The following is a 56,937-nucleotide window of genomic DNA, read 5'->3' on the forward strand; positions in this document are numbered from 1 at the left end:
GCTGACCCGGTCGTTCTCACGCGAGGGCCATCGCGTCCAGGCGGTCGCCGACGGGATCGAGGCGATCGAGCGGGCGGGCTCTGAGGCCCTGGACATCATCCTGCTCGACGTGGCGCTCGGGCCGGGACCGGACGGATACGAGGTGTGCCGCACGCTGCGCGGCCGCCGCAACGTCGTCCCGATCATCATGCTGACCGCACTCGATTCCGAGGCCGACGCTGTCCTCGGGCTCGAGGCGGGCGCCGACGACTACGTCACGAAGCCGTTCGGGCTGGCGGAGCTCCGCAGCCGGATCCGCGCGGTGCTCAGGCGAGCCGGGACGCGCGCGATGGGCAACGAGGTCCTCAGCGTCGGCCCGATCGTGCTCGATCGCGCCCAACGCGAGGTCACCTTCGAGGGCCGGCCGGTGCGGCTGACGTTCTCGGAGTTCGAGTTGCTCGACGCGCTGATGACCGACCCCGGCCGGCTGCTCAACCGCCAAGAGCTGCTGCGCGCGATCTGGGGCGATAGCGCCTACCGCGACCCGCGCGCGATCGACGTGCACATCCGGCACCTGCGCGAGAAGCTCGAGTCCGAGCCGCAGGACCCCAAGTTGATCCTGACGGTCCGCGGCGCGGGCTACCGGTTCCGGGACCGCTGAGGGGCGGGCAGCGGTGACGCTTCGGACGCGCTTGCTGCTGGCCCTGCTGGCGACGAGCGTGGTGACGCTCGCCGTGGCGGCGCTTGCGCTGCTCTCGCCGCTGCAGGACCGGCTGGACCAGCAGAGCCGCGAGTCGGTCAGCGCCGCCGCCCGCGCGACGCGCCCCCAGCTGGAGGCCGCGCTGGGCGAGTCGCACGGCATCGTCAACTCCGACGTCAACGGCATCCTGGACACGCTCTCGCGCCGCACCGACGCGCGCGTCGGCCTGTTCACGTCGCTGCAGGAGAACGTCTACCCGTACTCGGGCGTCACCGACCCCAACAAGAACGACCTCCTCAAGATCATCGCCGACGGCCGCACACGCGACACGTCCTCGGAGGACGGCACGGGCGTCCTACTCGGGATCACGCCGCACGCCAAGGGCGTCAACGTCGAGCGCGACATCCCGGACATCGACCAGTGGTTCGCGTTGATGGTCATCAAGTCGGACCCCGGCGGCAGCGCCGTGGACACCGTCCGCTCCGCGTTCGCGACCGCCGCGGTGATCGGGCTCGGCGTCGCGCTGATGCTCGGCATCGTGTTGTCCACCTACTTGGCGCGCCGCCTCGGACGGCTGCGGCGCAGCGCGCTGGCGCTGGCGCGCGACGGGATCGCCGCCCCGCCTCCGCCGCAGGACCCCAACATGGACGAGATCGGCGACCTCGCCCGCGCGCTGGCCGCGATGCAGCAGGCGCTGCGCCGCCAGGAGGAGGCGCGGCGCGCGTTCGTCGCCACCGCCAGCCACGAGCTGCGCACGCCGCTGACCTCGCTGCAGGGCAACTTCGAGCTGTTGTTGGAGGACCTGGACGCCGGCCACCTCGACACCGACGAGGCCGCCGACGTCCTGCGCGGCGGCCAGGCCCAGCTGCGCCGCCTGTCGAACCTGGCCTCCGAGCTGCTGGACCTCTCGCGCCTGGACGCGGGCGTCGAGCTGCGCCGCGAGCCGGTCGAGCTCGGCGAGCTGTCGCGGGCGGTCGGCGCCGAGTTCGCCCTGCGGGCGCGCGACCGCGACGTGACGATCGACGTCGTCCCGCCGACCGGCCCGGTGTGGGCCGCCGGCGACCCGGGCGCGGTCGCGCGGATGGTCCGGATCCTCATCGACAACGCGCTGCGCTTCTCGCCGTCCGGCGAGGCGATCCGGGTGACCGCGCAGTACCACGGCGACCGCGCGACGCTCGAGGTCGCCGACCACGGCCCGGGCGTGCCGCTCGACGAGCACGAGCTGATCTTCGAGCGCTTCCAGCGCGGCTCGCGCACCGGTGGCGAGGGCGGCTTCGGCCTCGGGCTGGCGATCGGGCGCGAGCTGGCGCGGCGCCTGGGCGGCGAGCTGGCGCTGGCCTCGCGGTCGCAGGCCGACGGCGCCGGCGCGCACTTCGTCCTGACGCTGCCGATCGGGATGCCGCGCGGGCGCGACGACGAGGACGCGCACGGCGAGTCCGGCGACGCGGGCGACGCCCCGGCCGAGGCGCCGTCGATGCCCGAGCTGCCCAGCGGCGACTGAGCGACGACCCGCCGCTGGTGTCGTGATTCATTCATTCGCCGGCCGCCTCCGGGCGCTCGCCGCCGAGCATCCCGGAAAGCTGCTACCCAATTAATTAATCACGACACTAGCCGCGCGCGGCGGCCGCGCAGTCCGCGCAGAGCCCCTCGACCACGACCTCGGCGGCCTCGGGCGCGAAGCCGGCCTCGCGGGCGGCGCGCAGCGCGACCGCGGTGTCGAACGGGACGTCGACGTCGAAGACCGCGCCGCAGGAGCGGCAGCGCAGGTGCGCGTGATCCTCGGTGCGCGGGTCGTACAGGACCGGGCCGCCGACGCTGACGCGGCGCGCCTCCCCCAGCTCGGCGAGCAGGTCGAGCGTCGCGTAGACCGTCGGCAGCGACACGCCGGGCAGCTGCTCGGAGGCCCGGCGCAGGACCTCCTCGGCCGTGACGTGGCGGTCCAGCTCGCGCAGCAGGCGGCCGATCACCAGGCGCTGGGACGTGACGCGCTGCCCGCGCTCGCGCAGCGCGGCGGCCAGGCGCGCGTCGGCCTCGGCGTGGTCGTGCTCGGGGGATCGGGTGGCGTTCATACCCACTGGCACATGTTAGGGCATCCTTATCTTTAGTGGCTTGTAGTATGAAGCCCGTGAGCGAACAGGTCCTCCATCTCCCCACCTCCACCAAGGGCGTCGGACCCGACCACGCCGCCGACGCCGAGCGCCGCCGCCTCGTCCTGCAGCGCATCCAGCCCGGCCTGGTCGGGCTGATCGACGGCACGATCTCGACGCTCGCGCCGATCTTCGCCGCCGCCTTCCTCGCGGGCTCGCGCGCCGCGCTGCTCGTCGGCCTGGCCTCCGCGCTGGGCGCCGCGATCTCGATGGGCCTCTCCGAGGGCCTGTCCGACGACGGCTCGGTGACCGGGCGCGGCTCGTCGCTGTCCCGCGGGCTCATCACGGGCGGCGCGACGTTCCTCGGCGGCACGTTCCACGCGCTGCCGTTCCTGATCGGGAACGTCTCCACCGCGCTGGCCGTCGCCTACGTCGTCGTCGCGATCGAGCTGGTCACGATCGCCTACGTACGCAAGCGCTTCATGTCGGTCCCGCTGCCGGTCAGCCTCGTCCAGGTCACGCTCGGCGGCGTGCTCGTCGCGGTCGTCGGGATCCTCGTCGGGCACGCGTAACCTGACGAGCGTGGCCTTCGCGCGCGACGCCGACACCCACGCCTACTACGAGGCCCGCGCCGCCGAGTACGACGAGTGGTACGAGGGCACCGGGCGCTTCGCCACGCGCGACCGTCCCGGCTGGGCCGACGAGGTCGAGCGGCTCGTCGGGCTCGACGTCGCCTGCGGCACCGCCTTCCTGACGCGGCACCTGCGCGGCGACCTGGTCGTCGGGCTGGACCGGTCGCCCGCGATGGTCGCGATCGCCCAGCACCGGCTCCGGGAGCGCGGCGGCGGCGACGGCGACGGCGACGGCGGCCTCGCGCTCACCGGCGACGCGCTCGCCCTCCCCTTCGCCGACGGCGCCTTCGACCGCGTGCTGACCGGCCACTTCTACGGCCATCTCGTCCCCGCCGAGCGCGCCGCGTTCCTCGCCGAGGCCCGCCGCGTCGCGCCGGGCGAGCTGGTCGTGATCGACAGCGCGCCCCGCGAGCACGGCGAGCGGGAGCGCTGGGAGGAGCGGATCCTCAACGACGGCTCGCGCCACCGCGTCTTCAAGCGGTTCCTCAGCGGCGCGGACCTCGCCGCCGAGCTGGGCGGCGGCGGCGAAGCCGAGATCCTCATGGACGGCCGCTGGTTCAGCGCCGTCCGGGCGTGAGCGGCCCGCTCAGCGGGCGAACACCAGCATCTCGATCGCGTCGCTTCCGTGGCCTTGCCGATCGCGGTCCCCGTCGCCGTCCCGGTCGGCGCCGTGCGGCGCGTTGAGCGTCACGCCCGGCCGGGTCGAGATCACGCCGGCGCGCCCTGGATCCGGCCGACCGACCCCTTGAAGTCGGCCGGGCTCAGCGAGCCGTCCTCGACCTCGGCGCCGGTCAACGAGCCCTTCTTGATGTCGGCCGCCGTCAGCGACCGATCCTCGACCTGCTTGCCGGTGATCAGCTTCGACGCCGCCGTCGTACAGGCACACGCACGCCACCACGTTGGCGAACGTGGTGTGCCGCCGGATCCACCGCACCATGTCGAACGTCCCTTGCGCGTTGAGAGCAGTACGACTCCTCAACGGGGGACGACGGCGGCGCTTATGGCGTTAACGGCGACGGGCCGCCCGAACACCGGCGGCCCGTCGTGTTGCACGCACGGCCGGGGACGTACCCCGGCCGCCCGTGGCGACAAACATGGAGCTGGAGGGCTACACCTCGGTGACCAGCGGCTCGTTCTCGTAGACCGTCTTGGGCAGCTTGGCGTAGGGCTGCTCGGTGTCGGCGTCGGTCTGCTCCTCGTGGTAGACCGACTCGACGTTGACCGCCCAGATGTCGTGGTCGGTGCCGCGGAGGATGTTGTCCACCGCGCGCATCGCCGACAGCATCGAGTGATCCGAGTTGTTGTAGCGGTGCAGGCCGTTGCGGCCGACCTGGACGAAGTCCGTCAGCGGGTCCAGCCAGGAGCGGATCGTCTCGACGCGCTGCGCGTAGGTCTCGTCGTACATCGGGTAGGCGAGCGGCACGCGCACGACGTAGCCGCGCTTGACCTGCTCGGGCTTGGCCAGGCCGAGCTGCGCGAGCTCCTGGGTGGCCAGCTCGACGAGCTTGTCGTCGTCCATCGTCCAGAGGTCGTCGCCCTTGAAGGCGAAGTACTCCAGGCCGACGCAGGCGGTGTCGGGGTCCGGCACCATCCACGGCGACCACGAGCGGTAGTTCTGGATGCGGCCGACGCGGACGCCCGGCTCGTGGATGTAGATCCAGTTGTCGGGGAACAGGTCCTGGCCGTCGAGCACCAGCGCGACCGTCAGGAAGTCGCGGTAGCGCAGGCCCTGGGCGGCCTGCTGGACCTCGGCCGGGGCGCCCGGCGAGGTCAGGCCGACCATGTGGCGCAGCGGCAGCGACGACACCGTGCCGCGCGGCTCGATGACGCCCTGCGGCGTGTGGATGCGGACCACGCGACCGTCCTCGACGTCGATGCGCTGCGCGGGCGAGTTCAGCCGCACCTCGCCGCCCATCTCCTCGATGCGGGAGGTCATCATCTCCCACATCTGGCCCGGTCCGTAGCGCGGGTACTGGAACTTGTCGATCAAGGACGTGATGTCGTCCTTGTTGCCGAGGAACGCGGCCTTGGCGGCGGAGAAGAAGTTGAGGTTCTTGATCCGCTGGGCGGCCCAGTCGGCGCGCAGCTCCTTGGTGGAGACGCCCCAGACCTTCTCGGTGTAGGACTTGAAGAAGTGCTTGAACAAGCGCTTGCCGAAGCGGTTGGAGACCCAGTCCTCGAAGGTCTCCTCCTTGCCCTTGGGCTTGACGGCCGCCCACAGGTAGGACATGCCGCACAGCACGAGCTCGACCGGACCGAGCTTCTTGATGACGTCGGTCCCCTTGAGCGGGTAGTCGAGGTACTTGCCGCGCCAGAAGATGCGCGACATGCGCGGGCGCATCAGGAACTCGTCGCCCATGATCTCCAGCCAGAGGTCGTTGACCTCCTTGTTCTTGGTGAAGAAGCGATGGCCGCCGAGGTCGAAGCGGTACCCGTCGGGGTCGACCACGGTCTTCGCGAGGCCTCCGACCTGGTCCTCGGCCTCCAACACGATGACCTTCTTGCCCGCCTTGGCGAGCAGGTAGCCGGCGGACAGGCCGGCCGGGCCACCACCGATGACGACGTACGGACGGGAGTCCCCGTGGCCGTCGTCCTCGTTCGTGGGCAGCGTCGGCGGTGTGTCGACAAGCGTCATACCCTGCACATTGCCCGCTGGGAGTCCGAATCCGGCCTCCCGCTAACGCGACCTAACAAAGCTTCACGCAGCGCTTGCGGCCCTCTTACGCGGCGCCGGGACCCCCAGCGCGCGGGCCGCCCCGAGGATCCCGACCAGGGCGAAGAGGCCGAGGATCAGGCCGAGCAGGAGCGGGGACCTCGCGTCGGTGCCCGCCAGCAGCGCGTGCAGGCCGCCCAGGACGAAGGCGATCGACGCGAAGCGGTGCGCGGAGCGCCAGCGACGGGCCCCGATGCGGCGCCGCTGGTAGTAGGACAGGCCGAAGGCGCAGAGCGCGTAGAAGGCGATGATCCCCAGCCCGGTCGCCAGCGGGCGGTAGCCCATCGTGAACGGGATCAGGATGCCGCTGACGCCGGGATGCAGCCACGGATCGGCGAGCAGCAGCGTGCCGTGGACGGCGATCGCGCCCAGGCCGGTGAGCGCCAGACGCTCGTGGTAGGGCCGCAGCCGGGCATTGGTCTTCGGCGAGAAGACCTTCAGAGCGCTCAGCAGGCCGAGGACGGCGACCGCGCCGAGCGCGAGGAAGCCGACGATCCCGGCCGACCGCGAGGCCAGCCACCACGTGTAGTGGAAGGGGTTCAGCGAGGTCATGCCGGCACCGCCCGCTCCCGGACGGCGTTCCGCGCGAGCGCGCGCAGCGCGGGGACGACCGCGACCGCGCCGTCCTCGGCGACGATCACCCCGCCCTGGCCGGCGAGCGTGGCCCGGGCGCCGCGCGGCCCGCGCAGCAGCGCGGTCTTGGCCAGCACCTCGGCCTCCAGCGCGCTGCGCCCGACCGCGGTCACGGCCAGGACGCCGGTCCACGCCGGACGGCCGGTCGCGGGGTCCAGCAGGTGGTGGGCGAAGCCCGGCGGGTCCGACGTGCGCCAGATCCGCCGGTGCAGGCCCGAGGTCGCCACGCCGCCGGAGGCGATCGCCAGGCGGTGCGCGGGCGCGCCGGTCAGCGGATGCTCGACGACGACCCCGTGCGCCTCCGCCCCGCCGCAGCCGAACGCCACGTCGCCGCCGACGTCCACGAAGAAGCGCAGGCCGACCAGCTGGGCGGCGACCAGGTCGGCCGCCAGGCCCTTGCCGATCCCGCCGCTGTCCAGCGCCACGCCCGGCGGGCGCCGGATCGTGCCCGCGTGGCGGTCGGCGCCGAGCAGCGACCAGCGCGCGGCGGGATCGGGCGAGGCGGCCGCTCGGGGCGGAGCGGCCGCCAGCGCCTCGGGCAACGGGGCCGGGGAGCCCGTCCAGTGCCCGTCGTATCCCGCCTGGGCGATCTGGGCGCCCAAGGTGATGTCGACCAGCCCGCCGCTGGTCCGGCCCGCCCACGCCCCCGCGCGCACCAGCGCGCCGACGTCGGGATCGGCGGGCAGCACGGCGCGTGGGTCGTCGGTGAGGCGGCTGAGGTCCGAGCGCGGGTCGAAGCGCGTCCAGCGGCGCTCGAGGTCGTCCAGCCGCGCGCGGGCGTCCGCGTGGGCGCGGCGCAGGCGCGGCGAGGGCTCGTCGCCCGGCGCGCGGTCGGCCAGGACGATCCGCCCGCGCGCGCCCATCACCGTGAAGCGCTCGTCGAGGACGCTCATGACGCCGAGGTGGACGCCGACGGCGTGGAGGACATCGCGCCGGCGTGGTCGGAGGAAGAGGAGGAGGAAGAAGACGACGAGGTCGACGAGCCGGGGTCGCTCGACGACGAGGACGTCCCGGTCGCCGACGACGGGTCCGACGCCGTCGTGGTCGACCGCGCGGCCGCCTTGGTCGCCGCCATGCCGGGGTCGTCGCCGTCGTGCAGGCGCAGCGCCAGGACGCCGAAGATCGCCACCATCGACGCCAGCGCGCCGGCGGCGAAGCGACGCGGTGAGGGAGCAGCAGGCATGCGCAGCAGGGTCCCGGGGCCCGCTGAACGCGTCCTGAACGCCGCCTGGGCGTTGTCTGGGAGGGCCCGCGCGCGGAGGGCGCGCGGGAGCTACTTGCGCAGGTAGACGATCGCGCGCACGCCGCGCGGCAGCGCGTGGTCGCCGAAGCGCGGGACCGGCTTGACGCGGATGAAGCGGTCGTCCGCGTCGACGGCCTGCTCCCACTGCGGCGCGCGGCGGCGGATCTCCCCGGTCCATGGCGCGCCCCAGGACGCGGTCCGGATGATCGGGAGGATCAGCACCAGGTGCTGCCCGGGCTGGACCATCGGCTCCAGCTGGGCCAGCGTGCGCCGCGGGCCGGCGGCCCTGAAGCGGGCCAGCGCGTCGCGCCAGTCGAAGACGCGGTCGTCGCGGACCTTGCCCAGGGCGTCGGCCCACTGGTAGCCGCCGCCGAGGTAGTAGCGCATCACCGGGCCGTACTCGGGATGCACGGCGACGACGAGGTCACCCGGCGCGACCAGCCCCTGCTGCTTGAGCGTGGTCGCCACGCGGTAGGCGTCGCTCTTGCTGCGGATCGCGCGCTCGCGCGGGTTGAACCACAGCACGAGCGCGATCGCCAGCGCGACCAGCCCGACCTTGCCGAAGCGCGTCAGGCCCGCGCCGGCCAGCAGCAGCGCCGGGCCGATGAACACGCTGAAGTACCGCGTCGACCACGCCGGCGAGGCCTGCGAGGCCAGCCACGCCAGCCCGACCCCGACGGCCAGCACGACGCCGAGCGCCACCGCGGCGCGCCAGCGCTCGCGGTGGTCGTGGCGCAGCGTCAGGACGCCGCCCATGCCGACGACGAACACCATCAGCGCGGTCTCCAGGCCGCCGACCAGGTTCTGCAGCCCGGTGAGCAGCCCGCCGAAGTCCGGCGCCTCGGCCCACGGCGCGCCCGTGTGCCGAGCCTGGAACAGCAGCGTCGGGATCCACGGCGCGTACAGCGCCAACAGCAGGCCGAAGCCCAGCAGCCCGTCGCGGAAGAACGCGCCGCGCCGCTCCGGCGGCGTGGTCCACAGCAGCACCAGGAACGCGACGCCCATCCCGACCGCGAGGAACAGGCCCCAGTTGTGCGTGTACACGGTCGCCGCCGTGAGCACGCCGAACAGCGGGATCGCCCAGCGCTCGCCGCGCCCGTAGGCGATGGCGAACGCGCCCGAGGCGCACGTCCCCAGCAGCGCGACCAGGGCGTACATCCTGGTCTCCTGCGCGTAGTAGGTCAGGAACGGGAGCGTCGCGCACAGCGCCGCGCTGGCCCACGCCGCGCGCTCGCCGAACAGCCGGCGCCCGGCGACCCACGCCGCCGGGATCGTCAGCGTCGCGAAGAGCACCGACAGCGCGTGCGTCCGGGACTCGCCGTCGCCGCCGACGACGCCCATCCAGACGTGCAGCAGCATGTAGTACAACGGCGGCGAGCCGTCCTGGCGCAGCACGCCGGGGATGTGCCACAGGTCGTGGTGGGCGATGCCGACCGACAGGCCCTCGTCGATCCAGAACTTCGCGTCCAGCGCGTGCGTGCGCAGCCAGACCGACAGCGCCATGATCGCCAGCACGCCGACGACGCGCGGCGCCCACGGGTGGCGCCGGGCGGCGCGCACCAGCGTGGGCGAGGACGTGGCGGGCTCGGAGGCGGTGGCGGGCGCCTGCGCGGGCGCGTCGGCCACGGCGCTCATCCGCACGCCGCCACGATCCGCCACTTGTCGTTGGCCGCCAGCGTGCGGCCCGCGCCCACGTTGCGCAGCGACGGCGCCGCGCCGCGCGTGTGGTTGGTGGTCTTGACGCGGAAGACGACCGCGGGCGTCCGCGGGTCGAGCTTCACCTGCTTGGTGTGCAGGTGCAGGTTCCAGGCGACGAGCGGCACGAGGAACGGGCCGGTGTAGGGGTTGCCGCAGCGCTTCAGGGCGTCCGCCCCGCCCGCCTTCGAGATCAGGCCCGGCAGCTGGTCGGCCAGGTCGGCCTGCCACTTCAGCCCGGTGAACGTCGGGCCCAGGCGGTCGAAGCTCGGGGCCATGAAGCCGACGCCGGCGACGGCGGCGACCAGGGCGACGACCACCGCCCGGGTCCCGAGCGTCCCGAGCCGGTCCAGGACGCCGTGCACGACCCAGCCCGCCCCCGCGCCGCCGAGCACCATCAGCAGCGCGACCGGCGCGATCAGGTAGCGCTGGTTGCCCGAGAAGCCGTCCTGGGTCATGTAGGCGACCAGGCCCAGCCAGGCGACCGCCATGACGATCAGCCACCCCATGGCCTTGGAGCGCTTGACCGTCACCATGACCGCCGCGGCGGCCAACGCCACGATCAACGGCCCGGTGAGCATGTCGCCCGCGTTCTGGAAGACGGCCTTGACCGGGTTGTCGGCGTAGGTCGGCGCGCCCGCGTTGACGTTCTTGGCGCGGTGGGCGGCGCGCAGGAAGTCGCCCGAGCCCCACCACTCCGGCAGCAGCCAGAGCGCGAGGACGCCGGCGCCGACGCCGACGACCAGGTTCCACGACAGCGACCGCGTCCAGATCAGCCACAGCCCGTAGAGCCCGAAGAACGGCCAGGCCTCGGGGCGCAGCAGCCCGGCGCAGGCGGCCAGCAGGAACGCGGCGCGCCGGTCGCCCGCGAGGTGGCGGTCGATCGCGCCCAGCAGGAACGCGACGATCAGGCCCTCGCTGTTGCCCAGCGCGGCGTTGCGGATCCACCACGGCGCGATCGCCAGCGCGGCCGCGGCGATCACCCCGCCGACCACGCCGCCACCGATCCGGCGCGTCACGCGGAAGGCCAGGACCACGGACGCGATCGCGCCCGCGCGGGCGACGATCAGCCACATGTCCGGCGACCACGAGCCGAAGAACGAGAAGATCGTCGTGCAGATGACCGGCAGCGGCTTCCACGACGGGCCGTCGGTCGTCACGAGGTCGAGGTGCGCGATCTCGCGGCCCCAGATGATCCACGACCACGGGTCGTAGGTCGGCGCGCTGGGCAGCAGCAGCGTCAGCGCGGCGATCGCCAGCGAGACGCCGACGAGCACCACGCCTCCGTGCGCCCGCGCGCGAGCCAGCGCCGTGCCGGACGGCGCGGTCGGGATCTTCAGGGCAGAGGAGCGCTCGTCGACCAGCACGGCGGTCCAGAGGGTATGCCCGCAAGCGGCGGGAATTCGTACGTCCTTAACGAAGCGCAACGCGGACGGTAGGGTCCCGCGCCCATGGCCTCCGCTCCCACGAACCTCACGCTCAGCCCAACCGCGCAGGTCGGCTCCAACGTCACGTTCGGCGCCAACGTCGTCGTCCACGACGGCGTGGTCATCGGCGACGACGTCGTCATCCAGGACGGCGCGATCCTCGGCAAGCGCCCGAAGCTCGCCCCGACCAGCGGCGCCGCCCCGGTCGGCGACGAGCCGCTGGTCATCGGCGACGGCGCGGCGATCTGCGCGCAGGCGATCGTCTTCGCCTCGGCGCGCATCGGCGCCGGCTCGATCGTCGGCGACCAGGCGTTCGTCCGCGAGCACACGACGGTCGGCGCCGGGACCGTCGTCGGCCGCGGCTCGGCGGTCGACAACAACGTGGTCATCGGCGACCGCGTGCGGATCCAGACCTCGGTCTACATCACGGGCTTCAGCGTCGTCGAGGACGACGTGTTCGTCGGGCCGTGCGCGATGACGACCAACGACGACACCATGAACCGCCACGACGACGGCTACCGGCTGCGGGGCGCGACGCTGCGGCGCGCGTGCCGGATCGGCGGCGGCGTCGTGCTGACGCCGGGCGTCGAGGTCGGCGAGGAGGCGTTCGTCGCCGCCGGCGCCGTGGTCACCGCCGACGTCCCGTCGCGCGGGTTCGTCATGGGCGTCCCGGGCCGGGTCGTGCGCCAGGTCGGCGACGCCGACCTGCTGGAGAACTGGCGCTAGGTGTCGTGAATCACGACCCTAGGCCGGATCGACGACGCCGCGGCGGGCCTCGACCCACCGGCGCGCGTCGGCCAGCCGCGGCCGCAGCCACTCGGAGACGAGGTCGCGCGGCGACGGCCGGTGGCCGGCGCGGCTCAGCGCCAGCGCGGTCGCCGCGCGCTGGGCGGGCGGCATCAGGCCGAGGTGCCCGATCAGCGCGGCGTCGGGCCCCTGCGCGAACGGCGTCTGGAGCATCACGTCGCGGACGACCTCGTCGACCCGCGCGGTGGCGAACGGCGCCGGCCCCGGCGCGGGCGGCCCGAGCGTCGCGGCCAGCTCGGCGGCCAGCGCGTAGACGGCGTCGACGTCGGCGCGCCAGCCCGCGCCGGTGTGCGAGTCCCAGATCGCCTCGGCGGTCCGCGCGCCGATCTCCTGACGCCACCCGGCGTCGCCGATCGCGCGCTCCAGCGCCGCGTCGTAGGCCGCGGCGTCCGCGGGCGCCGAGATGTAGGGGTCGACGCCGGGGACGTCGGCGCCCAGCACGCCGCAGCCCTCCGGGTGGCCGCGGTAGGTGATCGCGGGGTTGCCGACGCTGCCGGACTCCAGCAGCGAGGTCAGCGACGAGAACGGGAACGAGTCGAGGTAGACGTCGGCGGCCTCGTGCAGCGGCGCGACCGAGGGCAGGCGCCCGAGCGCGCGCACGCGCCCGCCCGTGCGCGCGGAGGCCGCGGCCCAGTCGCCCGCGTCGTCGGGGCCCGCCGCCATCAGCACGGCCTCGGGGTGGCGCAGCAGCGCCGGCGTCACGAGGTCCAGGAACGCGTCGCCGCCGATCGGGCGGTACTTGCTGGCGTCGGCGGCGGTGGCCAGGAGGACCGTCCCGGGATCGAGGCCGAGCCGGGCCTTGGCCTCCTCCCGGCTCAGCCGCCGCCGCGGCGGCATCAGCGGCCGCGCCATCACCGCCGAGCGCGCGGGCTGCAGCCCGCGGCGCGTCTCGGCCAGCCGCCGCCCGCTGTCGCGCATGTGCAGGACCGCGTCGGAGATCGACACGCCCAGCCAGAAGACGTGGTCGGCGTGGTTGACCAGCACGACCGGCGGGCGCCGCCGCCCGGCCAGCGCGATCACCGGGACCACGTCGTAGGGATGGACGTGCAGGACCACCACGTCGGTGGTCATCGCCAGCTCGCGCAGCGCCGCGGCCCGCGCCATCAGCCCGCCGCGCGCGGTGTCCAGGCGGATCGGTCGCGCGACGGCGTCCTCGCCCGTCAGGAACGCGGGCATCGGCGTCGTCTCCTGGCGGGTGACGCAGATGCGGTGCGCCCGGTCGCCGTCCTGCTCCAGCCAGCGCACGACCTCGCGCGTCGAGCCGCCGGTCGGGTAGCACTGCGTGAGCACGTGCAGGACGTCGTCGGGGTCGGCGCGCGGGGCGCGCGGCGCGGTCGCGGCCGGCGCGCAGCGGTCGGCCAGCTCGGACAGCAGCGCCTCGAGCTCCGGGCTGGCGAAGCGTCCGGCGTGGTTCATCCACGCGTGCTGGGCGGCGGCCTGGCCGGTCGCCGCGGCCGCGTCGTCGCGCCCGCGCGCGAGGTGCTCCCGCGCCGTCGCGATCAGCGCGCCGAGGCTCGCGTCGTTGGCCTCCAGCGCGGCCGCCGCCTCGGCGCCCGCGCCGCTCATGCCGGCGCCTGCTCCTGGACGGCGGCGCCGGCCAGCGCCGAGCCGCGCAGCTGCGCCAGCTCGGCGCGGTCGCGGTAGACGAGGCTGCCGAGCGCCAGCAGCGCGACGCCGCCGCCGGCCAGCAGCGCGATCACGTCGGACGGCAGCGCGGAGGCGAGCGCCAGCGCGCTGGCGCCGACGCCGGCCGCCGCCAGCACCGGCAGCGCCAGGCGGGCCAGCACGCGCGGGACCTCCAGCCCCGCGCGGTGGAAGAGCCGCAGGTAGAGCGGGAACATGACCACGCCGGCGACGAGGACCTGCGCCGCGGCGACGCCCGGCGTCCCGTAGGTGTGCGCGCCGACGACGAGCGCGGGGACGAGCGCGACGAGCGTCACCAGCTGGATCGTGAAGATCGAGCGCGAGACGCCGACCACGACCAGGTAGTCATAGGCCAACTCGAAGAGGATGCGGAACGCGGCCATGATGCCCAGCCACAGCAGCGCCGAGGACGCGGGCGTCCAGTCGGCGCCGTAGACGAAGCGGATGACCGGCTCGGCGGCGCCGGCCAGCAGCAGGCAGACCGGGAACGTGACCGCGCCGAGCAGCCCGACGATGCTCCCGAACGTCTTGTGCATCACCTCGGGACGGTGCTGGAGGCGCGCGAACGTCGGCGGCGCCACCGCGCGCAGCGGCTGGGAGAACATCTGCACCGGCCAGCTGGAGAGGTTGAAGGCCAACAGGTAGAAGCCCAGCGCGGTCGAGCCCAGGACGCGGCCGACGACGATCTGGTCGGCGAAGCTGATCGCGAAGACGATGATCGACGCGCCCGCCAGCGGCAGGCCGAAGCGCAGCAGCCGCCCGGCGACGTCGCGGTCGACCCGCAGCCGGAAGGGCAGCGGCGAGTAGCGCAGGAACAGCACCATCGCCGCGCCGCTGCCGATGATCCGGCCGATCGCCAGGCTCATCGCGCCCATCCCGGCGATGGCCAGCGCCAGCGAGCAGATCGCCCCGCCCCAGGTGTTGACCTGGTCGCAGAGCATGCGCTTCTCCTGCAGGAACTCGCGCTGCAGGAGCGCCGCGGGCGTCGCGACCGTCCCGCTGATGAGCACGCTGACCGCCATGACGCGCACGACCGACGTCGCGGAGGGCTCCCCCATCGCCGACGCGAACGCGGGCGCGACCAGGAAGCCGATCGCCGCGATGAGCGTGCTGGCCGCCATCGAGATCGCCGACACCGTCGGCGCGATCGCCTCCGGCTCGTCGGGCCAGCGCACGATCGCCAGGCTGACGCCCAGCTCGTTGAAGCTCAGCGCGGCGGTCAGCGCCAGCAGCGCGACCGCGTAGGTCCCGAACTGCTCGGGCCCGACGACGCGCGCCAGCGCGATGCCGATCCCCAGCGTGCCCAGCCGCATCGCGAGGCCGTTGACGAAGCTCAGCGCGAGCGCGCGCGGCGCGCGGCTGACCGCGTGCTGCGGCGGCGCCTCGTCTTCTGCGACCGTGTCCATACACCCCATCAACGGTCGACCCGATGCGCTGCTTCTGCGCGGATCGGCCGATCCGCGACGCTCAGCGCCGAGGATCGTCGGGCAGCGGCGCGCGGCCCTCGTCGCGCGCCGGCGCGCCGTACCAGAGCCGCTCGGCCGGGACGTCGGCGGTCACCACGGCGGCCATCCCGATCATCGCGCGCGCGCCGATCGTCAGCCCCTCGCGGATCGCGACCGACGCGCCGACGTAGGCGTTCTCCTCGATGTGGCAGCCGCCGCCGACGCGCACGCCGGAGCCCAGCGTGCACCAGTCGTCCACGCGCGTGTCGTGGGTCAGCACGACCTGCGGCATGACCGCCACGTGGCGGCCCACGACCGCGTCGGCGGTCAGCACGACGCCGGCCAGCAGGACCGAGCCCGCGCCGACCCGGCAGCTGACCCCGACGCTGGCCATCGGGTGCACGACCGTCGGGTGGCGGTCCTCGTCGAGCGCGAGGCGCTCGACGATCGCCCGGCGGCTGACGTAGTTCGTCGGCCGCCCCGTGCAGACGAGCACGTGCGCCTCGGGGTGGTCGTGCACGGCGCTGGTCGGCCCGAGGACCGGCAGCCCGTCGACGAGCGTCCCCTGGCGCGCCGGGTCGTCGTCCAGGAACCCGAGCAGGTCCCAGGACGGCGCCACGCGGTTGACGGCCCCGACGGCCTCGGCGGTCTCCCGCGCGAAGCCGCCGGAGCCGATCAACAGCAGGTCAGGCACCGATCAGGTGCCCGACCCTGCCGTGAACAGCACGTCGACCCAGTAGTTGGTGGCGTTGAAGCTGCCGTACGGGAACACCGGGTTGGTGTTGTACACGTAGGCGTACATGCCGTTGGAGGACACCGAGTCCGCGATCCCGTGCAGCGGCGCGTTGTCGATCGCCGAGGCGAAGGCCTGGCCGGTGGCCGAGTAGTGGCCGTTGGGCGCGCGGTAGGAGGCGACGTAGGTCGTCCCGGCGGTGACCGTCACCGGCGAGGCGAAGTCGACGCTCTGCCAGCCGCTGGCCGACTCGCCGCTGAACGTGGCCCGCGCCAGCGCCGTCCCGCCCGCGGTCCACAGCGTGGCCACGTGCGTGCCGGTGTTGGCGGTCGCCTTGTAGAAGCGGATGCCGGTGATCTGGCCGTCCACGTCGCTCTTGAACTTCACGCCCAGCTCGATGGCGTCGGCGTCCCCGGCGTCCTGCGTGCCGGGCGTGGCGAACCCGAGCAGCGTCGTGCCGGGCGTCACCGCGCCGGAGGCGTCGGAGGTCGTCGAGCCCGCCGCCGTGTTGGCCGTCACCTTGAAGGTGTAGGCCGTGCCGTTGGTCAGGCCGGTCGCCGTGGCCGACGTCGCCGAGCCGGAGGCCGTCGTCGTCGCCTGGGCGGTGCCGCCGAGGAACGGCGTGATCGTGTAGCTGCTGATCGCGCTGCCGCCGTCGGAGGCCGGCGCCGTCCAGCTCACGCGCGCCGAGGCCGCGCCCGCCGCGGCCGACACGTTCGTCGGCGCGTCCGGCGCGACCGAGTCGAACGGCGTGACCGCGCCGGAGGCCGACGACAGGACGCCGTTGCCGCCGCCGTTGATGCCGCGGACCTTGAACGTGTAGCTCGTGCCCGCGGTCAGGCCGTTGATCGTCGTGCTCGTCGACAGCGGGCTGCCGCTGACGACCTTCGAGGTCTGCGCGACCGACCCGACGTACGGGACGACCTCGTAGGAGGTCGGGGTCGTGCCGCCGGACGGCGCCGTCCAGGACACGTCCGCCGCGCTCTTGCCCGCCGTCGCGGTCACGCCGGTCGGCGCGTCGGGCGCCGCCGTCGCGGTGAACAGCACGTCGACCCAGTAGTTGGCCGCGTTGAAGCTGCTGACCGGGAACCTCGGCGCCGAGGTGTAGCCGTAGACGCCGTTGGCGCTCACGCCGTCGGCGATCGCGTGCAGCGGCGCGTTGTCCAACGCGGTCGAGAAGGCCTGGCCGGTCGCCGAGTAGTGGCCCTGCGGCGCGAAGTACGACGCGACGTAGGTCGTGTTGGCGGCCACGTCGACCGGCGCGCTGAAGTCCACCGTCTGCCAGCCCGAGCCGGACTCGCCGGTGAACGTGGCCCGCGCGAGCTGCGTCCCGTTGGCCGCCCACAGCGTGCCCACGTGGGTGCCGCCGTTGTTGGAGGACTTGTAGAAGCGCAGGCCGGTGACCTGGCCGGCGGTGTCGGTCTTGAACTTGACGCCCACCTCGACGCCGTCGTTGTCGTTGACGTCGGGCGTGGCCGGCGTGCCGAAGTCCAGCAGCGTGCTGCCGGGCGTCTCGGCGGCGCCGGCCGTCGAGGCGGTCGAGCCGACGCCGTTGGTCGCCGAGACCTTGAACGTGTACGGCGTGCCGTTGGCCAGGCCGGTGATCGTCGCGCTGGTCGCCGAGGCGCCCGCGGTCGTCGTGGTCTGCGCCACGCCGTTGACGTACGGGGTGACCGTGTAGCCGGTGATCGCGCTGCCGCCGTCGGAGGCCGGCGGGCTCCACGTCAGCTTCGCCGTCGCGTTGCCGGTGGCCACCGTGACGCCGGTCGGCGCGTCGGGCGCGGTCGCCGCCGTCGGCGTGACCGCGTTGGACGCCGAGGACATCTGGCCGTTGCCCGCCGGGTTCACGGCCCGCACCTTGAAGGTGTAGCTCGTGCCCGGGGTCAGGCCGCTCACCGTCGCGGTCGTCGCCAACGGGGTGCCCGTGACCGTCTTGGTCGTCTGCGCGGTCGCGCCGACGTACGGCGTCACCTCGTAGGAGGTGGGCGTGCCGCCGGAGGACGGCGCGGTCCACGACACCGAGGCGGAGGACCGGCCGGCCGTCGCGGTCACGCCCGTGACCGTGCCCGGCACCGACATCGACGTGAACATCACGTCGACGCCGTAGTTGGCCGCGTTGAACGACCCGGTCGGGAAGCCCGGCGTCGAGCGGTACACGTACAGGCCGTTGGCGCTCGACGAGTTGGCGATCGCGTGCAGCGTGCCGTTGTCGACGCCGGAGGCCAGGCCCTGGGGCGTGATCGAGTAGTGGCCGACCGGCGCGAAGTACGACGCGACGTAGGTCGTGTTCGCGGTGATCGGCACCGGCTGGTCGAAGCTCACCCGCTGCCAGCCGGAGGCCGACTCGGAGGTGAACGTCGCCCGCGCCAGCAGCGTGCCGTCGGAGGCCCACAGCGACCCGACGTGCGTGCCGGTGTTGCCCGGCGCCTTGTAGAAGCGCAGGCCGCTGATCGCGCCGAACGTGTCGGACTTGAACTTGACGCCCAGCTCGACCGAGGTGCCGTCGCCGCCGTCGACGACCGACGGCACGGTCAGGTCGAAGATCGACTGGGCGGGCGTCACCGCGGCGGACGGATCGGAGGCCGTCGACCCGATGGCGTTGGTCGCCGTCACCTTGAAGGTGTAGGTCGTGCCGTTGGTCAGGCCGGTCACCGTCGCGCTCGTCGCGGACGCCGCGGCCGTCGTCGTCGCCTGCGCGGTCGTCCCGATGTACGGCGTGATCGTGTAGCCGGTGATCGGGCTGCCGCCGTCGGTGCTCGACGCCGTCCAGGTGACGCGGGCCGAGCTCGTCGCCGGCTCGGCGCTGACGCCGGTCGGGGCCGCCGGCGCGGTCGGCGCCGTCGGCGTCACCGCGTTGGAGGCGTTGGACGCCGGGCCCGAGCCCGTCGGGTTGGTCGCCGTGACCTTGAACGTGTACGTCGTGCCCGGCGTCAGGCCCGAGATCGTCGTGGTCGTCGGCGGCGTCGGGACGCCGGAGACCGTCGTCGCGGTCTTGGCCGTCGTGCCGACGTAGGGCGTGACGACGTAGGAGGACGGCGCGCCGCCGGAGGACGGGGCGGTCCAGGAGACCGTCGCCGAGCCCTTGCCGGCCGTGGCGGTCACGCCCGTGACCTGCCCGGCCGCGGCGATCGGCGTCCAGGTCACGTCGACCCAGTAGTTGCCGGCGTTGAACGACGACGTCGGGAACGTGCTCGTGCCGCTGTAGCTGAAGAGGCCCGTGCTGGAGCCGCGCGGGAAGTGCAGCGGCGGGGAGTCGTTGATCGCGCCGCCCTCGGGCACCGGGGCGGGGTTGCGCCAGAAGTAGTTGGCGGTCGCCGCGTAGTCGCCGGCGGGCGCGTAGTAGGACGCGACGTAGGTCTGGCCCGGCAGGACCGGGACCGGCGTCGGAAACGTCACGGTCTGCCAGCCGGTGGCCGACTCGTTGGTGAACGTCGCCGTGGCCAGGCGCGTCCCGTCCGAGGTCCAGAGGTTGCCGATGTGCGTGCCGGTGTTGCCGGTCATCTTGTAGAAGCGCACGCCGGTGACCGCGCCGTAGCTGTCGGCGGTGAACTTCACGCCGACCTCGACCGGCGTGTTGTCGTCGGCGACCACGTTGGGCGGCGTGTAGCTCGTGCCCCAGACCGAGCACGGGCAGGTCACCGAGACCGTCGCGGTCGTCGGGTTGGCCTGCATGTTGGCGCTGTCGTCGGTGGCGCGGACCTTGATCGTCGCGGTGGGCGCGCCGTGGACCGTCCACTGGTAGGTCCAGCTCGACGTGCCGGTCGCCGGGTGCCAGGTCGTGCCGCCGTCGGTCGAGACCTCGACGCCCGCGACGATGCCGCCGCCGGTGTCGGTCGCCGTGCCCGCCAGCGTGACCTTCGAGCCGTCGGCCGCCGAGGTCGGCTTGGAGGTGATCGTCGCCGTCGGCGCCGACGTGTCGGTGGACTTGGTCGCGGTCGACAGGCCGGGCAGCACCGCGTAGGGCTGCACGCCCATGTCGGCGAACAGGTTGATCGTCGCCTGCTGCATGTTGCGGTCAGGCGTGTTGTAGGCGGCGCTCTCCTGGTCCAGGCCCCACGACCACTGCACGGTGCCCGCGCCGAAGACCAGCGCGCCGCTGGACGCCTTGTACAGCGTCATGTTGTGCGTGCGCGTGTCGTTGGCGTTGGTGAACGAGCCGTAGTCGGTGAACGACTCCAGGCCGCTGGCCGTCGTCGAGGACAGGTCGATCGTGCCCGCGGGCCGGAAGCCGTTGTCGGCGTCGACGTCCCACTCGTAGCCCAGCGTCCGGGGCGCCAGCGTCAGCGTCTGGTTGGTGCCCAGCGTCGCCGCGGCGGTGTTGCGCCACAGCCGCAGCTTGCCGTAGGCCTGTGGGACCTTGATGTCGGTCGTGCCCGCGTTGACCACGAACATCTGGCCCGAGAGCGAGTTGGCGGGCTCGATGCCGCTGTTGGCCGCCGTGTAGCGCGGGTCCGCCCAGGCGCCGGTCCAGGAGACGGGGTCCGTGGGCGCGTTGAAGTGCGTGTCCTTGTAGGCGACGAGCGTGCGGTTGGCCGTCGTGGTCCCGGCGATGCTGTTCTCCCAGCGCGTGCGCCAGTAGATCTCGTTGCCGGAGAAGAACGCGAGGTTGACGCCGGCGTTGCGGGCCGCCGTGACCGCGTCGCGCTGGGACTGCGACCAGTACTCGTCGTGGCCGCTGCTCATGAAGATCTTGTGGTTGAGCAGCAGCGAGGCGCGGCTGCCCACGTCGGCGCTGGAGGTGTAGGTGACGTTGTAGCCGTTGGCCTCCAGGAACCGCACCATCGGGTACTCGCCGCCGCCGAAGAACGAGGAGGGCGGGTTGGTGTCCTCGGTGTCCAGCGGGCGGTTGTAGGACACCTTGAACGCGGACTTGTAGGCGTACGGGTCGCCGGGCGGGCAGGAGACCGTGCACGTGTAGAGGCTGTTGCCGCCGTAGCTGTTGTAGGCCTGCCACGTGGAGTCCGACGTCGACACGAGCATGTCGGAGTGGCTGGAGTCGTCGCGGACGACGAAGAGGATCTTGCTGTCGCCCTGGCCGTCGTTGCGGACCAGGTGCGCCTCGTAGACGCCCGAGACCGCGTTGGACGGGACCGTCCAGGTGCGCGACACGTTCCAGTTGCCGCAGTCGATCAGGCCGGTGTTCAACGACGGCTGGTCGGGGTGGTTGTCGACCGTGCAGGCGGGCTGGGTGGCCGTGTTGGTCGGCGTCAGGTTGCCCTGCCACAGGCGCGCGCCGAGGCCGCCGTAGTAGCCCAGCCGGTAGATGTCGATGTGGTAGCTGGTCGTCGACGACTTGATCTTGAAGCCGATCGTGTCGCCCTTGTTGACGCTCTGGCTGGTGGCGAAGCCCTGGATCGTCGAGGAGCCCTCGCCGTCGACCTGCCAGTCCGAGGGGGCCGATCCCGTCTGGCTGTTCTCGCAGGCGACCGGGTTGGTGACCGGCGCGGTGCAGGCGTCCGCGCGCGCGGCGCGCGGCGCGGCCAGCGCGAGGAACGCCAACAGCGCGGCGACCAGCATGAGCGTGCCGGTGCGGGTGTGCGGGGCAGCGACGGAAAAGGTGCGACGGTTCATGAGGGGGCCTTTGTCCAGGGAGCGAGCGGTCGTTGCGAGAACCACTCGGGTGCTCGTCATCCAGACGATCAACGCCAATCAAAGCCGACGCGTGCACGGCTTAGGCGCCCACCAGGGCAAATCCTCGACCTTCGTCTGGGTCCGCCAACCGGGTCTTTCGCCCGCGCTTATGCACCACTTCGAGACCCTCGCGTGAAAAACGCCGCGGGTCCGACGTTGGTCGAGCGAGATGAAGACCTTCGCCCCCCTCACGACCGCGCTCCTGGCCGCCGCGCTGCTGGCCGGCTGCGGCGGTGGCGGCGACCGCCACGCGCAGCGGGGCCCGCTCGGCTCGCCGGACAACCCGGTGCCCGCCACGCCCCAGTCCGAGCACGCCGCCAACGAGAAGGGCGCGGCGGTCAAGCCCGGCTACGCCACGCTGCTGCAGAAGCAGACCAGCAAGCCGGCGCGGCGCTTCACCCCGTGCAACCTGGTGACGAAGTCCCAGGCCCGGGCGATCATGCGCACCGCGATCGCCGAGCCCGTCGAGGCGCCGCTGGGGCCGAGCTGCGTCTACCGCTCGCGGGACGGGCGGACGTCCGTGTCGCTGGCGGTGACCACGCAGTCGCTGTCGGCGCTCAGCCGCCAGGTCCAGCAGGCGTCGAAGCTGAAGGTCACCGGGCACCGTGCCGTCTGCGGGCGCTCGGTCCTCTACGTCTCGATCAAGCGCGGCCAGACGCTCAGCGTCGGCGCGCCGTGCGTGACCGCCCTGAAGTTCGCCACCACCGCCGTCCGCCGGCTCGACCGCTAGCTCATGTACCAGGTCTCGAACTCCACGGCCTTCCTGAAGGCCCACCGCCGCCTGCTGGCCACCGACCGCGCCGCGGCGGTGCCGCGCACGGTCGTCCTGCTCGGCATCACCAGCCTGCTCACCGACATCTCCTCGGAGATGGTCGTGACGATCCTGCCGTTGTACCTCATCTCGGTCGGCGGCTTCTCGCCGTTGGCCTTCGGCGTCGTCGACGGCATCTACAACGGCGCCGCCGCGCTCGTCGGCCTGCTGAGCGGGATGGTCGGCGACCGCCTGCGCCGCCACAAGGAGGTCGCGGCCGGCGGCTACGGCCTGTCGGCGATCTGCAAGCTGCTGCTGGCGACGATCGGCACCGCGGTCTCGGCGATCGGCACGGTCGTGCTGCTGGACCGCGTCGGCAAGGGCATCCGGACCGCGCCGCGCGACGCGATGATCTCGCTGTCGACGCCCAAGGACCAGCTCGGCGCCTCCTTCGGCGTGCACCGCGCGCTGGACACGACCGGCGCGATGATCGGCCCGCTGGTCGCGTTCCTGATCCTCGCCGCGGCGCCGTTGGCCTTCAACTCGATCTTCCTGGTCAGCTTCTTCATCGCGATCCTCGGCTTCGCGATCATCGTGCTGTTCGTCCGCGCGCCGGCGCTGCGGCCCGGCGGCGAGGACGCCGACGAGCAGGAGCGGCCGTCGCTGGCCGCCGCCGGACGCCTGCTGCGGGTCCCGCGCTTCGGCGGGCTGCTGATCGCGGCCGCCGCGCTGAGCCTGGCCACCGCCAGCGACGCGTTCCTCTTCCTGGCGCTGCAGCGCAAGCTCGACCTGGGCAACTCGCTGTTCCCGCTGCTGTTCGTGGGCAGCTCGCTCACGTTCATGGTGCTGGCGGTCCCGATGGGCCGCCTGGCCGACCGCTTCGGGCGCGGCCGCGTGCTGCTCTGCGGCTACGCGACGCTGCTGGCCACCTACGCGGTGATCCTGCAGCCGCTGGGCGGCTGGGGCGTCCTGGCGGCGGGCCTCGGCCTGCTCGGCACCTACTACGCGGCCACCGACGGCGTGATCATGGCGCTGGCCTCCAGCGTCGTGCCCGACGAGGTGCGGGGCAGCGGGCTGGCCCTGGTCGGTACCGTGACGAACATCGCCCGCCTCGTCGCCTCGATCCTGTTCGGCTCGCTGTGGACCCTGATCGGGATCCACGACGCGCTGGCCGCCTTCGGCCTGGCGCTGTGCGCGGCGATCGCCCTGGCCGCGTTCGTCCTCCACCGCACGCGTGTCCCCGCCCACGTCTAGCCGCACGCGGCTCATCGCCTTCGGCGTCCTGCTCGCGCTCTGCGTGGTGGGCGCCGGCGTGGCGATCCTCGCGGGCGCGCACTCGGGCGGCTCGAGCGCCAAGGTCTCGGCCGGGGCGAGCACGGCGCTGACCGACGCGAGGTCGGCCGACCGGCCCGTCGTCGTCTACCGGCGCCTGGACCACCGCGGGCAGATCGCGATCGCCCCGGTCTCCGACCCGGCGGCCACGCCGGTCAACACGTCGCTGAGCTGCGACCGCGTCGCGTTCTCCGGCGGGCGCGGGATCTGCCTGACGCGCAGCAGCGGCTTCGCCGCCGGCTACCGCGCGGCGCTGTTCGACACCTCCATGCACGTGACCGCCAACGTGCCGGTCGAGGGCATCCCGAGCCGCGCGCGCGTCTCCCCCGACGGCCGCTACGGCGCGGTGACGCTGTTCGTCGCCGGCCACGCCTACGCCGCGCCGGGGACGTTCTCGACGCAGACGACGCTCATCGACATGCAGGACGGGCGCAAGATCGCCGACCTCGAGAAGTTCACGACCTTCGACGGCGACGACCAGATCACCGCGGTCGACGTCAACTACTGGGGCGTGACGTTCGCGTCCGACGACGACACGTTCTACGCGACGCTCGCGACCGGCGGCAAGACCTACCTGATCCGCGGCTCGATCCGCTCGCGGACGGCGCGCACGCTGCACACCAACGTGGAGTGCCCGTCGCTGTCGCCCGACGGCACGCGCATCGCCTACAAGAAGCGCACCGGCTCGTCGAGCGCGCCGTGGCGGCTGACCGTCCTGGACCTCAAGACGATGCGCGAGACGCCGCTGGCCGAGACGCGCTCGGTCGACGACCAGGTGATGTGGCTCGACGACCGCCAGGTCCTCTACGGCGTCGACGGCGCGGTGTGGAAGACCGCGGCCGACGGCAGCGGGCGGCCGACGCGCTACCTCGCCCACGGCGACTCGCCGGCGGTCGTGCGCTGGGGCAGCGGCGCGACCCCGTCGCCCTCGTCGGGAACCTGAGCGCGATCGCGGCTCAGGCCGCGACGGGCCGCCGCGCCGCCGGCGCGCGCAGCTCCACCGCGCGCTCGTAGGCGGCCAGCAGCGCCGGGACCTGGTGCTGCCAGGCCAGCGTGTCGCGCACGGCGGCCAGGCCGGCGGCGGCCATCGCCTCGCGGCGGGCCGGGTCGTCGAGCAGCTCGGAGACCGCCGCGCCGAGCGCGGCGTGGTCGCCGCCGGCCACGAAGACCGCGGCGTCGCCGGCCGAGACCCGCGACTCGCGCAGGTCGTAGGAGACGACCGGGCACCCCATGGCCATGTACTCGGGGATCTTGATCATCGTCGAGACGTCGTTGAGCGGGCTCGGCGGATCGGGCGCCAGGCAGACGTCGCAGGTCGACAGGATGCGGCGGATGTCGTCGTCGCCGCGCCAGCCCGCGAAGTCCACGCGGTCGGCGATGCCCAGCTCGGCGGCCAGCGCCTTCAGGCCCGGCAGCGCGTCGCCCTCCCCCACGAGGATCCCGCGCCAGTCGTCGCGGCGCCCGGCCATCCAGGCCAGCGCGCGCAGCGCGTGGTCGACGCCGTCCTGCGCGCCCATGATGCCCAGGTAGCCGACCAGGAACGGCCGGCCCGCGCGCAGCGACGGGTCGGGGTCGACCGGGCGGAAGCGCTCCAGGTCGGGGCCGTTGCGCACGACGAAGACGTCCTCGGAGGCGCGGCCGCCGCGGCCGGTGGCGATCGCGGCGTAGGAGCCGTTGGTCGACAGCACGACGTCCGCGGACCGGAACGCGACCTGCTCCATCGCGCGCGCCACGACGTGCATCGGGCTACGGCCGTCGCCGAACTTCGCGCGGTAGAGCTCCGGCACCAGGTCGTGGTGGTCGAAGACGAAGGCGGTGCCGTCGCGGCGCAGGCTCCGGGCGGCGAGCAGCAGCACGTCCGGCGGGTTGCAGGCGTGGACGACGTCGAAGCGCTCCTCGCGCGCCAGGCGGCGCACGAGCGCGCGGATCCGCCACAGCGCCTGCCCGTACTCGCGGGCGTAGCCGACCAGGCCGCCGCTCGCGGGCTCCAGCGGGAAGCGGTGGATCGCGATGTCCTCGAGCACCTCGTGGGGCTCGCGGTGGCGGGTCTCGCCCATCGCGCAGACGATGCTGACCCGCCAGCCGGCGTCGCGCAGCGCGCGCGCCTCGTTCCAGACGCGGCGGTCCGACGGGACGGGCGCGTTCTCGCTGACGATCAGCGCGCGCCGGCCGGCGCCGGTCATGCGGCGCCGCGGCGGTTGAGCACCACCGGGACGGTGCGCAGCAGGATCTTGACGTTGAGCCAGAACGACCGCTGGGCCGCGTACTCGATGTCCAACGCGATCATGTCCTCCAACCCGATCTCCGAGCGGCCGCCGACCTGCCAGGCGCCGGTGATGCCGGGCTTGACCGCGAAGCGCCCGAACCAGTGGGCCGGGTAGGCCTCCAGCTCGTAGTGCAGGCACGGCCGCGGGCCGACCAAGGACATGTTCCCGCACAGCACGTTCCACAGCTGCGGCAGCTCGTCGAGGCTCGTCTTGCGCAGCACGCGGCCCACGCGCGTGACCCGCTCGTCCTCCGACAGCTTGTAGAACGGCTTGTCGCCGCCCTGGTCGGGCTGGTCGCCCTTGATCAGCGCCTCGACGTAGGCCTGGTGCTTGGCGTGGCTGGCCCCGTCGTGCATCGAGCGGAACTTGTTGAGCGTGAACGGCTTGAGGCCGCGCCCGACGCGCTTCTGGCGGTAGACGACCCTGCCGGGCGTGTCGAGCCGGATCGCGACGGCGATCACGGCGAAGACCGGCACCAGCACGATCAGCAGCACGGCGGAGACCGCGACGTCCAGCGCGCGGCAGGCCACCGCGGTGGTCCGGCGCGTCGGCGCGGCGTCGACGAACGCGTCGGCGCCCGCGGCGATGAGGACTTCGGGATGGCTCGTGGAGATCGCGTCCATGACGGTCTTCTCTGCGCGGCGGCGTGGTGGTGGAAGCGGGTCGATCGGGGCGGTGGAGGTCAGGCGGCGAGCGCCGTGCAGTGCGCGAGCACCCGCTCGATGACGCGGTCCTGCTGCTCGTCGGTCAGGTCGGCGAAGAGCGGCAGCATCAGCACCTCGGCGGCGGCCGCGTCGGTGTGGGCCAGGTCGGCGGTGACGCCCGGGTAGGCGCCCTCGTGGTGGATCGCCATCACGCCGCGCCGGGTCGGGATGCCCTCGTCGAGCAGCAGCTGCATCAACTCGGTCCGCTCCACGGGCGCGCCCGGCAGGACGCGCACGCAGTAGGACTGCCAGGTCCGCTGGGCGTACTCGGGCTCGTAGGGCGTCCGCAGGAACGGGACCGCGGCGAACGCCTCGTCGTAGCGCGCGGCCAGGCGGGCGCGGGAGGCGAGGATGCCGTCCAGCGCGTCGAGCTGGCAGAGGCCCAGCGCCGCCTGCATGTCGGTCATCCGGTAGTTGAAGCCGCGCTCGGGATAGCCCTCGAAGACCACGCCCTTGGCCGAGTGGCGCGCGAGGTCCGAGAGGTCCATCGCGTGCTGGCGCAGCTTGCGCATGCGGTCGGCCTGCTCGGCGTCCTGGGTGGTGATCATCCCGCCCTCGCCGGTGGTGATGACCTTGCGCGGGTGCAGCGAGAAGCACGCCGACGGGCCCAGCGAGCCGATCGGCCGGCCCTTGTAGAGCGCGCCGACCGCGCAGGCCGCGTCCTCGACGATCTGCAGGTCGTGCGCGTCGGCCAGCGCGAAGAACGCGTCCATGTCGGCCGGGAGCCCGACCTGGTGGACCGGCATGATGGCCTTGGTCTTCGGCGTGATCGCGCGCTCGGCGGCGGCGACGTCCAGGTTGTAGGTCAACGGGTCGACGTCGGCGAAGACCGGCGTCGCGCCCAGCGTCCACACCGAGTTGGCGGTGGCGATGAACGACAGCGACGGCACGATGACCTCGTCGCCCGGGCCGACGCCCGCGACGTGCAGCGCCAGCGACAGCGCGGTCGTGCAGTTGGACACCGCGATCGCCTCGGCGGCGCCGACGCGCTCCGCGAAGCGGCGCTCGAACTCCTGGACCTTGGGGCCCTGCGAGACCCAGCCGGAGGCGATGACCGCCGCGACCGCGGCGCCCTCCTCGCCGGTCAGCGTCGGCTTGGCGAACGGGACCTCCATGGTCACGCGGCCTTCGCCGGCGACGGCTGGACGCCCTCGTGCTCGCGCTCGGCGCGCCACCAGGCGACGAGGCGGCGCAGGCCCTCCTCGAGGTCGATCTCCGGCACCCAGCCGAGCTGCTCGCGGGCCTTGGAGACGTCGGCCAGGCGGCGCGTCACGCCGTTGACCGCGCGCGGCGGGCCGTACTCGACGTCGAGGTCCGACCCCATGACCTTGAGCAGCATCTGGGCCAGCTCGCCGAGGCTCGTCTCGGTCGCGCAGGCGATGTTGAAGACCTCGTCGGTGACGTCGGACGCCGCGGCCAGGACGTTGGCGCGCGCGATGTCGGCGATGAACACGAAGTCCATGGTCTGCTTGCCGTCGCCGAGGATGATCGGCGGCTGCCCGGCGGCGATGCGCTCCATCCAGCGCACGAGCACCTCGGTGTAGAGCCCGTGGATGTCCATGCGCTCGCCGTAGACGTTGAAGTAGCGCAGCGCGACGTAGTCCAGCCCGGTCATCGCGTGGTAGCTGCGCAGCAGCTGCTCGTTGTAGACCTTGGCCGCGCCGTAGAGCGTGTCGTTGGCGTAAGGGTGGTGGTCCTCGCGCGTCGGGAAGTCGGTGGCCAGGCCGTAGACCGACGCCGACGACGACAGGATGAGCTTGCGGACGTCGTGCTCGGCGGCGGCCTCGATGACGTTGAACGTGCCGTTGACCAGCACGTCGTTGGCCAGCCGCGGCTCCTCGGCGCACTGCGTGATGCGCAGCGCCGCCAGGTGGAAGACCAGGTCCTTGCCCTCGGTCAGGCCGTGCACGAGGTCGCGGTCGCAGATGTCGCCCTCGACGAGCGTGACCGGCCCGTTCTCCAGCGCCCACGCGAGGTTGTCGCGCCGGCCGCGGACGAAGTTGTCCAGGACGACGATCTCCGCGGCGCCGGCCTCGACGAGCTGGTCGACCAGGTTGGAGCCGATCGCGCCGCCACCGCCGGTGACGAGGACGCGGTCGCCCGACAGGCGCGGGCCTTCAGCAGACGTGTTCGGTGGAGTGCTCATCTTGCTCATCAACGACTCACCGGCGCCGGATCTTCCACGCGTCCGCGGACCCCACCGCGCAGGCGTCCGCGCAGCTCGGCGCGGACGAAGCGGCGGAACTCGGGGTCGTCGACGCGCTCGGTGCGGCGGGCCGCCGCGCGCGCGTAGCCGTAGAAGTAGGCCAGCCCGGAGACGACATAGGGTGGAACGCGCCCGAGCTTGAAGACCCGCAGGGTCGTCCACGTCCAGGTCTGGTGCAGGATGTAGGCGCACTCGCCGTGGCGCGCCTTGCCGCGCAGCCGGCCCTCGGCCGAGCCCCACACGCGGTGGTGGCGGGCGACCAGCTCGCGCAGGCTCAGCGTCCGGTACCCGCGCATGCGCGCGTAGGTCTCGTCGATCGTGTCCCAGGCCAGGCGCTCGGGGATGCCGCCGATCGCCTCCAGGCACGCGCGCCGGTAGAGCTTGACCGCCCCGTGCACGTGGTGGTCGGGGATCGGGATCATCTTCCAGCCGTCGGGATAGGGCTCGACCAGGCGCCCGCCGCCGATCCCGAGGTCCGGCTCCTCGGTCATCCGCGACAACAACGTCGCGAACCACTCCGGCGGCAGCTCGACGTCGCCGTCGAGCTTGCCGACGTAGTCGTAGCCCTCCCACCCGGCGACGCGCAGCGCCTGGTTGAACGCGCGCGCCTCTCGGGCCAGCGCCAGGCGGTCGGGGCCGTCCTCGGCGTCGTCGGCTTGCAGCACCGTGACGAACGGCAGCTCGGCCTCCCAGCGCCGCGCGATCGCCAGGGTGTCGTCGGACGAGTCGTCGTCGACGATGATCCAGCGGTCGGGCCGCACGGTCTGCGCGGCGATCGCGCGCGCGGTGCGGTCGAGGTGCTCGGCCTCGTTGAAGACGGGGCTGACGAGCAGCAGCGTCGCCGGCTTGCGGTCCATGCCCGAGGAACGTCGGAGGACCCCTCGGGCTTCCGCGCGGCCCCGTTCGCCGCGAGGTGCGCGAATGATGAACGGTCGTACGCGGAAGCTGCGGGCATCCGCGCGCGTTCCTGTTTTCATGGAGATCGCCCAGGCCCTCGTCCTCTCCTCCGCCGCCCGCCCCGACCAGCCGTGGGCCAGCGTGCGCTCCACGCCCAAGCCGCTCGTGCCGGTGGCCAACCGCCCGCTGCTGTTCCACGACCTCGACGCGCTGCGCGCCGCGGGCGTCCGGGAGACCACGATCGCGGTCGAGCCGGGCACCGCGGGGGTGATCCGCGACGCCGTCGGCGACGGCGAGGACTGGCGGATGACCGTCCGCTACGCCGAGTGCGCGCCGCACGCGCCGGTGGCCGAGGCGCTGGCGCGGTCCCGCGACCTGATGGCCCACGAGCCGGTGCTGGTCCGCCGCGCCGGGACGGTGCTGCGCGAGGGCATCCACCCGCACATCGCCGCGTTCGCCGACGAGCGGCTCGACGCGCTGGCGCTGCGCACGCCGGGCCTGCCCGACGGCGACCGGCCCGGCGCGCCGCACGACGGCTCGATGATGCTCAGCCGACGCGCGGTGTCGATCCTCACCGACGGCGCCTCCGACCACGACCCGCTGGCGCGCATCGCCGCGGGCGGCGGGCACGTCCGCGTCCAGGAGGTCGACGGCTGCCTGCCGTGCCTGGGCCGCCAGGACTCGCTGCTCGAGGCCAACCGCCGGGTGCTGGCCGAGCTGACCCCATCGGTCGCCGCCGAGGCGCTGCTGGACTCGCGCGTCCAGGGCCCGGTCGTCATCCACCCCACCGCGCACGTCGAGCGCAGCCTGGTCCGCGGGCCGGCGATCATCGGCCCGCGCGCGCGGATCGTCGACTCCTACGTCGGCCCGTCGACCTCGATCGGCGCCGACGTCGAGCTGGAGGGCGCCGAGGTCGAGTACTCGATCGTGCTCCCGGGCGCGCGCCTGGCGTTCCTGGGCCGGCGCCTGGAGGCCAGCGTCATCGGGCGCGGCGCGCAGGTCCGTCGCTCGCTCACGCCGCCCGCGTCGCTGCGGCTGGCCGTCGGCGAGGGCGCGGAGATCGTCCTGTCCTGAAAGTTCGACGCCGGGCCCGGCGTTGAGTGACTGACCATGCGACTCGGCGCGCTTCTCCATCAGCTCTGGCGGCACAAGCTCGGCGCGGGACTCTGCCTCGCGTTCGCGGTGGTCATGTCGCTGTGGAGCCTCTACCACCTGTCGATCGCGCCGCCCGGCCTGACGCCGCGCCACCTGCAGATCGGCGCCGCGTCCACGACGGTCATGGTCGACGCGCCGAAGTCCAAGATCGTGGACCTGCGCGCCAACACCCAGGACTTCCAGTCGCTGACCACGCGCGCCGACCTGCTCAGCAACGTCATGGCCAGCACGCCGGTGCGCGCGTTCATCGCGCAGCGCGCCGGGGTGCCGGAGCGCGCGATCGTCGCCGACGCCTCGCTGGGCGCCGACCTGCCGCGCTCGGCGACCGAGCCCGGCTCCGAGCGCCGCTCGACCGACCTCATCCAGGAGACCGACAAGTACCGCTTGGCGATCTCCTCCAACGAGGCCCAGCCGATCATCTACGTCGCCGCGCAGGCGCCGTCCGGCGAGGCCGCCGCCCGGCTGGCCAACGCCGCGGTCGACGGCCTCAACGACTACCTGACGATGATGGCCGACCGCGAGGGCATCGCGCCCACGGCGCGCACCCGCCTGATCCAGTTCGGTCGCGCGCAGGGCGGCGTCGTCAACCCGAGCGTCGACATCGAGATCGGGCTGCTGACGTTCCTCATCTCCTTCGTCGTCGCCTGCGCCGCGTTCCGCGTCGTCCTGCGCGTCCGCCACGGCTGGGCCCTGGACGCCGAGCGCGAGCGCCGCGACGGCAAGAACTGGTGGCTGCCGAAGCTCGAGACGGTCCCCCCGTCGAGGCTGGGCGGGCATGAGCCTGAGTGAGCTGACCACCTGGGACCACGGGCCGGGCGCGCCGGGCGCCGCGACCGCCGTGGCCGAGCGCGAGCCCGTCGCGTCCCCCGCCCCGGACCGGACCGGCGGCGCGCCCGCCGCCCCGGGCGCCGAGCGCCAGGCCGACCTGTGGCCGCACACGCGCCGCGTGCAGCCGTGGCTGGTCGCCGCGTTCATCGCGATGCTGTGGCTGGTCCCGTTCAACACCATCAAGCTGCGCTTCTCGGGGCCGGTCGACATGGAGCTCGACCGCCTGCTGCTGCCGGTGCTCGTCGGCGCCTGGGTGGTCGCGCAGATCTTCGGCGGGCGCAACCGCCCGCGGCTGAAGATGACCGCCCCGCACTACGCGTTCGGGACGTTCGTGCTGATCTGCGCCATGAGCATCGTCGTCAACGTGCACGTGCTCAACCAGACGCGCGAGCTGGACGAGGCGATCAAGCAGCTGCTGACGATCTTCGCCTACCTCACGTTCTTCGTGTTGATGACGAGCATCGTCCGGCCGGGCGAGGTCCGCGCGTTCCTGAAGTTCACGTTCATCCTCGCGATCGTCGCCTCGCTCGGCACGATCTGGGAGTACAACACCAACTACAACGTCTTCTACGACCTCTCGAGCAAGATCTTCATCCCGAAGCTGTTCGTGGTGCCGTCGACCTACCAGCTCGGCGCGGTCGACGAGATCGGCCGGCGCCTGATCCGCGGGCCGGCCCAGCACGGGCTGGAGCTGACGTCGATGCTGGCGATGGCGCTGCCGATCGCGGTCGTCGGGCTGATCGAGGCCAAGAAGACGCGCACACGCCTGGGCTACGCGCTGGCGATGACGCTGTTCCTCGCCGCGGCGATCGCGACGTTCCGCAAGACGTCGATCATCGCGCCGGTCACCGCGATCGCCGTCCTGGTCTTCTTCCGCCCGCGCCGCCTGCTGCGCCTCGCGCCGCTGGGCCTGGTGATCTTCGTGCTCGTGCACGTGCTGTCCCCGGGCGCGTTCGGGTCGGTGCTCATCCAGTTCAACTCGCACCGACTGCACTCGGTCAGCACGGTCAACGACCGCACCGCCGACTACGACGCGGTCCGCCCCGACGTCTTCCTGCACCCGATCCTCGGGCGCGGCTACGGCGCCTACAGCGAGCAGCGCTACCGGATCCTCGACAACCAGTTGTTGGGGTACCTGGTCATGATCGGCGTCGTCGGGCTGTTGTCCTACATGGCGATCATGGCCTCGGTGGTCGCCGTGGCCCGACGCTGGATCCGCGGGCGCGATCCGACGACCGCGACGCCGCACCTGATCGCCGCGTCGGCGGCCGTCGTCTTCCTCGTCGTCAGCCAGCTGTTCGACTCGATGGCCTTCCCGCACGCGCCCTATGTCTTCCTGAGCCTCGCCGCGCTGGCCGCGGCGTCGACCTACCCGACCGAGCGACACGACGAGGTGCCCCCGCGATGACCGATGCCGACCGCCGGCGCGTGCTGGTGATCATCCAGGGCGAGCCGGGCGACAAGCCGGCCGGCCCGGAGATCCGCGGCTGGGAGATCGCCAAGGCCTTCGCGACGCGCCACGACGTGACGGTCATCGCCGACGTCGCGGGCGAGCAGGTCCGCGAGGGCATCCGCCTCGTCCCGCGCACGCGGCGGCGGCTGGTGCGCGAGGCGCTGCGCCACGACGTCGTCGTCGGCCCGCTGCTGCCGCCGTTCCTGCTGCTGGCCGTGGCCGCGCGCCGCCAGGTGCGCGTCGCCGACCTGTACGACCCGGTCGACCTGGAGCTGAGCACGCTGGGGTCGGGCTGGAAGGTGCGGCGGCTGACCGCGCAGCGGCGCAAGCTGCGCCAGCTGCAGCTGCGCTCGGCCGACATCGTGGTCTGCGCCAACGAGCCCCAGCGCGAGCGCGCGGTGGCCGACCTGGCGGGCGTGCGGCGCGGCGACGGCGGGCCCGAGCTGACGCTGGCGGGCATGGGCCTGCCCGAGGCGCCGGACTTCGTCGACGAGCATCCGCTGCGCGATCGCTTCGCGGCCATCGGCGCCGACGACCCGCTGGTGCTGTGGTGGGGCAGCGTCTGGCGCTGGCTGGACGCGGGGACCGCGATCCGCGCGATCGAGCGGCTGGCCGAGCGCCGGCCCGACGTGCGCTTCGTGATCACCGTCGGCCCGCCGCCCAACGAGCTGACCGCCACGCTGAACGCCGCCGACGAGGCGCGGCAGCTGGCGCGCGAGCGCGGGCTGGAGGGGCGCCACGTCTTCTTCCTGGAGGAGTGGGTCCCCTACGCCCGACGCGATCGCTACCTGCGCGACGCCGACGCCGGGCTGACGCTGCACGCCAGCGCCGACGAGTCGCCGCTGGCCGCGCGCGCCCGGTACATGGACTACATCTGGGCCGGGCTGCCGAGCGTCCTGGCGCGGGGCGACGTGGTCGCCGACCAGATGGCGCGGGCCGGGGCGGCGACGCTCGTCGAGCCCGGCGACGTCGAGGCCACGGCCGACGCGCTCGACGCGCTGCTGGGCGACGCCGACGCGCGCCGGGCGGCGAGCGCGGCGGCGCTGGAGCTGGCCGACGAGCTGCGCTGGTCGGCGCTGCTGGCGCCGCTGGTCGACTCCGCCGAGCGGCTGGCCACGCGGGGCGGCTCGATCGGCGACGCGATGACGCTGGCCGCCTCGGCCGCCGGGTTCTACGCGCGCCGCGCGGTCAACCTCTGCCTCGGGGTTTCGTGATCGAGCGCGCGCGGGTCGCCGTCGCTCCCGCGGCGGCGCTGGAGGAGCAGGCGCGGACGTGGGGCGCGCTGTCGGCGGCGTTCCCGGTGGACTTCGTGGGGTGGCCGGCCGACGAGGCCGGGCCGCCGCACGGCGTGATCGCGCTGGGCGGCGGAGCGCTGGGCGAGCGCGCGGTGGCCGTGCCGCTGCTGGTGCTGGGCGCCGATCGCGGCGCGGGTTCCGCGGCCGCCGCGCCGCGCGCGGTGGCGCTGACCGACGCGCCGGAGCTGGACCGGCGGCTGCGCGGCGTCACGCTCACGCCGCAGGAGCCGCAGGCCGGGGGCGCGTCGCTGGACGCGGGCGACGGCGCGATCGTCCTGGCGACCGCGGGCCGCGACGCGGTCTGGACCCGACGGCTCGCGCACGCGCCGGTCGACCACGTGGCCGCGCCGCTCTTCGCGCTGGGTCCGGACGCGCCGCTGCGCGACGCGCTGCACGGCGCGCGCGGGCTGTCGCTGTTGGCCATGGTGTCGTTCCTGCGCGCGGTCGCCGAGCCGGCGGGCGTCGTGGAGCCGCCCGTGCGCGCGGCGATCCTCTTCGACGACCCCAACCTGCGTCGGCCGACCTACGGCCACATCGACTTCGCCGAGCTGGTCGCGCATGCCGACGCCTACAACTACCACGCGTCGATGGCGATGATCCCGCTGGACCGCCTCGGCGCCCACGGGCCGACCGTGCGCCTGTTCCGCGAGCGCGCCGACCGCCTGTCGCTGGCCTTCCACGGCAACAACCACGAGAAGCGCGAGCTGATGCAGCCCGCCGACCTCGACGCGGCGCTCGTGCTGTGCGGCCAGGCGCTGCGGCGCATCGACGCCTTCCAGCGCGCCGCGGGGCTGCCGGTCAGCCACGTGATGACCGCGCCGCACGGCATGTGCGCGCCGTCGACCGCGCGCGCGTTGGGCGCGCTGCCCTACGACGGCCTCTGCGCGATCCACCCGCTGCCGTGGACCGAGGACCCGCCGGCCGACCGCCCGCTGGCGGGCTGGGACCCGGCGACGTTCGTCGAGGGCTGCCCGGTCCTGCCGCGCGTGCCGCTGGACTGGGAGGCCGACGGCCTCGCGCTGCGCGCGTTCCTCGGGCATCCGATCGTGCTCTACGGCCACCACGACGACGTCGCCGGCGGCCTCGAGCCGCTGGCCGCCGCCGCCAACGCCGTCAACCGCATGGGCGACGTCGAGTGGACGGCGCTGGGCACGATGGCCGAGACCAACGCGCGCGTCCACGTGTCCGGGACCACCGCGGTGGTGCGGCCCTACGCCAACCGCCTGCGCCTGACGCTGCCCGCCGACGGCGCGACCCAGGTGACCGTGCTCGCGCCCTCCGAGGGCGCCGACGCCTTCGCCGGCTGGTCGCTGGACGGCGCGACGCCCGTGACGGAGTTCGGGGCCCCGCTGCCGCTGCCCACCGACGGCCCGGCCACGCTGCGGCTGCACAGCCGCTTCGAGACCCCGCTGGCCTCGATCCCCTCCCCCCGCCCTCGGCCCTGGCCCGCCGTCCGCCGCGTCGGCACCGAGCTGCGGGACCGCCTCGCGCCGCTGCGGGGCTGAGGCGCGGGAACGGCGGGCCGGCGGCACCGCGCCCCGGCCGAAAAAGAACGGCCGGGCGGCAAGGCCGCCCGGCCGGCGCCGGGATGGTTGGCGACCAAGAGCCCGGCGCACTGTAAAGATACTGCTTCACAGTGCGCCCGGCCGGGCGTCAGGGCTCAGCGGGAGGGCTCGGGGGCCGTCGGCCCCAGCGGCGGGCGGTCGGCGTCGGGCCGCCGCGCCCACTGGGGCGTGTCGTCGTCGCGGCGGGCCGCGTCGGCGGCGGGGTCGGCGGCCGTCGCCTGGGCGACCGCGGCGCCCGCCGCGCCCGCGCCCGCGCCGGCCCCCGCGTCGCGGCCGCCCTGCTCGCGCTCCTTCTCGGCGCGCTCGGCGGCGGCCGCCTCGCGCAGGCCGCGGGCGATGCCGGGCAGGATGATGATCAAGCCGCAGAAGAACGCCAACAAGAAGAAGGCGAGCGCGACCCCGTAGGCCTTGCGCGGGCCGCGGACCGACACGCCGACCTCCGGCGTGCCGAGCGTGCGCAGGACGAGCCGGCGCTTCTCGGGCACCTGCTGGGTCTTGACGACCGTCGCCAGGTAGTCCTGCAGGCCCGCGGCGGCGCCGTTGGCCAGCCGGACCGCGCCCTCCTCGGTGGGCGCCTGGGTGTCGATCGAGATCACCGGCAGCGTCTCGTCGGTCCGGATCGAGATGATGTTCGCGCGGCGCCCGCTGGCGACCGCGTCCTTCGTCCCCGACACCGCCGACCCCGTCGACGGACCCGCCCCGGCGCCGGCCTGCGGGCCGATGACCGTCAGCTCGTCGGCCGGGATCCCGACGCGCGTGGCGATCGCGTTCTTGATCGGGCTCGTCGAGATGAGGCTGGCCAGCAGCGACGCGCGCGTGCCGACCGCGTCGGCGCCGCTCGGGTCGAGGTCGATGACCTGGGAGTCCGGCGTGTCGACGAGGACGTTGACGGTCCCGAGCGCGACGTCGTACTGGCGGCTCTCCAGCTTCGGCGGGAGGCCCGGCGTGACGCGGTAGGCGACCACGAGGCCGGCGGCGACGGCCACGAGCGTCGCCAGGACGACGAAGAGGCGGCCGCGCCAGAGGGCGCGCAGGGTGGTGATCAGGTCCATGAGAGGCGGGCTCGCTGAGTCGGGGCGTGCTGAGGTACTCCTGGACCAACGGCCATGCCGCGCTCGGGCTTTCGCGCGGGCGGAAGATCTTCGCGAGCCGTCGCGTTGAGTTGGCACATGGCCGATCTGGCGATCATCGTAGTCTCCCACAACAGCCGGTCGTGGCTGGGGCCCTGCCTCTCCTCGCTGGCGGCCCACGCCGACGGCCTCCAGCTCGACGTCGTCGTCGTCGACAACGGCTCGACCGACGGCTCGGCCGAGTACGTCGCCGAGCACCACCCCGAGGTCCGCGTGCTGCGCCGCGCCAACCGCGGCTTCGCCTACGGCAACAACGAGGGCCTGCGCACCGTCGACGCGCCGTACGCGCTGCTGCTCAACCCCGACACCGAGCTGCTCGACGGCCGCCTCGCCGACGTCATCGCCGTGCTGGAGGCCCAGCCCGACGTCGGCGTCGCGGGCGTGCGCCAGGTCACCGCCGACGGCACGCTGTGGCCGACGATCCGCTACTTCCCCACGCCGCTGCGCGCCGCCTGCCAGGCGCTGGGCTCCGAGCGCTGGCCGGCGCGCCGCCGCTGGATGGGCGAGCGCGAGCTGGATCTCGACAGCTACACGCGCCAGACCGACTGCGACTGGACGTCCGGCTCGTTCCTGCTCGCCCGACGCGAGGCGCTGCTGGCCGCCGGCCTGCTCGACGAGCGCTTCTTCCTCTTCTCCGAGGAGACCGACCTGTGCCTGCGCATCCGCCAGGCGGGCTGGCGCGTCGTGCACGTCCCGGACATGACGATCCTGCACCACGCCGGCAAGGCCGGCGTCTCGGCGCGCCTGGTCGCGCAGGACGCCTTCACCCGCCGCCAGTACGCGCGCAAGCACTTCACGCCCCCGCGCCGCGCCCTGTACCTGTCGGCGCTGGGGACCGGGCACCTGCTCCGCGCGGTCGCGCCGGGCTCCGGCGGCGGGGAGCGCCGCGACGCCGCCCGCCTCGCGCTGGCCACGCTCTGGGGCCGCACGCCGCCGCCGTTCGTGGCGCCGCCGCCGACCGCCGTCCACGTCCACCCGCCCGACCGCGCATGACCGAGACGACCCCGACCTCCGCCGCGACCCCGACGATCGCCGTCGCCTTCCCCGGCGACCCGCGCCATCCGACGACCTGGTCGGGCACGCCCTCGGGCGTCGTCCGCGGGCTGGAGGCCTCCGGCGCCGCGGTCCGCTCGCTGCGCGCCGAGCCGCACCCCGCCGTCGACGCCCTCGCCATGCACGCGCTGTCCTTCGCGCGCCTGCACCGCGCCGACCGCTCCGGCGGCGTCGTGGCCGCGATCAAGTCCAGCCGCCGCTCGGCGCGGCTGAGCCCCGAGCTGGGCCGCCTGCAGACCGTCGCCGCCCGCCACCGGCTCAGCGCCCTGGGCCGGGTCGACGGCATCGTCCAGATCGGCACCGGCTACGCGCTGGCGCCCGACGCGCCGCTGGCGACCTTCGAGGACATGACGGTCGCCCAGGTCCTCGAGGCGCCCTATCCGGCGTGGAAGGGCCTGCCGGCCTCGGCCGTCCAGGCGCGGATCGACGCCCAGCGCCGCGCCTACGAGCGCGCCGACGCCTGCTGCACCACGACCGGCTGGGTCGCCGACTCGATCGTCCGCGACTACGGCATCCCGCGCGCGAAGGTCCACGTCGTCGGCGTCGGGCGCAACCGCGAGACGACCGACGTCGCCGACCGCGACTGGAGCGTTCCGCGCTTCCTGTTCGTCGGCGTGGAGTGGGAGCGCAAGAACGGCGACGGCGTCCTGCGCGCGTTCGCCCGGCTGCGGGCCGAGATCCCCGAGGCGCGGCTGGACCTCGTCGGCCGCCACCCGGCCGTCGACGACCTCGAGCACGTGACCGGCCACGGCGTGCTGGCGCTCAACGACCCTGAGCAGCAGAAGCAGCTCGCCGCGCTGAACGCCCGCGCCACCGTCTTCGTCATGCCCTCCCACCAGGAGGCCTCGGCGCTGGCCTACACCGAGGCGGGCGCGGGCGGACTGCCCAGCATCGGCTCGCGCGTCGGCGGCTCGGCCGAGCTGATCGGCGACGGCGGGCTGGTCGTCGACCCCTCCGACGACGACGCGCTGCTGGACGCGATGCGCACGCTCTCGGATCCCGCGACCGCGCGGCGCCTCGGCGCGCTCGCGCGCGCGCAGGCCGAGAAGTACACGTGGAACGCGGTCGGCGGCCGGCTGCTGCGGGCGCTCGCCCCGGCGGGCGTCGCGGCCGACGACCTCCCGGCGTTCCTCTAGGCCGCCGGGCGGCCGGTCGCGACGAAATGGCTCGGCGGATCCTCCAGGAACTCCACCTCGAAGCCGGCGAAGGCCCGGTCCAGGACGGCCTGCCCCTCGTCGGTCGGGTCGTGGAGCTCGCCGATGACGACGCCCGCGACGTCGGCCAGCTGGACCGCGGGCAGGATCTCCCACTCCGCGCCCTCGACGTCGAGCTTGAGCAGGTCGACGCGCTCCAGCGACGCGCGCCCGAGCAGCGTGCCGAGCGACACGACCTCGACGTCGATCCACTGGCCGCCGGCCCGGACCTGGTCGCCGACCAGCGACGACGACCACGCCGCGTTGGACTGGTAGAAGGGACGCCGCTCGTCGGTGCCGCCGACCGCGACCTGGTGCAGGACGACGTCGCTGAGCCCCGCGGCGTTGGCGGTCAGCGTGCGGAACGCGATCGGGTCGGGCTCGGCGACGTGGATGCGCGCCTTCGGATGCAGCGCCTTGAAGTAGGCCATCGACGCGCCGCAGTTGCCGCCGAGGTCGAGGATCGTGTCGGCCTCCACGCCGGCGACGCGCGCGTAGGTGCCCGAGACGAAGACCTCGTGGACGGCCTCCAGGTCGGTGTAGTTGCCCAGCCGCAGCGTGAGCGGCCCGCGCGGGCCCCGCAGGCGGACGGTGACCAGCGGCCCCTCGCGGCGCCCGCGGCGCTTGCGGATCCAGAGCCGGGCCGTGGCGACGATCAGCCCGGCGCGGGCGACGTGGTCCGGCGCCAGGCGGGCGAGATCCCGCAACTGGCCGAAGAAGTGCCCTGGGTTGATTGGAGGAGCGATCGACGCCATTGCGCAAGGCTAGCCGTCCAGCGTTCGGGAAGTCCAGCCAAGCTGCGCATCAACGCTGCGCTCTGCGCGATCCTCGCGATGGGCGTGCTCGCGCTGTCGGCCGCCGGCTGCGGCTCGGGCCACGACGAGGCCCACGGCGCGGGGCGGCCGAAGGTCGCCGAGACCCCGGCCACCCCGCGGACGCTCTCGGCGGTCTACGCCAAGGCCAAGGCCGGCGCGGTGATCCGCCTGGCCGCCGGCGACTACGGCGAGTTCGACGGCGGGCCGCGCGCGTCGGGCGGCGCGGGAGCGCCGGTGGTCGTCCGCGGGCCGGTCAGCGGCACCGCGACGATGTCGCTGAGGCTCACCGGCCGCCAGAACCTCGTCCTCGACCACCTGCGGATCCCCGAGGCCTACCTCGACGGCGCGCGCGACGTGACGATCCGCCGCTCGGCCTTCACCGGCATGACGCGCGTGGACGCCACCGAGCGCCGCGCCGGGATCCTCTTCCAGGGCAACTCCTTCGGCCCGGTCGACCCGTGCGCGGAGTGCTTCGAGGGCCGCCTGACGATCAAGGGCGACGGGCACCCCGACGGCGTGCCGGTCGGCGTGACGATCGCCGGCAACCGCTTCGGCCCCGGCGGCACCGCCGACGGCATCCAGGTCATCGGCACCCCCTACGGCCTGCGCATCGGACCGGGCAACCGCTTCACCGGGCTGACGCAGTCCTCGGCCCAGGGCGCGGTGCACACCGACCCGATCCAGCTCTACGGCTCCAGCCACACGGTCATCACCGGCAACTTCCTGCACGGCAACGCGACCGGGATCATGGCCCCCGACGGGACCGACCACGACATCATCACCAACAACGTGATCGACACGCCGGGCTACGCGTGGCCGATCGTCCTCGGCGGCGCCGTCGGCACGGTCGTCCGGCACAACACGCTGCCGGGCGGCGCGATCGAGGTCGGCGTCGACAACCACGGCAAGCCGAGCCGCGACGTCGTCGTCCGTGACAACGTCGCCCGCGCGGTCGTCGACGCCAAGAACGGCCCCGGCGACGTCGCCGTCCAGGACCACAACCTGCTCGCGGCCGGCCACCGTGGACCGCTCGACCATCGTGGACGCCCGCGCTTCAGCGGTGGACGCACCCCGCGCAGCTACGCCGGCTACCGCCTCGCGCGGTCGAGCGCCGGCCGCCGCGGCGCATCCGACGGACGCGACGTCGGCATCGAAACCCGCTGAAATACTGCGCTTTCGCGGCCCGATGCTACGCACCTGTGAACCAGGTGTGACACGTCGGGGACCGGTTCGTGAAGATGACTCACCGCGTTTGCGGAGTCCGTTAGCGTGGGTACCAAGGCCCACGTCCGGAGGCAGGGGCCGACATTCGTCGGAGGCCAAGCCGGAACGCTCAACCCCGTGAGCGAAGTCGTCCGATAGGTGTCGCAGCAAGGCAGACCCCCGGTGGGGAGCGTCTTCGTTGCACCCGCAGCAAAAGCGGCGGTCCAGCCGTTGACCCCTTCCAGCTGAGGGGCGATGCGCTCTGCGCATCTTCCGTCACTGAACAAGAGGATCAAGCATGTCAAACGTTGCCCCCCAGGGTGGCTTCCGCACGCCGCTGAGCGCTTTGGCCGCGCTCATCGCGCTCGCTTTCGCGTGCGCTCTCGCGACGACCCCGGCGCGCGCCGCGGACCTGAACGCCACGACGTCCACCCTCGCGTCGGTCTACTCCTCCGCGCAGGGCGGGGACGTCATCCACCTGGCCGCCGGCAACTACGGCAACTGGAACCCCTCCAGCGGCAAGTCCTCGGTCGTGACGATCACGCCGCAGCCCGGCGCGGCCGTCACGATGAACCCGACGATCTCGGTGTCCAACATCAAGATCGACGGCCTCACGATCAACGGCGCCTACCTCAACGGCGCGAAGAACGTGACGATCGCCAACTCGACGGTCACCGCGATGATGCGCGTCGACACGCCGACGTCCGCGCCCAACGCGAACGTCCTGATCGACCACAACACGTTCTCGGGCATCAACGTGTGCTCCAGCTGCTACGAGGGCCGCCTCGCCATCCGCGGCTACCAGAACACGCAGCCCGTCGGCGTCAAGGTCACCAACAACCTCTTCGGCCCCGGCGGCGACGCCGACGGCGTCCAGATCATCGGCAACGCCTACGGCGTGCAGATCGGCCCGGGCAACGAGTTCCGCGGGCTGGCCCAGGTGTCGACCGCGCACACCGACGCCGTCCAGCTCTACGGCTCGTCGCACACGGTCATCACCGGCAACTGGATGCACGACAACGCCACCGGCATCATGGCCCCCGACGGCTCCGACCACGAGACCATCACCAACAACGTGATCTCGACCACGGGCTACCCGTGGCCGATCGTGATGGGCAACGCCGTCGGCAACACCGTCACCCACAACGTGCTCCCCGGCTCGGGCGGCACGATCGAGGTCGACAAGTCCAACGACGGCACGGCCAGCTCCGGCAACGTCATCACCGACAACGTGGTCGCCGGCGTGACCAACGCCACCGGCGGCGCCCCGCAGGGCTCGTCGGTGGACTACAACCTGATCTCCGGCAGCAAGATCGGCACCCACGACGTCAAGGGCTCGCCGACCTACGTGGGCGGCTCGTCGCCCAGCACGTTCGCCGGCTTCGCGCTGGCCTCCAACTCGGCGGGCATCGCCGGCGGCAGCGACGGCGGCGCGATCGGCGTCCGTCCCGACGACGGCGGCACGACGACCCCGCCGCCCGCCGACACGACGCCGCCGGACACGACGATCACCTCCGGCCCGACCGGCGGAGCGTCGACGACCAGCACGACGCCGGTCTTCGCGTTCACCTCCACCGAGAGCGGCTCGACCTTCGAGTGCAAGGTCGACAGCGGGTCCTGGTCCGCGTGCACGAGCCCCAAGACGCTGTCCACGCTGGCCGCCGGCAGCCACACGTTCAGCGTCCGCGCCACCGACGCCGCCGGCAACACCGATCCCACCCCCGCCACCGCCACCTTCACCGTGACGGTCACGCCGCCGGCCGACACCACGCCGCCCGACACCACGATCACCTCCGGCCCGACCGGCGGCGCGTCGACCACCAACACCAAGCCGGTCTTCGCGTTCACCTCGACCGAGAGCGGCTCGACGTTCCAGTGCAAGGTCGACAACGGCTCGTGGTCGACCTGCACGAGCCCCAAGACCCTGTCCACGCTGGCCGCCGGCAGCCACACGTTCAGCGTCCGCGCCACCGACGCCGCCGGCAACACCGACCCCACCCCCGCCACCGCCACCTTCACCGTGACGGTCGCCCCGCCCGCCGACACCACGCCACCCGACACCACGATCACCGCGTCGCCGGCGGCCCGGATCAGCGACACGACGCCGAGCTTCTCGTTCACCTCCAGCGAGAGCGGCTCGACGTTCCAGTGCAAGGTCGACAACGGCTCCTGGTCGACCTGCACGAGCCCGACGACGGTCGCCGCGCTCGCCGAGGGCAGCCACACTTTCTCGGTCCGCGCCAAGGACGCGGCGGGCAACGTCGACCCGTCGCCGGCGACGGTCTCGTTCGTGGTCGACACGACCGCGCCGACGACGACGATCACCGGGCGGCCGGACCTCGCGAGCCTGTCGGGTGACGCGACGGTCACGTTCACGGTCGACGACGCCGACGCCCGCTCGGAGTGCCAGCTGGACGGCGGCGGCTGGACGCCGTGCACGTCGCCCTACGCGGTCTCGGGCCTGCGCATCGGACAGCACACGGTCGTCGTCCGCTCCACCGACGCCGCCGGCAACCTGGAGACGCCGGGCACGAGCGTGACGTGGAACGTGCTGGCCCCGACGCTGCCGCCGGTCGACCAGCCGGCCGGTGGCGAGACCGGCACGCCGCCGGTCGTCACGGTGCCGCCGGTCGTCACGGTGCCCCCGGTCGTCACGGTGCCGCCGGTCGTCACGGACCCCGTGCCGCCGGTCACGACGCCGGTCCCGCCGGTGGTCACCACCCCGTCCCCGGCCAACCAGGCCCCGGCGGTCGCGCTGGCCCAGCCGACCGCCGGCGCGCGCTTCACCAAGACGCTGACGATGGCCGCCACGGCGACCGACGACCAGGGCGTCACGCGGGTCGAGTTCTGGATCGACGGCAAGCGCATCGCCACGGACTCCGCCGCGCCCTACAAGGTGAGCGGTTGGAAGGTGCCGTCGTCGCTGTCCTACGGCACCCACACGCTGGTGGCCCGCGCGTTCGACCGCGCCGGGCTCGCCGGGTCGGCGGCGGTGACCGTCGCGCGCGTCAAGGCGGGCGCCACGACGTCCCGCGCCGCGACGGTCGACGCGTGGCGCGCGACGTCCGCCGACTCGGGCGCGGGCACGGCCGTCCACGCCGAGGGCCCGACGCGCGCGTCGGCCAAGGTGACGGTCACCCGCTGCGCGGACCGCAAGGCCGGCGCCGTCCGCACGGTCAAGGTGCGCGCCGGCGCCGACGGGACGGTCGCCGGCGACGGCCTCTGCATCCTGTCGGTGCGCACGGCCTAGGCACGATTCCGTGCTTGAAGGTGACCGGTCCGCTCGACCGGGTAGAGTGCTGCCCGGTCGAGCACCGGCTTGGGTGCCGACGAGGAGACCTACGAGCGCGTCAGCAAGCGTCCAGCCCGGCGCGCGCACGTTCCCACGAGGCTGCCAGAACCCCGGCAGGGGGCTTGGGTGACGGCGGCCGAAAGGCAAGCCACACGCCATGCATGTTCCCTCCATTCGTGACGTCGACCGCGCGCGTCGCCGGAGCCTTCGGGCCCGGCTGATCGTCGCCTCCACCACCCTTCTCACGGCCGCCGCGCTGCCCGCCGTCGCCGCCCACGCGGCCGACCTGCAGGCGACGCCGTCGACGTTCTCGTCGGTCTTCTCCGGCGCCAAGTCCGGCGACGTCATCCACCTCGCGGCCGGCGACTACGGCACGTTCCGCGGCGGCTCCAAGTCCGGCCCGGTGACGATCACCGGCACGGGCGCGACGCTGTCGGCGAGCCTCGGCGCCTCGCAGAACCTGATCCTCGACGGCCTGACGATCCGCGACATGAGCACCAACGGGGCGCGCAACCTCGTCGTGCAGAACTCGACGTTCACCGGCGCGACCGTGATCCAGACGCCGACCAGCGCGCCCAACGCCAACATCGTCATCGATCACAACACGTTCTCGAACATCGACGTGTGCTCCAGCTGCTACGAGGGCCGGCTGGCCGTCCGCGGCTACCAGAACACCCAGCCGGTCGGGGTCACGATCTCCAACAACCTGTTCGGCCCCGGCGGCGACAGCGACGGCATCCAGATCGTCGGCGACGCCTACGGCGTGCAGATCGGCCCGGGCAACGAGTTCCGCGGGCTGGCCCAGGTGTCGACGGCGCACACCGACGCGATCCAGCTCTACGGCTCGTCGCACACGCTGATCACCGGCAACTGGATGCACGACAACGCCACCGGGATCATGGCGCCGGACGGCTCCGACCACGAGATCATCACCAACAACGTGATCTCGACGACCGGCTACCCGTGGCCGATCGTGATGGGCAACGCCGTCGGCAACACGGTCACGCACAACACGCTGCCGGGCAGCGGCGGCGCGGTCGAGGTCGACAAGTCCAACGACGGCACGGCCAGCTCCGGCAACGTCGTCACCGACAACGTGCTGGCCTCGGTCGTCAGCGCCAGCGGCGGCAAGCCGCAGGGCACGACCGTCGACTACAACTTGATCTCCGGCGGCACGCAGGGCAGCCACGACGTCAAGGGCAAGCCGACCTACGTGGGCGGCAGCGCCCCCACGACGTGGGCCGGCTTCGCGCTGACCTCGTCGTCGGCCGGCGCGGGCCAGGCCAGCGACGGCCTGGCGATGGGCATCGTCCCGGGCACCCCGCTGGGCGGTGGCCCGTCCTCCCCCGGCACGCCCGGCGCCCCGGGCGCGCCCGGCACCAACGACGGCGGCGGCGGGACGGTCGCGGGCACCACCACGCCGGGGACCGGCGGGTCGGGCGGAACCGGCGGGACGAGCGGGTCGGGCGGGTCGGGCGGGACCGACGGCGACGCGTCCGGCGACGCCTCGGCGACGGCGTCCTCCACGCGGTCGGCCGCCGGCGGCGGCGGGCCGCTGGCCATCACGCGGTCGGCGCTGTCGCAGACGCGCTTCTCCACGAAGCTGCGCTTCGCGGTCACGGTCCGCTCGCGGGTCGGCGCGGTGGACCGCGTCGCGTTCATGCTCGACGGCCGCTGGATCGCGACGGCCAAGCGGCGCCCCTACGCGTTGACCTACAAGGTGCCGCGCAACCTGCGCTACCGCGCCCACGTGCTGCGGATCAAGGCCATCGCCAAGAGCGGCACCAGCGGCTCGATCTCGGTGAAGGTCACGCGCGTCCGCCCCTTCAAGGGCTGACCGGCCGATGACGTACGACGGGCCGGCGTGCGCTCCACCGGCCCGTCAACGTCACAACGTGTCCGCGCGCGCTCAGGCGACGACGCGCTCGCCCACGGTGGCCACCGCCACCGGGTGGCCGCCGCGCATGAGCGACTCCTGCGCGGCCTCCATCGCCGCCACGACCTCGAGGCCGAGGTAGGCGTGCGAGCGCGGCGTCCGCCCCGTGCGGATGCAGTGGGCGAAGTCCTGCAGCTCCAGCGCCAGCGGCTCGGCCGGCTCCAGGCGCGGCGCGACGATGTCGCCCGACCGGTAGCTCAGCTGGTACTCGCCGAAGTTCGACGGCGTCTCGAACTCCATGCCGCGGTCGTAGACGCGGATCGCCTCGTCGCCGGCCGTGTCGTCGTACTGCACCATCCGGCGGCTGCCGACGACCGTCATCTGGCGCACCTTGCGCGGCGCCAGCCACGACAGCTCGACGTTGGCGGTCGCGCCGCCGGCGAACGTCACCGTCATGAACGCCGTCTCCGGCACGCCGGTCTGGAAGACCGAGCGGCCGTGCGCGGCAACCTGCACGATCGGCTCCTCGAACCAGTGCAGCAGGATCGACAGGTCGTGCGGCGCGAGGTCGCAGATGACGCCGTCCTTCTGGTACTTGCCCAGGTTCATCCGCGCCGACGTCACGAAGTACATGTCGCCGAGCACGTCGCGGTCGATCAGCTGGCGGACCTTCGCCACCGGCGGGCTGTAGAGGAACGTGTGGCCCGGCATCAGCAGCACGTTGCGCGTGGCGGCCGTGTCGACCAGGTCCAGCGCGTCCAGCGTGTTGGTCGCCAGCGGCTTCTCGACCAGCACGTGCTTGCCCGCCAGCAGCGCGGCCTTGCAGATCGCGTGGTGGGTGTGCGGGGGCGTCGCGACGATCAGCGCGTCGACCGTCGGATCGTCGAGGACCTCGTCGAGGTCCGCCTTGACCGGGATGCCGGGGGCCTTGGCCGAGAACGCGTGGCCGCGGTCCAGGTCACGCTCGCAGAGCGCGACCAGCTCGAACTCGGGGCGCTCGATGACGTTGCGCACGAGGTTGGGGCCCCAGTAGCCGTAGCCCACCACGACGGTGCGCAGCGGCGCCTGCGGCTCAACCGCGGGAACGTCGAGTCGGGAGGGGAACCTGCGGGTCTGCATGGTGCGTCGAGCCTCCATCAGTGGTCGCTGCCGAACGCACGCACCGCTTCGACGATGCGCGAGACGTCCTGGTCGGACATCGTGGGGAACAGCGGCAGCGTGAGGATCTCCTCCGCGAGCCGCTCGGCCACCGGAAGGCTGCCCTCGCTCATCCCGAGCTCGGCGTAGGCCTCCGTGCGGTGGATCGGGAAGGGGTAGTGAACCGCCGAGGCGATCCCGTGGGCGTCCAGGTGCCGGCGCAGCGCCTCCCGATCTGGCGTGCGCACGATGAACAGGTGGTAGACGTGGTCGCCGTCGGCCGTGGCGGGCGACGGAAGCTCCACGCTGGTGCCCTCCAGGCCCGCGCGCAGCGCGGCGCCGAGACGGCGGCGGTCGTCGTTCCAGCCGTCGAGCCTACGCAGCTTGACGCGCAGCAGGGCGGCCTGGAGGGCGTCGAGGCGGGCGGTCGTCCCGACGATCTTGTGGTGGTAGCGCGGCTGCTCGCCGTGCGAGCGCAGCAGGCGGATGCGGTCGGCCACGGCCTTGTCGGACGTGACGATCCCGCCGCCGTCGCCCCAGCCGCCAAGGTTCTTGGTGGGGTAGAACGAGAAGCAGCCGACGTCGCCGAACGTGCCGACGCGCTGCCCGCCGATGAACGCGCCGTGCGCCTGCGCGGTGTCCTCGATGACCTTCAGCCCGGCGGGCTCGGTCACCTCGAGCAAGGCCTTCATGTCGACGGTCGAGCCCATCAGGTGCACGGGGATGACCGCGCGGGTCTTGGGGCCGATGGCCTCCTCGACCGCCGCCGCGGCGATCAGGTGCGTGGCGGGGTCGACGTCGACCAGCACGGGGCGCGCTCCGGCGAGGCTGACGGCCTCGGCGGTGGCGATGAACGAGTTGGTCGGGAGGATCACCTCGTCGCCGGCGCCGATGCCCAGGCCCTTGAGGGCCAGCACGAGGGCCTCGGTGCCGGACGAGACGCCGACGGCGTAGGGCGCGCCGCAGTACTCGGCGAACTCCTGCTCGAAGGCCTCCAGCTCGGAGCCCATCGTGAAGGCGCCCTGGCGCGCGACGCGCTCGACGACCGCCAACAGCTCCTCCATGAGGGCCGGGTCGGCGGGGTCCAGCTTGGTCGTCGGGATGCGCTCGAGCGTCTGGGTGTCGTCGGTCATGGTCATGCGGCGGTCCTCACGGCGGTCGCGGTCGTCGGAGCGCAGCCGCGCTCGACCAGGGCGGTCCGCAGCGCGGCGCGGCCGCGATGGTGCAGCCCGTGCACGGACGGCTCGGTCTTGCCCATCCGGCCGGCGATCTCGGTCGGCGACAGGCCGACGAGGTGGCGCAGGACGATGACGTCGCGCTGCTCGTCGGGCAGGTCGGCGAGGGCCAGGCGCAGCTCGCGCGAGCGGTCCTCGTTGCCCTCAGGCACGCGCTCGTCGGCGCCGTAGACCTCGGCGGCCGGGACCGCGCGGCGCTTGCGCACGTGGTCGATCGCCGCGTTGTGGGCCAGGCGCAGGATCCACGCCGAGAACGGCACGGAGCGCTGCTCGTACTTGCCGATGACGACCATCAGCTTGGTGAAGACCTGCTGGGTGACGTCCTCGGCCTCGTACTCGTCGCGGACGATCGAGCGGACGTAGCCGTAGACGTTGTCGGCGTAGCGCAGGTACAGGAAGCGCACGGCCTCGCGGTCGCCCTGCTTGGCGCGCGCGACGGCGGCCGAGACCAGCGGCTTGGTCGTGGCGCTCTCGTCCAGCGACGTCTTGGCGCGGAACGAGCCCGGGGCGCGCTCGGAGTCGAGGCGGTCGGCGCGGACCTTCAGCCCGTCCTTGACGGCGACGCTCATGCGGCCACCACGGCGAGCCGGCGGTCCTGCTCGGGCGTCTCGAGCAGTCCGTGGGTGTGCGCGTAGTGCGCGGCCTCGGTGCGGTTGGCCACGCCGAGCTTGCGGTAGGTGTTGGAGAGGTGGAACTTGACCGTCTGCTCGGTCACCCACAGCTCCATCGCGACCTGGCCGTTGGAAGCGCCCGCGGCGACGAGCCGCAGGATCTCCAGCTCGCGGGTCGTCAGGTCGGAGTGGCGCGGGTCCTCGGTCGCGACGGGCCGCGGCGCGGTCAGCGGGTGGTAGACGGCGCCGAGCGCGAGCTGGCGGATCAGCTGGCCGATGCCGGCGGTGCCGACGCTCACCGACACGACGGCGTCGACGCCGCGGTCGTGGGCCTCGTGCAGCCAGGCCGTGTCCATGTCGCCGGTGAGCAGGATGATCTTGCCCTCCGTGGCGCGGCGCACGTTGGCCAGCACGCCGGCGCTGGGCGAGTGCGGCGTGTCGGCGTAGACGACGACCAGGTCGTGGTCGACGAGCGACAGCGTGTCGTCCCACGGGCGGCGGCCGTCGAGGAAGCCCACGACCCGCATGCTCGGCACGGACTGCAGGCAGCCCCGAACCGACTCCGCCGCCAACTGCCCGTCGGCGACGATCACGACGCGCATCATCGGAGATCCTCCGTGGCGTCCGTCCTGCGCCCTGCTGCAATCCCCATCATCTTCACCCCGTGCCGTCTTTGGCAGTAGTGGAGGCCGAAGCGTGCTTCCTGCACCTCTGCGGCCCTCCTTTCGGTACAGCCGAAATGCTCCGACTCGGGCCTGGTCTTTGGCAGGGGATATCCAGGTAGGCGAACCGGTGATGTTCTGCTCACCGCGTGGGGCAGATGAGCCAACGACGTGGGTGAGGTCCCTCCCCCAGGCGCCCTGGACGTGGGGCTAGGGACCCCTTTGGTGGCACGGTGCCGCTCATCCGGCGCGACCGCCCCGGAGCGGTCCCGCGGGCGACCGCTGTTAGGGCTCTTCGGGGGCCTCGCCGCCCGACGCGGCGAACGTCGCGCGGATCCCGTTGGCGATCGAGATCGCCTCGGCCTGCGAGTGCGCGCCGAGCTTGCGCAGGATGCGCTTGACGTGCGTGCGGACGGTGTCGCGCGCGAGCACGAGGTCGTCGGAGATCTGGTCGACCGAGCGCCCGGCGCAGAGCAGGTCGAGCACCTCCCACTCGCGCGGGGTGAGCTTGGAGCGCACGGGCCGCACGCCCTGGCCGCCGACGGGCAGCTGGCGCAGCGACTCGATCAGCCGCCAGGTCAGGTCGGGGCCGACGACCGGCTCGCCGGCGGCCAGCCGGCGCACCGACTCCACCACCTCCTCGACCGGCGCGCCCTTGACCTGGTGGCCGGAGGCGCCGGCGCGCAGGCCGACCATGCCGAGGTCGACGTCGTCGCTGGCGGTGAGCAGCAGGATGCGGACGCTCGGCGCCCGCGCGACGATCTGGCGCGTGGCCGAGAGGCCGTCGATGTTGGCCATGACGACGTCCATCGTCATGACGTCGGGCTTGTAGTGGGCGGCCAGCTCGATCGCGTCGCGGCCGTTGTCGGCCTCGGCGATGACGGTCAGGCCGGCCTCCTGCAGCGCCGCGCGCAGGCGTCCGCGCAGGGCCTCGTCGTCGTCGACCACGACGACGCGGGCGGGCTGCCGTGCCTGGAGTCCTCCGTTCGCGACGATCTTCTAAGTATTGCGGTCCCCGCCGCCGCGCGCGACCTCCAGGATCGACTGGCGCACGAGGGGCAGGTCGGTGGTCTTGGGGATGTGCAGCGTGACGAGGCCGGCCTCGTCGGGCACGACCAGGTCGGGCTCGAAGCCGCTGAAGGTGACGATCGGGACGCCGGTCCCCGCCACCGCGCGCAGCAGCTCGCCGGGCGGCGGGCCCGGCATCTGGAGGTCGAGGACGACGACGTCGGGGGCCAGCTCGCGCACGCCGGCCAGCACGGCCTCGCCGTCGGCGACCTCGCCGACCACGTCGATCGCGCCGTCGTCGCGCAGCAGCGCCCACCGCAGCAGCGCGCGCATCTCGGCGGCGTCGTCGGCGAGCAGGACGCGCAGCGGCGCGGCGGCGCTCATGGCCCGCCCGCCGGGGCCGCGGGCACGGCGTCGACGTCGGCGTCGGCGTCCGCGGCCGGCAGCTCGACGGTGACGATCGTCGCGCCGTCGTCGCGGACCTCCATCGCGATCCGGCCGCCCGCGCGCTCGACCAGCCGCCGCGAGAGCGGGAGGCTGACGCCCGCGCCGACCAGCGGGCCGCGGCCGCGCGGGCGCGCGAACGGCTCGAACGGGTGCGTGGACGGGTCGACCTCGCGCACGGGCGTGCCGTTGTCGTAGAGGTCGACGATCGCGTCGCCGGCCTCCACGCGGCCGGTGACGCCCAGGCGCGAGGCGCCCGCCGACAGCGCGCTGCGCAGCAGGTGCGTGAAGATCCGCTGCGCGTCGCGCTCGGGCAGCGCGACCCGCGGCAGCGGCTCGCGCTGCACGTGGACCGGGACGCGGTCCAGGAAGACGCGGAGGTCGGCGGCCGCCGCGTCGAAGGCGGCGTCGAGGTCCGAGGTCCCGGGATCCTCGGGCTCGCCGGTGGCGCGCACGATGTCGAGCAGGTCGTCGACGTAGCGCTGGGCGCGGTCCCCGCCGGCGTTCAGCGCGCGCAGGGCGTCCTGCCCGCCGGGGCCGAGGTTGACCCCGGCCTGCTGCTCCAGCACGACGGCGGCGCCGCGCATGAGCGCGATCGCCTCGCCGAGCTGGTGGGCGGCCAGGGCCGCGAAGTGCTCGAGGCCGTCCTGCCGAGCGGCGAGCGACGCCGCCGACGCAGGGTCCTCGCCGGTCATTCCTCCGCCGGGAGCCCGTCCTCGAGCATGCCCGCCCGCAGGCGCGACGCGGCGGCGACCGCGTCGCGGCGCGAACGCACCTCGAGCTTGCGCAGGACGTTCTTGACGTGCGACCGCACGGTCTCGACCGACACGACGAGGCGGTCGGCGATCTCGTCCGTGGAGAGGTCCTGGCAGAGCAGGTCCAGCACCTCCCACTCGCGCGACGTCAGCTTGCTCTGGATCGGGCGCATCCCGGCGCTGTCGGTCCGGACCATGCGGAGGTCCTCGATGAGGCGCATGGTCAGGCGGCGCGTGATGACGGCCTCGCCGTTCTTCGCGCAGCGCAGCGCGCGCGGCAGCGCGTCGATCCCCACGTTCTTGCACAGGAACCCGGAGGCCCCCGCGCGCAGCGTCATGAGCCCGACCTCGTCGTCGTCCGAGGAGGTGAGGATCACCACGCGCACGTCCGGCGCGGCGCGGCGGATCTCGCCCATCGCCGCCAGGCCGTCCATGCCGGGCATGATGAGGTCCATCACGACGACGTCGGGCGTGTAGTACGCCGTCAGCTCGACCGCCTCGCGACCGGAGCCGGCCTCGGCGATCACGGTGATGCCCGACTGCTGCAGGACGTCGCGCAGCATGCGACGAGCCAGCGGATCGTCGTCCGCCACGATGACGCGCAGCGGCGCGTCCCCGTCAACCTTGAAATCCATCCCCAATGAGCCCTTCCCGGTCTCGTCCCCAACCGGCGATCTCCGTCACCGGAGAACGATAGAAAAGAGCAAAGAGCTCACCCGCGTGGGGTATTTTTCGCCCCCCAGGCAGGAAAACGGTCAATCGTGGCGGCCCAACGCTCGCCGACCTTCGACGGGCAAAAGCGTTTTTGTGACCGCGCAGGCGGTTCCCTGGGGATTGGAGGGAACCGCCACGCGGCCACGCGCCGCCAGGCACGGACCGTCCGGTGCGTTCCCGGGCCACGCGGCGTTGCACAGTCGTGGGCTCTCCTGCCGGCGATCCGTGCGCCCGGAAAGCTACGAGAGTTCCCAAGCGGCACGCGGGTGACTTGCATACGCACCGGCGAGGGAGGTCGCTGTCGGTGCGTGGGGCAGGAAGTTCCCCCAGGGCTCGCCGCCATCTGCCGATTCAATGATCGAGCAGGTTTCCGGAGGACACGATGTCGTACGGAACTGGGGATTGACAAGGTGAGCTCCGAAGCTGACGTGGACCAGGACGGCCACGGCGCGACGGCCGACGATCGCCGACGGCCGCCTTCGCGCTGGTGGCGCAGCCGCGCCCAGAGCGCGGCCGACGACGCCATCGCGGAGCCCAGCGCCGAGCCCGTGGCCGCCGCCGACCCGCGCCAGCGGCTGGCCGACGTCGGCCACGAGCTGAAGACGCCGCTGTCGATCACGCTCGCGCTCTGCTCGCGCCTGGAGGACAGCGGCCGCCTCGCGCCCGAGGACGCCGAGGACGTCGCGCGCATCCGCGCCAACGCCTACACCATGCTGCGCCGGGTCCAGGACCTGATGCTCGTCGCGCGCCTGGAGAGCGCCGACCACCAGCTCGAGGCCGCGGTCGTCGACGCGGCCGCGATCGTGCGCACGTGCGTGGAGGGCTTCGGCGAGCTGGCCGCCCAGCGCGCGCTGGACCTGCGCCTCGACCTGCCCGACCGCCTCGCGGCGATCGCCGACGAGGAGAAGCTCGTCTCGGTCGTCAGCAACCTCATGGCCAACGCGATCCGCCACGCGCCGGTCGGCGGCGTCGTGCGCTGCTCGCTGTCGACGGCCTCCGGCCGCCTGGTCCTGGACGTCGCCGACAACGGCCCCGGCGTGCCCGTCGACCTGCGCGAGACGATCTTCGAGCGCTACCACCGCGGTGCCCGCTCCGCCGGCACCGGCCTCGGCCTGGCGATCGTCGGCGAGATCGTGTCGCTGCACGGCGGCACCGTCGCCGTCGGCGACGCGCCCGAGGGCGGCGCGCTCTTCACCGTCGAGCTGCCCCTGCGCACACAGCGCCTCTCACCACAGCGCACCCCCTCCGCGCCCCAGCGCTCGCTGGCCCTCGCCGACCGCCAGAAGGCGATCGTCGAGGAGCTTCGCGCCGAGCTGGGGACGGCGTAGGGCGGGGGGCGGGCGCGGCACCGGGGCGCCGCGTGTCGTCTGATGGTGACTCATTCACCGGCAGACGACACGGACCCTCAGGGGCGCGGTCGTTCGTGGCCCGCGCCTAGATCTCCAGCCGCGCGTCCTCCAGGTCGATGTCGCGCTCGATGCGGCGCATGATGTCGTCGGTGATGTCACCGCGGTTGCGGGCGCGGACGATCGCGGCGCGCTCGGCGGCCAGGACGTCGCGGCGGAGGCGCTGGTAGGCCTGGGAGCCCTGCTCGATGTCGCCGTCGTCGTCCTCGTCGAGGCGCGACTCGAAGCGGCGGATGCGGAACTCGTAGCCGCGGCGCATGCGGTCGGCGCTGGCCTCGCGCACCCACTCCTCGGACTCCAGCTCGTCGATGCGGGCGAGGGCGGCGCGGGAGGCCTCGATGCGCGCGCGGGCCTCCTGCTCGAAGACCGTCTCGTCGTCGTCGTAGACGCCGGCGACGTCGATCAGCTTGCCGAGCGTGAGGCCCTGGCCGACCACGGTGATCAGGATCACCGCGTAGGCCAGGAAGATGATCAGGTCGCGGCCGGGGAACGGGGCGCCCGCGTCGGTCCGCAGCGGGATCGCCAGCGCGACGGCCAGCGACACCGCGCCGCGCATGCCCGACCACCCCAACAACAGCGTCAGCCAGTAGTCGGGCGGGTCGGGCTCGTGCGCGGCGTTGCGGATACGCGGCAGCCGCCGGACGAGCAGGCGCGAGACCACGTTGAACGGGAACAGGAACGCCAGGCGCGTCGCCAGCACGGTCCCGGCGACCGCCAGCGAGTAGCCGATCAGGTCGCCGGTGGAGTAGCCGTGCAGGCCGTCGACGACCGTCGACAGCTGCAGGCCGATGAGCACGAACAGCGCGGCGTTGAGGCCGAACGTCAGCAGCTCCCAGAACCCGACGAGCTGGATGCGCGTCGACGGCGTCACCAGCTCGGGCGAGCGCCAGCCGAGGTACAGGCCGGCGCTGACGGCGGCCAGCACGGCGCTGACGCCCAGCGCCTCCGCCGGCAGGTAGGCGACGTAGGGCGTCAGCAGCGAGATCGCGGTCTCGGTCGGCGCGTCGTCCAGGCGCCGGCGCAGCTCGCCGACCGCCCAGCCGACGGCCACGCCGATCGCGATCCCGGCGACCGCGCTCCACACGAACGAGCCGAGCGCGTCGAACGCGTCGAACGTCCCGGTCAGCACCGCGGCGATCGCGAACTTGTAGGCGATGAGGCCGGTCGAGTCGTTGATGAGCGACTCGCCCTCGACGATCGTCACCAGCCGGCGCGGCGCGTGCGAGCGCACCGCGATCTCGGTCGCGGCGACCGGGTCGGTCGGCGAGACGACCGCGCCGAGCACGAACGCCGCCGACCACGGCAGGCCGACGACGTGATGGGCGACGACCGCGACGGTCACGGTCGTGAACGCCACGAGGCCGACGGCGAGCAGGCCGATCGGCTTGTAGTTGGCCCGCAGGTCCTGCAAGGACGTGAAGAACGCGGCGCCGTAGAGCAGCGGCGGCAGGAACGCGAGCAGCACGACGTCGGGGTCCAGGACGAACTCGCTGACGCCGGGCACGAAGGCCAGCGCGGTGCCGCCGATCACCAGCAGGATCGGATACGGGATCTGCGTGCGGTCGGCCAGCAGCAGGAAGGCCCCGGCGCCCAGCAGCACCGCGAGGACGACGAGGTCGCCGTGCATCTGGCTACGAAGGGTAGTTCGCGGCTAGGCGGCCGCGCTGAGCGTGGCCACGGCGAGCGCGGCGACGCCCTCGCCGCGCCCGACGAAGCCCAGGCCCTCGCCGGTGGAGGCCTTCACGTTGACGTCGCGGTCGCCCAGGCCGAGCGCCGCCGCCAGCGTCGCGCGGATCTCGGCGCGGTGCGGGGAGAGCTTCGGGCGCTCCATGACCACGGTCGTGTCGACGTTGACGATCGCGTAGCCCTCGGCGGCGACGCGGCCCACGACGTCGCGCAGCAGCGCGATCGAGTCGGCGTCCTTGTAGGCCGCGTCGGTGTCGGGGAACAGCGCGCCGATGTCGTCCAGCCCGGCGGCGCCCAGCAGCGCGTCGATGACGGCGTGGGTCAGGACGTCGGCGTCGCTGTGGCCGTGCAGCCCCTGCTCATAGGGGATGGTCACGCCGCCGAGGATCAGCGCGCGGGTGGGCGGGCCCGATACCAGGCGGTGCGAGTCCCAGCCGATGCCGGTGCGGATGGCGGCGGCGCCGGTCATGACGGGCCGATCGGCTCCAGCGTGACGGCGCGGTGCTCGAAGACCGCGATCTCCTTGACGCCCACGCTGTCGAGCAGCTCCATGGCCTGCTCGTACTCATAGCCCAACTGCTCGGGCGTGTGCGCGTCGCTGCTCAAGGCGATGGGGTTGCCCGCGTCGACGACCATCTCCAGGAACGCGCGGTCGGGGTAGATCTCGCCGATCGGCTTGCGCAGCCCGGCGGTCGACAGCTCGACGGCGATGCCGGACTCGGCGATCCGCTCCATCGCGATGTCGTAGTAGAAGCGCAGGTCCTTCTCGGGCCACGGGCGCTCCTTGCCCCAGTGCTTGACCAGGTCCGGGTGGGCCATGATGTCGAACATCCCGCTGGCGGCCAGCTCGCCCAGCCACGTGAAGTACGTCTTCCACACGTGGTCGGCCGAGCGC

The 56,937-nt window shown here is 73.4% G+C and carries 49 protein-coding genes (1 of these 49 only partly in view); 19 read left to right on the forward strand and 30 right to left on the reverse strand.

Annotation, left to right across the window (positions count from 1 at the left end; genetic code table 11):
- Position 1: 1 nt before the first annotated feature.
- Both VFG42_RS15605 and VFG42_RS15610 read left to right on the forward strand, forming a co-directional pair.
- On the forward strand, positions 2–640 hold the full coding sequence (locus VFG42_RS15605) for a response regulator transcription factor (RefSeq protein WP_324909678.1): 639 nt from the start codon (positions 2–4) through the stop codon (positions 638–640).
- A gap of 13 nt (positions 641–653) precedes the next feature.
- Positions 654–2,180: a HAMP domain-containing sensor histidine kinase gene (locus VFG42_RS15610; protein ID WP_324909679.1), complete on the forward strand. Its 1,527-nt coding sequence runs from the start codon at positions 654–656 to the stop codon at positions 2,178–2,180.
- Positions 2,181–2,286: 106 nt separating this feature from the next.
- Here VFG42_RS15610 and VFG42_RS15615 read toward each other — a convergent pair whose 3' ends face one another.
- Positions 2,287–2,748 carry a Fur family transcriptional regulator gene (locus VFG42_RS15615; protein ID WP_324909680.1) on the reverse strand — a complete coding sequence of 154 codons (462 nt, stop codon included), beginning with the start codon at positions 2,746–2,748 and terminating at the stop codon, positions 2,287–2,289.
- 47 nt (positions 2,749–2,795) lie between these two features.
- Between VFG42_RS15615 and VFG42_RS15620 the strand changes: the two genes are divergently transcribed.
- Positions 2,796–3,338, forward strand: a complete 543-nt coding sequence (locus VFG42_RS15620; protein WP_414642396.1) for a VIT family protein — start codon at positions 2,796–2,798, stop codon at positions 3,336–3,338.
- A 10-nt stretch (positions 3,339–3,348) separates the two neighbouring features.
- Complete coding sequence (locus VFG42_RS15625) at positions 3,349–3,975, forward strand: class I SAM-dependent methyltransferase (RefSeq protein WP_324909682.1); 627 nt, start codon at positions 3,349–3,351, stop codon at positions 3,973–3,975.
- 9 nt (positions 3,976–3,984) lie between these two features.
- Here VFG42_RS15625 and VFG42_RS15630 read toward each other — a convergent pair whose 3' ends face one another.
- The 7 genes from VFG42_RS15630 to VFG42_RS15660 form a co-directional block, all read right to left on the reverse strand.
- On the reverse strand, positions 3,985–4,110 hold the full coding sequence (locus tag VFG42_RS15630; RefSeq protein WP_324909683.1) for a hypothetical protein: 126 nt from the start codon (positions 4,108–4,110) through the stop codon (positions 3,985–3,987).
- A gap of 396 nt (positions 4,111–4,506) precedes the next feature.
- Entirely contained in the window at positions 4,507–6,033 is a 1,527-nt protein-coding gene (locus tag VFG42_RS15635; RefSeq protein ID WP_324909684.1) for an NAD(P)/FAD-dependent oxidoreductase, read from the reverse strand.
- 63 nt (positions 6,034–6,096) lie between these two features.
- The gene (locus VFG42_RS15640; RefSeq protein WP_324909685.1) at positions 6,097–6,663 is read right to left on the reverse strand and encodes a hypothetical protein; all 567 of its coding nucleotides are present in this window, start codon (positions 6,661–6,663) and stop codon (positions 6,097–6,099) included.
- The gene (locus VFG42_RS15645; RefSeq protein WP_324909686.1) at positions 6,660–7,637 is read right to left on the reverse strand and encodes an FAD:protein FMN transferase; all 978 of its coding nucleotides are present in this window, start codon (positions 7,635–7,637) and stop codon (positions 6,660–6,662) included. The genes VFG42_RS15640 and VFG42_RS15645 overlap by 4 nt, the downstream gene beginning before the upstream one ends.
- Positions 7,634–7,927, reverse strand: a complete 294-nt coding sequence (locus VFG42_RS15650) for a hypothetical protein (protein WP_324909687.1) — start codon at positions 7,925–7,927, stop codon at positions 7,634–7,636. Before VFG42_RS15650 ends, VFG42_RS15645 begins: the two co-directional genes overlap by 4 nt.
- Before the next feature lie 90 nt (positions 7,928–8,017).
- Positions 8,018–9,622 (reverse strand): glycosyltransferase family 39 protein, encoded by a 1,605-nt coding sequence (locus tag VFG42_RS15655; protein WP_324909688.1) that lies wholly within the window; start codon positions 9,620–9,622, stop codon positions 8,018–8,020.
- Positions 9,619–11,049, reverse strand: coding sequence for a hypothetical protein (locus VFG42_RS15660; RefSeq protein ID WP_324909689.1), 1,431 nt, complete (start codon positions 11,047–11,049; stop codon positions 9,619–9,621). The genes VFG42_RS15655 and VFG42_RS15660 overlap by 4 nt, the downstream gene beginning before the upstream one ends.
- 84 nt (positions 11,050–11,133) lie before the next feature.
- On the opposite strand from VFG42_RS15660, the gene VFG42_RS15665 reads away from it, so the two are divergent.
- Complete coding sequence (locus VFG42_RS15665; RefSeq protein ID WP_324909690.1) at positions 11,134–11,835, forward strand: acyltransferase; 702 nt, start codon at positions 11,134–11,136, stop codon at positions 11,833–11,835.
- 18 nt (positions 11,836–11,853) lie between these two features.
- On the opposite strand, the gene VFG42_RS15670 is transcribed toward VFG42_RS15665, so the two are convergent.
- The 4 genes from VFG42_RS15670 to VFG42_RS15685 form a co-directional block, all read right to left on the reverse strand.
- Entirely contained in the window at positions 11,854–13,482 is a 1,629-nt protein-coding gene (locus tag VFG42_RS15670) for a hypothetical protein (protein WP_324909691.1), read from the reverse strand.
- Positions 13,479–14,966 carry an oligosaccharide flippase family protein gene (locus VFG42_RS15675; protein ID WP_324909692.1) on the reverse strand — a complete coding sequence of 496 codons (1,488 nt, stop codon included), beginning with the start codon at positions 14,964–14,966 and terminating at the stop codon, positions 13,479–13,481. Before VFG42_RS15675 ends, VFG42_RS15670 begins: the two co-directional genes overlap by 4 nt.
- Positions 14,967–15,027: 61 nt before the next feature.
- Positions 15,028–15,699 (reverse strand): acetyltransferase, encoded by a 672-nt coding sequence (locus VFG42_RS15680; protein ID WP_324909694.1) that lies wholly within the window; start codon positions 15,697–15,699, stop codon positions 15,028–15,030.
- A gap of 3 nt (positions 15,700–15,702) precedes the next feature.
- The gene (locus VFG42_RS15685; protein ID WP_324909695.1) at positions 15,703–21,309 is read right to left on the reverse strand and encodes a DUF4082 domain-containing protein; all 5,607 of its coding nucleotides are present in this window, start codon (positions 21,307–21,309) and stop codon (positions 15,703–15,705) included.
- Between the two features lie 229 nt (positions 21,310–21,538).
- Here VFG42_RS15685 and VFG42_RS15690 point away from each other — a divergent pair, with 229 nt between their 5' ends.
- The 3 genes from VFG42_RS15690 to VFG42_RS15700 are packed head-to-tail and all read left to right on the forward strand — an operon-like array spanning position 21,539 to position 24,395.
- Complete coding sequence (locus VFG42_RS15690) at positions 21,539–22,099, forward strand: DUF3558 family protein (RefSeq protein WP_324909696.1); 561 nt, start codon at positions 21,539–21,541, stop codon at positions 22,097–22,099.
- 3 nt (positions 22,100–22,102) lie between these two features.
- Positions 22,103–23,374, forward strand: coding sequence for an MFS transporter (locus tag VFG42_RS15695; protein ID WP_324909697.1), 1,272 nt, complete (start codon positions 22,103–22,105; stop codon positions 23,372–23,374).
- Entirely contained in the window at positions 23,355–24,395 is a 1,041-nt protein-coding gene (locus VFG42_RS15700; protein WP_324909698.1) for a hypothetical protein, read from the forward strand. The genes VFG42_RS15695 and VFG42_RS15700 overlap by 20 nt, the downstream gene beginning before the upstream one ends.
- Before the next feature lie 13 nt (positions 24,396–24,408).
- Here the strand turns inward: VFG42_RS15700 and VFG42_RS15705 are convergent, their stop codons facing one another.
- Genes VFG42_RS15705 through VFG42_RS15725 form a run of 5 tightly spaced genes read right to left on the reverse strand, consistent with a single transcriptional unit; the run spans position 24,409 to position 29,486 of the window.
- Complete coding sequence (locus tag VFG42_RS15705; RefSeq protein WP_324909699.1) at positions 24,409–25,635, reverse strand: glycosyltransferase family 4 protein; 1,227 nt, start codon at positions 25,633–25,635, stop codon at positions 24,409–24,411.
- A complete protein-coding gene (locus VFG42_RS15710; protein WP_324909700.1) occupies positions 25,632–26,342 on the reverse strand; it encodes a sugar transferase in 711 nt (236 codons plus the stop codon). The genes VFG42_RS15705 and VFG42_RS15710 overlap by 4 nt, the downstream gene beginning before the upstream one ends.
- A gap of 59 nt (positions 26,343–26,401) precedes the next feature.
- A complete protein-coding gene (locus VFG42_RS15715) occupies positions 26,402–27,538 on the reverse strand; it encodes a DegT/DnrJ/EryC1/StrS family aminotransferase (RefSeq protein ID WP_324909701.1) in 1,137 nt (378 codons plus the stop codon).
- 2 nt (positions 27,539–27,540) lie between these two features.
- Positions 27,541–28,569, reverse strand: a complete 1,029-nt coding sequence (locus VFG42_RS15720) for an NAD-dependent epimerase/dehydratase family protein (RefSeq protein ID WP_324909702.1) — start codon at positions 28,567–28,569, stop codon at positions 27,541–27,543.
- An 8-nt stretch (positions 28,570–28,577) separates the two neighbouring features.
- Positions 28,578–29,486, reverse strand: coding sequence for a glycosyltransferase family A protein (locus VFG42_RS15725; protein ID WP_324909703.1), 909 nt, complete (start codon positions 29,484–29,486; stop codon positions 28,578–28,580).
- Between the two features lie 118 nt (positions 29,487–29,604).
- Between VFG42_RS15725 and VFG42_RS15730 the strand changes: the two genes are divergently transcribed.
- The 5 genes from VFG42_RS15730 to VFG42_RS15750 are packed head-to-tail and all read left to right on the forward strand — an operon-like array spanning position 29,605 to position 35,762.
- On the forward strand, positions 29,605–30,600 hold the full coding sequence (locus VFG42_RS15730; RefSeq protein WP_324909704.1) for an NDP-sugar synthase: 996 nt from the start codon (positions 29,605–29,607) through the stop codon (positions 30,598–30,600).
- A 36-nt stretch (positions 30,601–30,636) separates the two neighbouring features.
- Entirely contained in the window at positions 30,637–31,470 is an 834-nt protein-coding gene (locus VFG42_RS15735) for a hypothetical protein (protein WP_324909705.1), read from the forward strand.
- Positions 31,457–32,917 carry an O-antigen ligase family protein gene (locus VFG42_RS15740; RefSeq protein ID WP_324909706.1) on the forward strand — a complete coding sequence of 487 codons (1,461 nt, stop codon included), beginning with the start codon at positions 31,457–31,459 and terminating at the stop codon, positions 32,915–32,917. The genes VFG42_RS15735 and VFG42_RS15740 overlap by 14 nt, the downstream gene beginning before the upstream one ends.
- Positions 32,914–34,176 carry a glycosyltransferase gene (locus VFG42_RS15745; protein ID WP_324909707.1) on the forward strand — a complete coding sequence of 421 codons (1,263 nt, stop codon included), beginning with the start codon at positions 32,914–32,916 and terminating at the stop codon, positions 34,174–34,176. Before VFG42_RS15740 ends, VFG42_RS15745 begins: the two co-directional genes overlap by 4 nt.
- The gene (locus VFG42_RS15750) at positions 34,173–35,762 is read left to right on the forward strand and encodes a hypothetical protein (protein ID WP_324909708.1); all 1,590 of its coding nucleotides are present in this window, start codon (positions 34,173–34,175) and stop codon (positions 35,760–35,762) included. Before VFG42_RS15745 ends, VFG42_RS15750 begins: the two co-directional genes overlap by 4 nt.
- A 155-nt stretch (positions 35,763–35,917) precedes the next feature.
- Here the strand turns inward: VFG42_RS15750 and VFG42_RS15755 are convergent, their stop codons facing one another.
- Positions 35,918–36,874 (reverse strand): hypothetical protein, encoded by a 957-nt coding sequence (locus VFG42_RS15755; RefSeq protein ID WP_324909709.1) that lies wholly within the window; start codon positions 36,872–36,874, stop codon positions 35,918–35,920.
- A 117-nt stretch (positions 36,875–36,991) separates the two neighbouring features.
- Here VFG42_RS15755 and VFG42_RS15760 point away from each other — a divergent pair, with 117 nt between their 5' ends.
- On the forward strand, positions 36,992–37,945 hold the full coding sequence (locus VFG42_RS15760; protein WP_324909710.1) for a glycosyltransferase family 2 protein: 954 nt from the start codon (positions 36,992–36,994) through the stop codon (positions 37,943–37,945).
- Entirely contained in the window at positions 37,942–39,141 is a 1,200-nt protein-coding gene (locus VFG42_RS15765) for a glycosyltransferase family 4 protein (RefSeq protein WP_324909711.1), read from the forward strand. The genes VFG42_RS15760 and VFG42_RS15765 overlap by 4 nt, the downstream gene beginning before the upstream one ends.
- Here the strand turns inward: VFG42_RS15765 and VFG42_RS15770 are convergent.
- The gene (locus VFG42_RS15770; protein ID WP_324909713.1) at positions 39,138–39,953 is read right to left on the reverse strand and encodes an FkbM family methyltransferase; all 816 of its coding nucleotides are present in this window, start codon (positions 39,951–39,953) and stop codon (positions 39,138–39,140) included. The genes VFG42_RS15765 and VFG42_RS15770 overlap by 4 nt on opposite strands.
- Before the next feature lie 84 nt (positions 39,954–40,037).
- Between VFG42_RS15770 and VFG42_RS15775 the strand changes: the two genes are divergently transcribed.
- The 3 genes from VFG42_RS15775 (at position 40,038) to VFG42_RS15785 (ending at position 46,345) form a co-directional block, all read left to right on the forward strand.
- Complete coding sequence (locus VFG42_RS15775) at positions 40,038–41,177, forward strand: hypothetical protein (protein WP_324909714.1); 1,140 nt, start codon at positions 40,038–40,040, stop codon at positions 41,175–41,177.
- A 337-nt stretch (positions 41,178–41,514) separates the two neighbouring features.
- Positions 41,515–44,466: an Ig-like domain-containing protein gene (locus VFG42_RS15780; RefSeq protein ID WP_324909715.1), complete on the forward strand. Its 2,952-nt coding sequence runs from the start codon at positions 41,515–41,517 to the stop codon at positions 44,464–44,466.
- Between the two features lie 199 nt (positions 44,467–44,665).
- Positions 44,666–46,345 carry a right-handed parallel beta-helix repeat-containing protein gene (locus tag VFG42_RS15785; protein ID WP_324909716.1) on the forward strand — a complete coding sequence of 560 codons (1,680 nt, stop codon included), beginning with the start codon at positions 44,666–44,668 and terminating at the stop codon, positions 46,343–46,345.
- Positions 46,346–46,417: 72 nt separating this feature from the next.
- Here VFG42_RS15785 and VFG42_RS15790 read toward each other — a convergent pair whose 3' ends face one another.
- From VFG42_RS15790 to VFG42_RS15825, 8 genes are all read right to left on the reverse strand, one after another.
- Complete coding sequence (locus VFG42_RS15790; RefSeq protein ID WP_324909717.1) at positions 46,418–47,503, reverse strand: Gfo/Idh/MocA family oxidoreductase; 1,086 nt, start codon at positions 47,501–47,503, stop codon at positions 46,418–46,420.
- A gap of 17 nt (positions 47,504–47,520) precedes the next feature.
- Positions 47,521–48,660 (reverse strand): DegT/DnrJ/EryC1/StrS family aminotransferase, encoded by a 1,140-nt coding sequence (locus tag VFG42_RS15795; protein ID WP_324909718.1) that lies wholly within the window; start codon positions 48,658–48,660, stop codon positions 47,521–47,523.
- Positions 48,657–49,325, reverse strand: a complete 669-nt coding sequence (locus tag VFG42_RS15800; RefSeq protein ID WP_324909719.1) for a sigma-70 family RNA polymerase sigma factor — start codon at positions 49,323–49,325, stop codon at positions 48,657–48,659. The genes VFG42_RS15795 and VFG42_RS15800 overlap by 4 nt, the downstream gene beginning before the upstream one ends.
- Positions 49,322–49,969: a response regulator transcription factor gene (locus tag VFG42_RS15805; RefSeq protein WP_324909720.1), complete on the reverse strand. Its 648-nt coding sequence runs from the start codon at positions 49,967–49,969 to the stop codon at positions 49,322–49,324. The genes VFG42_RS15800 and VFG42_RS15805 overlap by 4 nt, the downstream gene beginning before the upstream one ends.
- A gap of 345 nt (positions 49,970–50,314) precedes the next feature.
- On the reverse strand, positions 50,315–50,977 hold the full coding sequence (locus tag VFG42_RS15810; protein ID WP_324909721.1) for a response regulator transcription factor: 663 nt from the start codon (positions 50,975–50,977) through the stop codon (positions 50,315–50,317).
- A 51-nt stretch (positions 50,978–51,028) separates the two neighbouring features.
- A complete protein-coding gene (locus tag VFG42_RS15815; protein WP_324909723.1) occupies positions 51,029–51,421 on the reverse strand; it encodes a response regulator in 393 nt (130 codons plus the stop codon).
- The gene (locus tag VFG42_RS15820) at positions 51,418–52,176 is read right to left on the reverse strand and encodes a HAMP domain-containing sensor histidine kinase (protein ID WP_324909724.1); all 759 of its coding nucleotides are present in this window, start codon (positions 52,174–52,176) and stop codon (positions 51,418–51,420) included. The genes VFG42_RS15815 and VFG42_RS15820 overlap by 4 nt, the downstream gene beginning before the upstream one ends.
- A complete protein-coding gene (locus tag VFG42_RS15825; protein WP_324909725.1) occupies positions 52,173–52,871 on the reverse strand; it encodes a response regulator transcription factor in 699 nt (232 codons plus the stop codon). Before VFG42_RS15825 ends, VFG42_RS15820 begins: the two co-directional genes overlap by 4 nt.
- Before the next feature lie 489 nt (positions 52,872–53,360).
- Here VFG42_RS15825 and VFG42_RS15830 point away from each other — a divergent pair, with 489 nt between their 5' ends.
- Positions 53,361–54,278, forward strand: a complete 918-nt coding sequence (locus VFG42_RS15830) for a HAMP domain-containing sensor histidine kinase (protein WP_324909726.1) — start codon at positions 53,361–53,363, stop codon at positions 54,276–54,278.
- A gap of 106 nt (positions 54,279–54,384) precedes the next feature.
- On the opposite strand, the gene VFG42_RS15835 is transcribed toward VFG42_RS15830, so the two are convergent.
- The 3 genes in view from VFG42_RS15835 to VFG42_RS15845 are tightly spaced (at most 24 nt apart) and all read right to left on the reverse strand, a layout consistent with a single transcriptional unit that may run on beyond the window.
- Positions 54,385–55,983, reverse strand: a complete 1,599-nt coding sequence (locus tag VFG42_RS15835; protein ID WP_324909727.1) for a Na+/H+ antiporter — start codon at positions 55,981–55,983, stop codon at positions 54,385–54,387.
- A 24-nt stretch (positions 55,984–56,007) separates the two neighbouring features.
- Entirely contained in the window at positions 56,008–56,511 is a 504-nt protein-coding gene (ispF, locus tag VFG42_RS15840; RefSeq protein WP_324909728.1) for a 2-C-methyl-D-erythritol 2,4-cyclodiphosphate synthase, read from the reverse strand.
- Positions 56,508–56,937, reverse strand: the 3' portion of a protein-coding gene (locus tag VFG42_RS15845) for a histidinol-phosphatase (RefSeq protein ID WP_324909729.1). It continues 404 nt past the right edge of the window; only the last 430 of its 834 coding nucleotides appear in the window; its start codon lies off the right edge, out of view — the gene reads right to left on this strand; it ends in the stop codon at positions 56,508–56,510. Before VFG42_RS15845 ends, ispF begins: the two co-directional genes overlap by 4 nt.

The sequence above is a fragment of the Baekduia sp. genome (assembly GCF_035685985.1).
Taxonomy (GTDB): Bacteria; Actinomycetota; Thermoleophilia; order Solirubrobacterales; family Solirubrobacteraceae; genus Baekduia.

Bases quoted from the DNA above. Each gene is read 5' to 3' on its own strand.
- VFG42_RS15615 (WP_324909680.1), bottom strand. From the start codon at position 2,748: ATGAACGCCACCCGATCCCCCGAGCACGACCACGCCGAGGCCGACGCG.
- VFG42_RS15620 (WP_414642396.1), top strand. From the start codon at position 2,796: ATGAAGCCCGTGAGCGAACAGGTCCTCCATCTCCCCACCTCCACCAAG.
- VFG42_RS15635 (WP_324909684.1), bottom strand. From the start codon at position 6,033: ATGACGCTTGTCGACACACCGCCGACGCTGCCCACGAACGAGGACGAC.
- VFG42_RS15640 (WP_324909685.1), bottom strand. From the start codon at position 6,663: ATGACCTCGCTGAACCCCTTCCACTACACGTGGTGGCTGGCCTCGCGG.
- VFG42_RS15645 (WP_324909686.1), bottom strand. From the start codon at position 7,637: ATGAGCGTCCTCGACGAGCGCTTCACGGTGATGGGCGCGCGCGGGCGG.
- VFG42_RS15650 (WP_324909687.1), bottom strand. From the start codon at position 7,927: ATGCCTGCTGCTCCCTCACCGCGTCGCTTCGCCGCCGGCGCGCTGGCG.
- VFG42_RS15655 (WP_324909688.1), bottom strand. From the start codon at position 9,622: ATGAGCGCCGTGGCCGACGCGCCCGCGCAGGCGCCCGCCACCGCCTCC.
- VFG42_RS15665 (WP_324909690.1), top strand. From the start codon at position 11,134: ATGGCCTCCGCTCCCACGAACCTCACGCTCAGCCCAACCGCGCAGGTC.
- VFG42_RS15670 (WP_324909691.1), bottom strand. From the start codon at position 13,482: ATGAGCGGCGCGGGCGCCGAGGCGGCGGCCGCGCTGGAGGCCAACGAC.
- VFG42_RS15675 (WP_324909692.1), bottom strand. From the start codon at position 14,966: ATGGACACGGTCGCAGAAGACGAGGCGCCGCCGCAGCACGCGGTCAGC.
- VFG42_RS15685 (WP_324909695.1), bottom strand. From the start codon at position 21,309: ATGAACCGTCGCACCTTTTCCGTCGCTGCCCCGCACACCCGCACCGGC.
- VFG42_RS15690 (WP_324909696.1), top strand. From the start codon at position 21,539: ATGAAGACCTTCGCCCCCCTCACGACCGCGCTCCTGGCCGCCGCGCTG.
- VFG42_RS15695 (WP_324909697.1), top strand. From the start codon at position 22,103: ATGTACCAGGTCTCGAACTCCACGGCCTTCCTGAAGGCCCACCGCCGC.
- VFG42_RS15705 (WP_324909699.1), bottom strand. From the start codon at position 25,635: ATGACCGGCGCCGGCCGGCGCGCGCTGATCGTCAGCGAGAACGCGCCC.
- VFG42_RS15710 (WP_324909700.1), bottom strand. From the start codon at position 26,342: ATGGACGCGATCTCCACGAGCCATCCCGAAGTCCTCATCGCCGCGGGC.
- VFG42_RS15715 (WP_324909701.1), bottom strand. From the start codon at position 27,538: ATGGAGGTCCCGTTCGCCAAGCCGACGCTGACCGGCGAGGAGGGCGCC.
- VFG42_RS15720 (WP_324909702.1), bottom strand. From the start codon at position 28,569: ATGAGCACTCCACCGAACACGTCTGCTGAAGGCCCGCGCCTGTCGGGC.
- VFG42_RS15725 (WP_324909703.1), bottom strand. From the start codon at position 29,486: ATGGACCGCAAGCCGGCGACGCTGCTGCTCGTCAGCCCCGTCTTCAAC.
- VFG42_RS15730 (WP_324909704.1), top strand. From the start codon at position 29,605: ATGGAGATCGCCCAGGCCCTCGTCCTCTCCTCCGCCGCCCGCCCCGAC.
- VFG42_RS15735 (WP_324909705.1), top strand. From the start codon at position 30,637: ATGCGACTCGGCGCGCTTCTCCATCAGCTCTGGCGGCACAAGCTCGGC.
- VFG42_RS15740 (WP_324909706.1), top strand. From the start codon at position 31,457: ATGAGCCTGAGTGAGCTGACCACCTGGGACCACGGGCCGGGCGCGCCG.
- VFG42_RS15745 (WP_324909707.1), top strand. From the start codon at position 32,914: ATGACCGATGCCGACCGCCGGCGCGTGCTGGTGATCATCCAGGGCGAG.
- VFG42_RS15755 (WP_324909709.1), bottom strand. From the start codon at position 36,874: ATGGACCTGATCACCACCCTGCGCGCCCTCTGGCGCGGCCGCCTCTTC.
- VFG42_RS15760 (WP_324909710.1), top strand. From the start codon at position 36,992: ATGGCCGATCTGGCGATCATCGTAGTCTCCCACAACAGCCGGTCGTGG.
- VFG42_RS15765 (WP_324909711.1), top strand. From the start codon at position 37,942: ATGACCGAGACGACCCCGACCTCCGCCGCGACCCCGACGATCGCCGTC.
- VFG42_RS15770 (WP_324909713.1), bottom strand. From the start codon at position 39,953: ATGGCGTCGATCGCTCCTCCAATCAACCCAGGGCACTTCTTCGGCCAG.
- VFG42_RS15780 (WP_324909715.1), top strand. From the start codon at position 41,515: ATGTCAAACGTTGCCCCCCAGGGTGGCTTCCGCACGCCGCTGAGCGCT.
- VFG42_RS15785 (WP_324909716.1), top strand. From the start codon at position 44,666: ATGCATGTTCCCTCCATTCGTGACGTCGACCGCGCGCGTCGCCGGAGC.
- VFG42_RS15790 (WP_324909717.1), bottom strand. From the start codon at position 47,503: ATGCAGACCCGCAGGTTCCCCTCCCGACTCGACGTTCCCGCGGTTGAG.
- VFG42_RS15795 (WP_324909718.1), bottom strand. From the start codon at position 48,660: ATGACCATGACCGACGACACCCAGACGCTCGAGCGCATCCCGACGACC.
- VFG42_RS15800 (WP_324909719.1), bottom strand. From the start codon at position 49,325: ATGAGCGTCGCCGTCAAGGACGGGCTGAAGGTCCGCGCCGACCGCCTC.
- VFG42_RS15805 (WP_324909720.1), bottom strand. From the start codon at position 49,969: ATGCGCGTCGTGATCGTCGCCGACGGGCAGTTGGCGGCGGAGTCGGTT.
- VFG42_RS15815 (WP_324909723.1), bottom strand. From the start codon at position 51,421: ATGAGCGCCGCCGCGCCGCTGCGCGTCCTGCTCGCCGACGACGCCGCC.
- VFG42_RS15820 (WP_324909724.1), bottom strand. From the start codon at position 52,176: ATGACCGGCGAGGACCCTGCGTCGGCGGCGTCGCTCGCCGCTCGGCAG.
- VFG42_RS15825 (WP_324909725.1), bottom strand. From the start codon at position 52,871: ATGGATTTCAAGGTTGACGGGGACGCGCCGCTGCGCGTCATCGTGGCG.
- VFG42_RS15835 (WP_324909727.1), bottom strand. From the start codon at position 55,983: ATGCACGGCGACCTCGTCGTCCTCGCGGTGCTGCTGGGCGCCGGGGCC.
- ispF (WP_324909728.1), bottom strand. From the start codon at position 56,511: ATGACCGGCGCCGCCGCCATCCGCACCGGCATCGGCTGGGACTCGCAC.